Source organism: Streptomyces sp. NPDC001450 (genome assembly GCF_053597295.1).
This window is the reverse complement of sequence record NZ_JBSFHY010000018.1, coordinates 55,252-110,700: the sequence shown is the minus strand read 5'-3', so window position 1 is coordinate 110,700 and position 55,449 is coordinate 55,252. Positions and strand designations below refer to the sequence as shown.

The window sequence follows — 55,449 nt, the reverse complement described above, 5'->3', positions numbered from 1 at the left end:
ACTGCGCCGAGCCGCCATCAACGACGGCCTCCTCAAGCTCTCCCCCCACCTCAGCCCCTCCCGCCGCCACCGAGCCCACCAGGCGGCAACGGCGGCCGGCCACTCCGACTCCGCGGCCCGGGGCATCGCCGGGGCGGTGGACATCCTGATCGCCACGGACATCCTGCGCGCGCCGGGGACCGGGGACGAGCCGTCGGCGACCGGGCACGGGGAGCCGGTGCCCGCGGGCGGATCCGGGCTCGGGCCCGACCCCGGGTCCGGCGGCAGTCCGGAGCGCGACAGCGAGCTGGAGTGCATCGCCCATGCGCTGCGGTTTCACTCGTCGATTGTCGAAACGTTCCGCCGGGAGGCGGTCGCCACAGAAGGTCTCACTGCCCATGCCTGATCCATGCCTGACAGAGCCACGGTGACGAGGACGTTGGACATCAGGCGGCGCGAGAGCCGGTCGGCCGGGCGGGAGCCGAAGTACTCGCGCAGCGCCTCCCGGCCCTTGACCAGACGCTCGCCCTCCGGCCACTCCCAGGTGCCGTTCTCGGTGAACAGTTCGGCCACGGAAGACGGTTCACCGAGGTCGAGCCGGTGGACGAAGTCCAGGATCAGGTGCTCGCAGGCGCTGCGGCGAGGAGTTGTTCCAAAGGGTCCATGATCCTGTTTGGCAGTCCCGGTCTCCAGGCGACGATCCCTTCACACCGCCACGTACGCCACCGGCTCGCTACCCGCTACCGGCTCCACCCGCCCCAGCTTCACCAGGCGTCGCAGGTGCGCCTCGGCCTCCGAGACCGCGATGTTCCGCGACGCGTACGGGATGTCGGGCCAGGGGCGGTTCCACTCCATGCGCTCGGCCAGCTGCCAGGGGGTGAGCGGCCCGGAGAGGAGGGCCAGCAGGTCCGTGAGGCGGTCCTCGTGGTGGGTGAGCAGCTGCCGTACCCGGGCCGGTGCGTCGGTGAAGGCGTACTGGTGGGCGGGGAGCACCTCGGCGGGGGTGAGGCGGCCGACCCGCTCCAGGGAGTCCAGGTAGTCGCCGAGCGGGTCCGTCACCGTGGCGTCGTCGGGGTCCTCGTACAGGCCGATGTGCGGGGTGATCTCCGGGAGGACGTGGTCGCCCGAGAACAGGCGCCCAGTGCCGGGGAGTTGGGCGGGATGCTCCTCCTCCAGGTGCAGGCAGACGTGGCCGGGTGTGTGGCCCGGGGTCCAGATCGCGCGCAGCCGACGGCCCGGCAGGTCGAGTAGTTCGCCGGGGGCGATCTCGCGGTCGGGGAGGGCAGGGGAGAATCCGGGGAAGGTGCGGCGATGGGGGTCCCTCCCGCTCGAGCGAAGCCGAGAGTGGGGGAGGGCGGCGCGCAGGGGAGCGACGTGTTCCTCGGGCGCGCCCGCCGCCGTCAGCTTGGCGGCCATGTACGCGTACCAGCGCTCCGGACGCGTCTCGCGCGTCCTGCGCACGATCGCCGCGTCGGCCGCGTGCATCGCCACCCACGCCCCGGAGGCCTCGCGGACCTGCCCCGACAGCCCGTGGTGGTCCGGGTGGTGGTGGGTGACGACCACCCCGTGCACCTCCGCGACCGAGGTGCCGCAGGCCGCCAGCCCGGCGGCCAGGACCTCCCAGGACGCCGGGTCGTCCCAGCCCGAGTCCACCAGCACCGGACCCCGGTCGGTGTCCACGACGTACACCAGCGTGTACCCGAGCGGGTTGTCCGGAATGGGGACCTGGATGGAGTGCACGCCGCCGCCGTGATCGAACGTCTCCGTCATGTGTCCTCCACCCCGCCGCCCGCACCCCATGACCGTTGCCCACTATAACCGGATCTGACTGATCGTCAGATGCTCCAAGCGCCCCTGCTTTAACCCTTTGCCGCGCCCGAGCCGGAGCAACTACCTTCTCCGGGCTGCCGATCACCCAGGCCGATGGAGACACCTTGACCATACGCATCACCCCGCTGACCGACCCCGATGCGGGACTGTCCTCCCGCCGTCTGGCGTGGCTGGCCTCCGACGCCGACGGAGTCCCCGTCGGGTCGGCGTTCCTGCGCCTCTACACCAGGACCGGGCAGGAGCATCTCGCCGAACTGGAGCTGCGGGTCCACCCGGCCGAGCGGCGGAAGGGCACCGGTTCCCGGCTCCTGGAGGCGGCCGTAGCTGCCGCGCGCGAGGACGGCCGGCGCTGCGTCATCACCCAGGCCGAGGCTGGCTCTCCCGGTGCCGGGTTCCTGTCGGCCCGGGGCTTCCACAAGGTCCTGACCCTGGTCTTCGCCCGGCTCCCGTTGGCCGAGGCGGACGTCACGGCTCTCACCGGGATCGTCGAGGAGCCGCATCCCGGCTACCGGCTGACCTCCTGGGAGGGCACGGTTCCCGACGGCCTCGCCGAGACGTATGTCGAGTCGCGTCACGCCATGGACGACATGCCGATGGGCAGCACCGACTTCGGTACGGTGACCTGGGACCTGGAACGGGTCAGGGCCGCCGCCGCGGCCATCGGGAAGCGGGGCGACCTGCTGCACACCGTCGCCGCCGTCGACGAGTCGGACGGCTCGATCGCCGGGTTCACCGAACTGGTGGTCCCCGGCGACGGCAAGGGCGACGGCCAGCACTACGGGACCGGCGTCCTTCCCCGGCACCGCGGCCATGACCTCGGCCGCTGGATGAAGGCCGCCTCCATCCGGCACGCCCTCGAACGGCACCCGGATCTCGGCGGCCTGCTGACCGACACCGCCGACAACAACCCGCACATGATGCGCATCAACGACGCGCTCGGCTATGCGCCGACCCACACGAGGTTCGAGTACCAGCTGGACCTCTGACGTCTGGCCTACCGCGACCAGAACTGGTATCAGTTTCTGAAACAGCGTCAGAAACATGCGGTGCGGCGGGAGGCAGTCGGCCATGACCGAGCTCGTGGAACACGGACAGCTGTTCATCGGCGGGGAGTTGACCGACCCGCTGGGCGGGGACGTCATCGAGGTGATCTCCCCGCACACCGAGGAGGTCATCGGCCGGGTGCCGCACGCCTCTCGGGGGGACGTCGACCGGGCGGTGGCCGTCGCGCGCCGCGCCTTCGACGAAGGCCCCTGGCCGCGCGCCTCGTCGGCCGAGCGGATCGAGGTCGTCACCCGGATCAAGGACGGCATCCTCGCCCGGCACGAGGAGATCGCCCGCGTGATCTCCTCGGAGAACGGCTCCCCGTACTCCTGGAGCGTCCTCGCCCAGGCGCTCGGTGCGATGATGGTGTGGGACTCGGCGATCAAGGTCGCGCAGAGCTTCACGTACGAGGAGCGCCGCGACGGCGTCCTCGGTCCGATCCTCGTGACACGCGAACCGGTCGGCGTGGTCGCGGCCGTCGTCCCGTGGAACGTCCCGCAGTTCGTCGCGGCCGCCAAGCTCGCGCCCGCGCTGCTGACCGGCTGCACGGTCGTCCTCAAGCCGTCCCCGGAGTCGCCGCTGGACGCGTACCTGCTCGGCGAGATCGCGCGCGAGGCCGGGCTGCCCGAGGGTGTCCTGTCCATCCTTCCCGCCGACCGCGAGGTCAGCGAGTACCTGGTCGGGCACCCGGGCGTCGACAAGGTCTCCTTCACCGGCTCGGTCGCGGCCGGCAAGCGGGTGATGGAAGTGGCCGCCCGCAACCTCACCCGGGTCACGCTGGAGCTGGGCGGCAAGTCGGCGGCGGTCGTGCTCCCGGACGCGGACGTCCAGGCGACCGTGGCGGGTGTCGTCCCGGCGGCCTGGATGAACAACGGGCAGGCGTGTGTCGCCCAGACCCGCATCCTCGTCCCGCGCACCCGCTACGACGAGTTCGCCGACGCCTTCGCGCAGGCGGCGAACGCCCTGAAGGTCGGCGACCCGCTCGACCCGGCCACCCAGGTCGGCCCCCTGGTCGCCCGCCGCCAGCAGCAGCGCAACCTCGACTACATCCGCGTCGGCCAGGAGGAGGGCGCCAAGATCCTCACCGGCGGCGGCCGCCCGGCCGGCCTGGAGCGCGGCTGGTACGTCGAACCGACCCTCTTCGGCGGCGTGGACAACTCCATGCGCATCGCCCGCGAGGAGATCTTCGGCCCCGTGATCTGCCTGCTGCCGTACGGCGACGAGCAGGAGGCCGTGAAGATCGCCAACGACTCGGACTACGGCCTGTCCGGCAGCGTGTGGACGGCCGACGTCGAGCACGGCGTCGAGATCGCCCGGCAGGTCCGTACCGGCACCTACTCCGTCAACACCTTCAGCCTGGACATGCTCGGCCCGTTCGGCGGCTACAAGAACTCCGGGCTGGGGCGGGAGTTCGGCCCCGAGGGCTACGGCGAGTACCTCGAACACAAGATGATCCACCTGCCGGCGGGGGCCTAGGGATGGGCGACCGCTGGCACGTCGAGGTCGACCGGTCCGTGTGCATCGGCTCGGCCCAGTGCCTCCACCACGCCCCGGACGGCTTCCGCCTCGACTCCGCCCGCCAGTCCCACCCGGTCGAACCGGACACCGACGCGAGCGAACAGGTCCTGGAGGCGGCCGAGAGCTGCCCGGTGGAGGCCATCATGATCACGCTGGTGGGGAGTGCTGAGCCGGTGTTCCCACCCGAGGACTAGGGGGTGTCGGAGCCGCAGGGTACTCTCCTGCGGTTCCTGAGATCTTCGTACCGACCGGGGTGGGAAAGCGTGCGCAAGTCCGAGGCCAAGCGGCTGATCGACGAGGCCTACGAGGCGTGGGACGCCGAGGAGTGGCTCACCGCGGCCGGCCTGCTGGAGCGGGTCCTCGCGCACTACCCGGACGAGAAGCGCAGCGCGGTGTGGTGGTACGACGCCGCGCTCGCCCACAAGATGCTGCGCAACTGGGCGAAGGCGTACGAGCTGGGCCGCGAGGCCGCCGCCCGCGCCCCGCGCGGCGAGGGCGACCCGGCGTACTGGAACCTCGGCATCGCCGCCACCATCCAGCGCGACTGGGCCGCCGCCCGCGCGGCCTGGACCGGCTTCGGCATCGAACTCCCGGACGGCGAGGGCGAGATCGAGGGCCGCTTCGGCCCGGCCTGCGTACGCCTGGACACCGGCGGCGAACGGGAGGTCGTCTGGATCGACCGCCTCTGCCCGACCCGCGGCCGGGTGATGAACGTGCCCGTGACCGGCGGGCGCCGCTTCGGCGAGATCGTCGTCCACGACGGCGAACCCAAGGGCCACCGGGTGGTCGACGGCCACGAGTTCCCCGTCTTCGACGAACTCCTCCTCTTCGAGGCCTCCGACCTGCCGACCCTGACGGTGACGGTGAACGCGGGTGAGGTCGCCGACCTGGACGCCCTGATCGGCCTGTTCGTGGAGGAGGGTTACGGCGCCGAGCCGGCGAGCAGCTTCGAGGTCCTGTGCGCCTGCTGCAGCGAGGGCACCCGCGAACAGGAGCGCACGGTCCACGCGGGAGCACAGAGCGTGTCCCTGGCCGCCCCCGAGCCGGAAGCCCGCCGCCTGCTGGACCAGTGGGCCGGTGAGGTGCTGCTGGGGCGGAGCTGGAGCGGGCTGGAGCCGGTCGCCTAGACGTATCCGCACGTCAGCGCCATGGTGAAAAATAATCCCATTTGCCGGGTTCCATCCTGCGCTACCGGGACTATCCTTATAAGTGCCTACGAGGCGAGTGAGGGAGTCCGACCGGAGTAGCCGACTTGGGCGAGACGCGCAAGCATCCGCCGAGGCCGACAGCGACGGTAGGGCTGAGAGGCCGAAAAGCAGCGGTCAGGCTGGACGGCGACCCCCATCACCTGATCCGGACCATGCCGGCGAAGGGAACCCGTCTCGTAGGTTTCGTCTGTTCAGGGACGGTGTGTCACCGGTCCCGGCTTCCAAGGCTGACAGCAGGCAGGCGCCGTTCCCGTCCACGATCCACCTCGCCGACGGCGGCCGGCTCACGGGCGTCCGCATCGGCCGTCGCTACCGGCTCCGGTTCGGCTGCGGGCTCTTGCGCGACTGCCGATTCCGGCTCGGACATGCCGGCCGTCATCACAACCGCACCCGCCGGGGAACAGGCCGGCCCCGCCACACCCGTGTCACAGGTGGGTCAGTGCGACGACTCGGGCCCCGTCAGGTCGATCAGCCGGCACACCGTCTCGATGTCGATCTTCACCTGGGCGATGGAGGCGCGGCCCGAGAGCCAGGTGATCAGGGCCGAGTGCCAGGTGTGCTCGATGACGCGGACCGCGGAGAGCTGCTCGGGGGTGGGGTGTTCCAGGCCCACCGCGTCCAGGATGATCGCCGTGGTCTGCCGGGAGACCTGGTCGACCTCGGGGGAGACGCTGCGGTCGGCGAAGGTCAGGGCGCGGACCATCGCGTCGGCCAGGTGCGGCTCGCGCTGCAGCGCGCGGAAGGCCCGCATCAACGTCTCCGCCACCCGCTCGGCCGCTGTGTCGCCCGCCGGCGGCTTCTTGCGCAGCGTCCCGTGCATGTGCTCCAGCTGGTCCTGCATGGTGGCGACCAGCAGATGCACCTTGGACGGGAAGTAGCGGTACAGCGTGCCGAGGGCCACCTGTGAGGACTCGGCGACCTCGCGCATCTGTACGGCGTCGAAACCGCCCCGGCTGGCCAGCTGTGCGCTCGCGTGCAGGATCCGGCGGCGGCGGGCCTGCTGCCGCTCGGTGAGCGGCGCCGAAGGGGGCCGGACGCTACTGGCTTCCAGCTTGGATTCCGCAGGCATGGGTCCCGTTCCGTGACAGTCGGTGAGGGCGTCTGTTGGGGCTCGTGATCATCCTGCACGGAGGGGGTCCTCGTCGTGGCGTGAATCACCTGATCCACTGCTCACATGGCCCCTACCTGCCGGTAGATTCAGAGCCTCTTGAACGATCAAGTCTGAAACTTGTTCTAGATTAGCGTCCCGTCGTAGTCTCGCGGGACAGTGCAGGGAGAAGGGGGTCCAGAGTGACCGCTGAGGCCAGGGAGGCCGGGTCCCCGAAGGACCTTGCAGCCGACGGCGAGCGACCGCTCAACATCGCGCTTCTCACCTATAAAGGGAACCCGTTCTGCGGCGGCCAGGGCGTCTACGTACGGCACCTCTCCCGCGAGCTGGCCCGTCTCGGCCACCGGGTGGAGGTCATCGGCTCGCAGCCGTACCCCGTCCTGGACGAGGGGTACGAGAGCCTGACCCTGACCGAACTGCCCAGCCTCGACCTCTACCGCCAGCCCGACCCCTTCCGCACCCCCGGGCGGGACGAGTACCGGGACTGGGTCGACGCCCTCGAGGTCGCCACCATGTGGACCGGCGGCTTCCCCGAGCCGCTGACCTTCTCCCTGCGCGCCCGCCGCCATCTGCGCGCCCGCCGCGGCGAGTTCGACGTCGTCCACGACAACCAGACGCTCGGATACGGGCTGCTGGGGGACATCGGCGCGCCCCTGGTCACCACCATCCACCACCCCATCACCGTAGACCGGCAGCTGGAGCTGGACGCGGCCGAGGGCTGGCAGCGCCGCTACTCGGTGCGCCGCTGGTACGCCTTCACCCGCATGCAGAAGCGCGTCGCCCGCCGCCTGCCCGCCGTGCTCACCGTGTCCGGCACCTCCCGCCAGGAGATCGTCGACCACCTCGGCGTCCGGGGCGACCGCATCCACGTCGTCCACATCGGCGCCGACACCGACCTGTTCAGGCCGAATCCGGCCGTGGCCGAGGTGCCCGGCCGGATCGTCACCACCTCCAGCGCGGACGTGCCCCTCAAGGGCCTGGTCTTCCTCGTCGAGGCCCTCGCGAAGGTGCGCACCGAACACCCGGCCGCCCACCTGGTCGTCGTCGGCAAGCGCCCCACGGAGGGCCCGGTCGCCCAGGCCGTCGAGCGCTACGGCCTCGAAGGCGCCGTCGACTTCGTCAAGGGCATCTCCGACGCAGAACTCGTCGACCTGATCCGCTCGGCCGAGGTCGCCTGCGTGCCCTCGCTCTACGAGGGCTTCTCGCTGCCCGCCGCCGAGGCCATGGCCACCGGCACCCCGCTGGTCGCCACCACCGGCGGCGCGATCCCCGAGGTCGCCGGACGCGACGGCGAGACCTGCCTGGCCGTACCGCCCGGCGACGCGGGGGCGCTGGCCGCCGGGCTCGGCCGGCTGCTGGGAGACCCGGAGCTGCGTGCGCGGCTCGGTGCGGCGGGCCGGCAGCGAGTGCTGGAGAGGTTCACCTGGGCCCGCGCCGCCGAGGGAACGGTGTCCCGGTACCGCGAGGCCATCGCCCTCCCCCACGCTCGAAAGCGCTCGCGCGGGGGGACCCCCATCGCGAACGCGGCCCCCAGCCGCTCCGCGGCCGGCGTCCACCGTTCCGCGGCCGGAGAACGCGGCCGCCCCGCGACCGCAGCGAGCGCTGCCCCGGCAGCCTCCACCACCGACACCGGCATCTCTTCCGAAAGCAGGGCCACGTGCTGACCGTCGACTTCTCCCGGTTCCCGCTCGCCCCGGGCGACCGTGTCCTGGACCTCGGCTGCGGGGCCGGCCGGCACGCCTTCGAGTGCTACCGGCGCGGCGCGCACGTCGTGGCCCTCGACCAGAACGGCGAGGAGATCCGGGAGGTCGCCAAGTGGTTCGCGGCGATGAAGGAGGCCGGCGAGGCCCCCGCGAGCGCCACCGCCACGGCCATGGAGGGCGACGCCCTCGCCCTGCCCTTCCCGGACGAGTCCTTCGACGTCGTCATCATCTCCGAGGTGATGGAGCACATCCCCGACGACAAGGGCGTGCTCGCCGAGATGGTCCGCGTGCTCAAGCCCGGCGGCCGGATCGCCGTCACCGTGCCCCGCTACGGCCCCGAGAAGGTCTGCTGGGCGCTGTCCGACGCCTACCACGAGGTCGAGGGGGGCCACATCCGCATCTACAAGGCCGACGAGCTGCTCGCCAAGATCCGCGAGGCGGGCCTCAGGCCGTACGGCACCCACCACGCGCACGCCCTGCACTCGCCGTACTGGTGGCTTAAGTGCGCGTTCGGCGTGGACAACGACAAGGCGCTGCCGGTGCGGGCGTACCACAAGCTGCTGGTCTGGGACATCATGAAGAAGCCGCTCGCCACCCGGGTCGCCGAGCAGGCGCTGAACCCGCTGATCGGCAAGAGCTTCGTCGCCTACGCGACCAAGCCGCACCTGCCCCGGCTCGCCGAGACCGACGGGGCGGCCGCCAAGTGACCACGCCCCGGACAGAACACCTCGTCCTGCCCGGGGTCCTCACCGCCGAGCAGGCCGCCGCGACCGTGCGTGGCATCCTCGCCGTGCAGCGGGAGGACGGCGCGATCCCGTGGTTCCGCGGGCATCACCTCGACCCGTGGGACCACACCGAGGCCGCGATGGCCCTGGACGCGGCCGGTGAACACGAGGCCGCCGAGCGGGCGTACATCTGGCTCGCCACCCACCAGAACGAGGACGGCTCCTGGTACGCCGCCTACGCCGACGGCGCCCACGACGACGTCACCGACCGCGCCCGCGAGTCGAACTTCGTCGCCTACATAGCTGTCGGCGTCTGGCACCACTACCTGTCCACCGGCGACGACACCTTCCTGGACCGCATGTGGCCCACCGTCTACGCGGCCATGGAGTGGGTGCTGCGGCTGCAGCAGCCCGGCGGCCAGGTCGGCTGGCGCCGCGACGACGACGGCACGCCCACCGCGGACGCGCTGCTCACCGGCAGCTCCTCGATCCACCACGCCCTGCGGTGCGCGCTCGCCATCGCCGAGCAGCGTGAGGAGCCGCAGCCGGACTGGGAGTTGGCGGTGGGCGCGCTGCGCCACGCGATCCGCCTCCACCCCGAGCGCTTCCTCGACAAGGACCGCTACTCGATGGACTGGTACTACCCGGTCCTCGGCGGCGCCCTGACCGGGGCGGAGGCCAAGTCCCGCATCGAGGCGGACTGGGACCGCTTCGTCGTACCCGGCCTCGGCGTACGCTGTGTGGTCCCCAACCCCTGGGTGACCGGCGGCGAGTCCAGCGAGCTGGCCCTGGCCCTGTGGGCGATGGGCGAGTCCGACCGCTCCCTGGAGATCCTCCAGGCCATCCAGCATCTGCGCGACCCGGAGAGCGGCCTGTACTGGACGGGCTACGTCTTCGACGACGACGCGGTCTGGCCGCGCGAACTCACCACCTGGACGGCGGGCTCCCTCCTGCTGGCCGTCGCCGCCCTGGGCGGCCACGACGCCACCTGCGCGGTCTTCGGAGGGGAGCACCTGCCGACCGGCCTGGACCCCGACTGCTGCCGCTGACCCGCGGCCGGAACCCGGACGGAGTCCCCCAAGTGGCGGACACCGGCCGTCCGGGTGAGGCTTCCGGAGGAAACACCCGCTCGGGGAGACACGTCCGGAGGACCTCGTGCCCGTACCGATACGGCGTCTCTGTGTGGCGCTCACCCTGTGCTGCGCCCTGCTGGCCGGTTCCACCGCCTGCGGCAGCAGCGAGAAGACCAGTACGAAGGACACCTCGCAGGTGGCCGCCCGCGACGCGGCCACGCCCAGTCCGAGCACGTCGGCCGAGCGCCAGAAGTTCGCCAAGGCCCGCTTCGTGGCGAACGCGGGCCTCGCGGCCGGCGCGGTCTACCAGTGGATCGTCAAGCCCTGGAAGGCGGACAAGTTCAAGAAGGGCGCCAAGGGCCGCAAGCTGACCCTGGTGAAGGCCGGCCTGGCCGGCGCCTTCGCCTACAACCGGCTCAAGGCGGCCCAGAAGAACGCCCAGGGCGATCCGCTGCTCTCGAAGGCCCTGGCACCGCTCACCGCGGGCATCGAGGGGCTGAAGAGCCTGCCGTCCAAGCTGCGCAGCGGCGACGAGGGCGCGGCCGGTGCCTTCGACGACCTCATCAACAAGGTGAAGGACGCGGGCCAGGGTGCCGGCGCCCCGGTCAAGGAGCAGGTGCCGTCCGCCTCGCAGCTGAGCGGCGGCTAGGCGTTCAGCTCCGCGAGCACCCTGAGGGTGTGCGGGTCCGGTGAGAGGGCCAGCAGGTCCGTCACCGGACCCTTGCGCCACAACTCCAGGCGTTCCGCGACGCGTTCGCGCGGGCCGACCAGGGAGATCTCGTCGGCGAAGGCGTCCGGCACGGCCAGCACGGCCTCCTCGCGGCGCCCGGCCAGGAACAGCTTCTGGATCCGCCGGGCCTCCTCCTCGTAGCCCATGCGGGCCATGAGGTCGGCGTGGAAGTTGCGGGCCGCATGGCCCATCCCGCCGATGTAGAAGCCGAGCATGGCCTTCACCGGCAGCAGACCCTCGGCCACGTCGTCGCACACCTTCACCCGGGCCATCGGCGCCACCAGGAACCCCTCGGGCAACTCCCGCACCACATCCCCGTACACCTCGGGCCGGCTCGGCGCCCAGTACAACGGCAGCCAGCCGTCGGCGATCCGGGCCGTCTGCGCCACGTTCCTCGGGCCCTCCGCGCCCAGCAGAACGGGCAGGTCGTGCCGCAGGGGATGGGTGATCGACTTCAGCGGCCTGCCCATTCCCGTGCCGTCCGGCCCCCGGTACGGCAGCGGATGGAAACGGCCGTCCGACTCCACCGGCGCCGCCCGCCGCAGCACCTGCCGTACGACGTCCACGTACTCCCTGGTCGCGGTCAGCGGCGACTTCGGGAACGGGCGGCCGTACCAGCCCTCCACGACCTGTGGCCCCGACAGGCCCAGCCCCAGCATCATCCGCCCCCCGGAGAGATGGTCCAGGGTGAGCGCGTGCATCGCGGTCGCGGTCGGCGAGCGCGCCGCCATCTGGGCAACGGCCGTACCCAGCCTGATCGTTGAGGTCTGAGCGGCGATCCAGGTCAGCGGCGTGAAGGCGTCCGAGCCCCAGGACTCGGCCGTCCACACGGAGTGATAGCCGAGCCGCTCCGCTTCCTGCGCGAGGGGCACGTGGTCAGCGGAAGGGCCGCGACCCCAGTAGCCGAGCGCGAGACCGAGCCGCATGCCTGCCTCCTGACGATCCGTCAGCTACTGACGGGAGGCGACTGTACGGCAACGGCCCCCCGCCCGGAAGGGCGAGGGGCCGTCGGCGACGTACGGGTGGGGCTCAGCCGCGCTGGATCCCGGAGGTGTCCTGCAGCACACCACGGCGACCGTCCTGGGTCTGCGCGACCAGCGCGGCACCGCGCTGCTCGACGGCCAAGTACCAGGTGCCCGGCGCCAGTTCGGCGATCGGCGTCGGCGAACCGTCCTCGGCGAACAGCTGCCGGGCCACCGGCACGGCGAACCAGAACGGCGAGAAGTCCGCGCCGGGGGCCGGCTGCGGCGCCGGGGCGGCGGCGGCCTGCGGGGCCGGCTGCTGCCCGAACGGCTGGCCCGGCTGCGGCTGGGCACCGTACGGCTGCTGCGGCTGCTGCGGCTGGGCGCCCGGGTAGCCGTAACCACCGGGCGGCTGGGCGCCGTAGGGCTGCGGGGCGGCCGGCTTGGGAGCCGGGACCAGGCCCGCCTGCAGGGCGGGGACCAGGGGGGTGGCGACGGCCGCGGCAGCCATCACCAGGGTGGCGATGAGTGCGATGACCAGGCCCGTGCCGGCGCTCGGCCCCTTGTCGGAGGCGCTGCCGATGTTGTTCACGCCGCCGGACGGGTCGATGACATTACCGAGGGCGCTCCACGCGGCGAAGACGGTGAACGCCACGCCGAACTGGCCGAGGTCCAGGCCCGCCACCTTGAGCGGCTGCGGCTTGGCCCGGGCGAAGACGACGAGCCCCGCGCCGATCATCCCCGCCAGCACGACGCTGAGCAGAACCGGTCCGCTTTCCCACAGGTTCGGGATGTCGAAGCCGTCCGGTAGATCGTCGGGGGAGTAGTTGTCGAGGAACGACGCGATGAACAGCAACACCGCTGCTCCGATCACCACGCCGTCGCCTCTAGTGAGGGAGCGGATATTCACTTCACAGGGTCCTTCGTGAGTCGTCTCGTCGTCGGTAGACACTATCGTCCGCAAGATCCGGCTGTCCGGCCGGTTCCGCCCGCCGGTCACGACTCGCGCAGGAAACTCACCATTCCCTCAGAGATCCCTTGCGCCGCCTTCTGCCGCCAGGCGCCGCTGGTCAGCAGTGCCGCGTCCTTGCTATCGCGCATGTTGCCGCACTCGATGAAGACCTTGGGAACCGTTGACAGATTGAGACCGCCCAGGTCCTGACGTGTGACGAGACCGGTACCTTCGCCTACGTAGTTGGAGGGCGGTTCACCGGTGACACGAAGGAAGTTGCCCGCGACGCGCTCGCCGAGGTCGCGCGAGGAGGCGACGATCGGGCGGGTGTCGGCGGCGCCCGCGTGCACGGACGCCGGGAGGATGACGTGGAAGCCGCGGTCGCCCTCCGCGGAGCCGTCGGCGTGGATGGAGATGGCGGCGTCCGCGTGCGCCGTGTTGCCGATCCGGGCTCGCTCGTCGACGCACGGGCCCCAGGGCGGGGAGTCGCCGTCGTGCGTCAACTTCACCGTGGCGCCCTGCTGTTCCAGGAGCGTGCGCAGCCGGTGGGCCACGTCCAGTGAGAACCGGGCTTCTGTGTAACCCGAGTTGGTGGACGTGCCGGTGGTGTCGCACTCCTTCTTGTTCGTGCCGATGTCCACCTGGCGGTTGATCTCGGCCGCGTGAGAGAAGTTGCCGGGGTTGTGGCCCGGGTCGATGACGACGACCTTGCCCTTGAGGGGGCCGTCGGCGGTCGACGTGGGTGACGGCGAGGGACTCTTCCGCTTGCCGTCGTCGGTGGCCGGCGCCGACCAGGGCTCGGCGGTGCTCGGTGACGCCGCGGAGGTCTGCGGGCCCGCCGTGTCCGAGCCGCTGCCCGAACCCCCGGACCCGCCCACCGCCTCGTACACCAGCCAGCCCAGCAGCGCACCGGGCACGAGCGCGGCGAGCGCGACGGTCAGCGGCCCTCGCCGGGGCCGGCGGGGCTGCGGGGGATCGAAGTCCGGGCCTACGTACGACACGCCTGCCACCCTAGCGGCCACACAGGTTCTTCACCTGGCCGACAGGGCCGTGTGGGTGGCCGGGCCGAGAACGACGCGGGCCGGCCCGGGAACCGGACTGCTTGCGTCCGCTGCTGGGTCAGATGCCCGTCCCGGTCCGCCGCAGTACGCGCAACGATCCGGTCACGGAGACCTCCTCGAACGCGCCCGACTCCAGCGCGCGCAGATAGACGCGGTACGGCGCCTGGCCGGTGAACTCGTCCTCGGGGTGCGGGAAGACGTCGTGGATGAGGAGCAGGCCGCCCTCGGCGACGTGCGGTGCCCAGCCCTCGTAGTCGGCGGTGGCGTGCTCGTCGGTGTGGCCGCCGTCGACGAACACGAAACCGAGGGGAGAGTTCCAGATCGCCGCGATCTGCGGCGAGCGGCCGACGAGCGCCACCACGTGCTCCTCCAGGCCCGCCTTGTGCAGGGTCCGGCGGAACGTCGGCAGCGTGTCCATCAGACCGATCTCGGGGTCGACGGTCTCCGGGTCGTGGTAGTCCCAGCCCGGCTGCTGCTCCTCGCTGCCCCGGTGGTGGTCGACGGTGAGCGCGGTGACGCCGGCCTGCCGGGCCGCGTCCGCGAGCAGGACCGTCGAGCGGCCGCAGTACGTCCCGACCTCCAGCAGGGGCAGCCCCAGCCGGCCCGCCTCCACCGCGGCCGCGTACAGCGCCAGCCCCTCGTGCACGGGCATGAATCCCTTGGCCGCCTCGAACGCGGCCAGGATCTCGGGCTTGGGTGCGGCGGGCATGGGGGGCCTTTCGGTTGTGCGACGTGTCGAGGCTGTACGACGTGTCAGGGGTGTACGACGTGTTCGGCGCCCCATGCTGTCGTACCCCCTGTCACCGGAGCGACAGGGGGTACGGGTGGCATGTCTCTCAGGCGGTCACCGTCTCACCGGGCAGGGAGAGGTCCAGTTCCACCGCCCGCTCGTCCCCGGTGTGGGTGGCGGACGAGGCGTGCGGCCCGTGCCCGGTGGCCTTCGCGGCCAGGACGTAGGCGCCCTGGGCCGGGACGGCGAGGGTGTAGGAGCCGTCCTCCGCCGAGAGCGTGGCGCCGGCCTGCCGCCCCCGCCGGTCGATCAGCGTGACCTTGGCCCGGGCGACCGGGGTGCCCTCGGCGTCCAGAACCCGCCCGCGGAAGCCCCGCAGTACCTCCTGCGCGCGCTTCAGGTTCGCGTCCTCCTCGCTGCTCGCCCGCAGCTGCGGTGCGCGGTCCGGCTTCGGCAGGAAGAGGGCGAGCAGCAGGCCCACCGCCACCGCGGCCGTCGCGATCAGGAAGGAGACGCGGAAGCCGTGCATGGTCGGGATCTCGAGCCCGCCCACGTTGTTCGCCGTGTTGGCCAGCACCATGCCGATGACGGCGCTGGAGACGGATGTGCCGATGGACCGCATCAGGGTGTTCAGGCCGTTGGCCGCGCCGGTCTCGGAGGCCGGGACCGCGCCGACGATCAGCGCGGGGAGGGAGGAGTAGGCCAGGCCGATGCCCGCGCCCAGGACCACGGACGTGACGATGGTCTGCCAGGCCGCGTCCATCAGGCCGAGGCCGCCGCCGTAGCCGATGGCGATGATCAGCAGGCCGATGATCAGGGTGACCTTGGGGCCGAAGCGGGCGGACAGGCGGGCGTACACCGGCGCCGTGAACATCATCGTCAGGCCCAGCGGGGCCACGCACAGGCCCGCGACGACCATGGACTGGCCGAGGCCGTAGCCGGTCGCCTTCGGCAGCTGGAGCAGCTGGGGCAGGACGAGTGAGACGACGTAGAAGCTGACGCCGACCATGATCGAGGCGAGGTTGGTGAGCAGCACCTCGCGGCGGGCGGTGGTGCGCAGGTCGACCAGGGGTGCCTGGACACGCAGCTCGTACAGGCCCCACAGGACGAGCACGACGACGGACGCGGCGAACAGGCCGAGCGTCGTGCCGGAGGACCAGCCCCAGTCGCTGCCCTTGGTGATGGGCAGCAGGAGCAGCACCAGACCGGTCGACAGGCCGATCGCGCCCAGCAGGTCGAAGGAGCCCTCGGCGCGCATCGGGGACTCCGGTACGACGAGGAGGGTCAGGGCGATGGAGAGGGTGCCGAGGCCGGCGGCGCCGTAGAACAGGGCGTGCCAGTTCGTGTGCTGGGCGACCAGGGCCGCGGCGGGCAGCGCGAGGCCGCCGCCGACGCCTATCGAGGAGCTCATCAGGGCCATGGCCGAGCCGAGCTTCTCGCGCGGCAGCATGTCCCGCATCAGGCCGATGCCGAGCGGGATCGCGCCCATGGCGAAGCCCTGGAGGGTGCGGCCCACGATCATCGTGAGCAGCTGGCTGGTGAGCGCGCTGACCAGGGCGCCGACCACCATCACGGCGAGGCTGAGGATCAGCATGCGCCGCTTGCCGTAGAGGTCGCCGAGCCGGCCCATGATCGGGGTGGCGACGGCACCGGACAGCAGGGTCGAGGTGAGGACCCAGGTGGCATTGCTGGGGGCGGTGTCCAGGAGCTGCGGCAGGTCCTTGATGACCGGCACCAGCAGCGTCTGCATCACCGCGACCACGATGCCCGCGAAGGCGAGCACCGGGACCACGGCACCGCCGGCCCTCCGGTGGGGCTGGTCGGTCGTCGTGTGCGTCATTGAGTGAGGCCTCCCGCGTGACATAAGTGCCGGGTAAACCTCGTATGCACAGGCAACTATTCCGTTGCTTCGGGCCTCTAATGAATCCTTGACCGGCTCATGGGTTTCTGATCTGTCGTCAGGCTCTGGTGTATTGATGGAACGCGTTCTAGTCTGGCGCGCCATGAAGGCCTATGTCGCCGGGGTCGGGATGACCCGCTTCGAGAAGCCCGAGACCCGGGAATGGCAGTACTGGGACATGGTGCGGGAGGCGGGGGGTGCGGCGCTCGCCGACGCCGGGGTCGACTACACCGATGTGGAACAGGTTCCCGTCGGCTACTGCTTCCAGCCCTCGACCGCCGGCCAGCGCGCCGCCTACGAGCTCGGCCTGACCGGAGTCCCCGTCTACAACGTCAACAACAACTGCGCGACCGGCGCCACCGCGCTGATGCTGGCCCGGCAGCTGGTCGAGGGCGGCGCCTCGGACTGCGTGCTGGCGCTGGGCTTCGAGAAGATGAAGAAGGGCGCGCTCGGGGGAGGCGCCGACGGCGGTGCCCGCGGCGGAGCCGCTGATGATTGGAGCTCCACGTCACCCGTGGCCCGGCACTACGGGATCATGGCCGCCCGGCACGGCTTCGAGATGACCCCGCCGACCGCGCAGATCTTCGGTGCCGCAGCCCGCGAGCACATGGAGCGGTACGGCACCACCGAGGCCCAGTTCGCCGCGGTCGCCGCCAAGAACCACCGCCACTCGGCGCACAACCCCAACGCCCAGTTCCGGGACGTGTACGAGGTGGACGACATCCTGGCCGCGCGCATGGTGCACCGGCCGCTGACCAAGCTGCAGTGCTCGCCGACCTCGGACGGCGCGGCGGCGGCCGTGGTGGTGTCGGAGCGGTTCGCCGAGGAGCGCTCGCTGACCGGCCTGGCCGAGATCGCCGGGCAGGCCATGACCACGGACACCGAGGAGTCCTTCGCGTCCGGCTCGTGCATCGACGTCGTCGGACAGCCGATGTCCCGCGAGGCGGCACGGCAGGCGTACGAGCGGGCCGGGCTCGGCATCGAGGACGTGGACGTCGTGGAGTTGCACGACTGCTTCTCCGTCAACGAACTGCTGACGTACGAGGCGCTCGGCATGTGTCCGGTGGGCGAGTCCGGCAAACTCGTCGAGTCGGGGGCGACGACGTACGGCGGCCGCTGGGTGGTGAACCCCTCCGGCGGGCTGATCTCCAAGGGGCACCCGCTGGGCGCGACCGGCCTCGCCCAGGCCGCCGAGCTGGTCTGGCAGCTGCGCGGCGAGGCGGGGGAACGGCAGGTGCCCGGGGCCCGGGTGGGCCTCGCCCACAACATCGGGCTGGGCGGGGCGGCGGTGGTCACACTGCTGCGGGCGGCGTAGCCCGGGTGTAGGTCGTACGACCCAGGACCCGGTGGTCCGAAATGCCGATGCAAGGACCGTAACCGGGTTGAGAACATGACACCCATGCTGGAAGCCGCCGACACCTCGCCCCTCATATCCCGCCGCGTCACCCCGCCCACCTGGCTGGTGGTGGCGCTGGCCTGTGCCGGACAGTTCCTGGTCGTGCTCGATGTGTCCGTGGTGAACGTCGCCCTGCCGTCGATGCGCACCGACCTCGGGCTGAGCACGTCGGGCCTCCAGTGGGTGGTGAACGCGTACGCCATCGCCTTCGCCGGGTTCATGCTGCTCGGCGGGCGGGCCGGTGACCTCTACGGCCGCAAGCGGATGTTCCTCGTCGGGCTCGGCCTGTTCACGCTGGCCTCGCTGGGCGGCGGGCTGGCCCAGGACGGCTGGCAGCTGCTGCTGGCGCGGGCCGTGCAGGGGCTGGGCGCGGCGGTGCTGGCGCCCTCGACCCTGACGCTGCTGACGGCCGCGGTGGCCGAGGGGCCGGCCCGGGCCCGGGCGATCGCGACCTGGACCGCGGTCGGCGCCGGCGGCGGTGCCGCGGGCGGACTGGTCGGCGGGGCCCTCGTGGACGTGCTGGACTGGCGGTGGGTGCTGCTGATCAACGTGCCCGTCGGTGCGGTGGTGCTCGCCGGCTCGCTGCGGTGGCTGCTGGAGAGCCGGGCGGATGGGGGTCCCCCCTGCTCGAACGAAGTTGAGAAGCTTGGGGGAGGGCGGCGGCTCGACCTGCCGGGCGCTCTGCTGGTGACGGCGGGTCTGGCGACGCTGGCGTACGGCATCTCACGGACCGAGAGCGAGGGGTGGACGGCGGCGGCCACGCTGGTGCCACTGGCCGCCGGGCTCGCGCTGGTCGGACTGTTCCTCGCCGTCGAGGCCCGCACCCCGGCCCCGCTGATGCCGCTCGGACTGTTCCGGCTGCGCTCGGTGGCGTCGTCGAACACCGCGATGTTCCTGAGCGGTTCGGCGATGTTCTGCATGTGGTTCTTCATGACGCTGTACGCGCAGAACGTGCTGGGCTACTCGCCGCTGGTCGCCGGACTCGCACTGGTGCCCAGCTCCCTCGCCGTGGTGCTCGGCTCCAAGCTGGCGCCCCGCTTCCTGCCGGCGCTGGGTGCGCGCACCGTGGCCGTGGTGGGGGCGCTGATCGCGGCCGCCGGCTTCGCGTGGCAGTCGACGATGACCGCGCACGGTGCCTACCCGACCTCCGTCATGGGCCCGGGGATCCTCATGATGCTGGGCGCCGGGCTCTCGGCGACGCCGCTGGCCGCGCTTGCCACCTCGGGGGCGTCGGCCTCCGACGCCGGGCTGGTGTCCGGTCTGGTCAACACCTCCCGCACGATGGGCGGTTCGCTGGGGCTCGCGGTGATGTCCACGATCGCGGCAACGCGTACGGCGCACACCGGCAGCGGCGTCGGGGCCGAGGCCCTGACCGAGGGGTACGCGCTGGCGTTCCGGACCGGGACCGGGGTGCTGCTGGGCGGGGTGGTGCTCATGCTGCTCTGGCTGCCGAAGAAAATTTCGACGAGTTCCGTGAGGTGAGGCAACGGTCCGGGCGGCCCATGGACTCCTTTTGACATCTAGGAGGTGCCCATGGGGGACGGGAAGCAGGCTCGGAACGAGGAGTTCCAGAGCTTCATGATCGGCCGCTGGCCGCGGCTGATGCGTACGGCATTTCTCCTCACGGGGGAGCAGCACGCCGCGGAGGACCTGGTCCAGTCGACGCTCGAGCAGGTCTATGTGGCCTGGCGCAGGGTCGGCTCGGCCGACGACCCGGAGGCGTACGTACGGCGCGTGATGATCAACGCGCACGCGCGCAAGCACAGAAGAAGGCTGAAGGAGTTCCTCGCGCCGAGGGACGACTCGGGCCTGGTGCACGAGGTGCCCGACACGGGCGACCGCATCGCGCAGGCCGACGACCGCAGTGCCCTGCTCAAGGCGCTCGCCCAACTGCCCGCGCGGCAGCGGGAGGCGGTGGTCCTGCGCTACTGGGAGGACCTGACGGAGACCCAGGCGGCGGAGGCGATGGGCTGCTCGGTCGGCACGGTGAAGAGCAACGCGGCCAAGGGGATCGCGAAACTCCGCGCCATACCGGGACTGGCCGAGATGGTGACGCAGGGAGGGCGGAAGTGATGAGCGCGGACCGGAACAGGAACCACGACATGAGCCAGACGGACATCGCCCTCCTCCTCGCGGACGCCGCGGACGAGGTCGAGATCGGTATAGCCCCGGTGCAGGCGGTCATCCGCGGCGGCCGGCGGCGCAGAGCACGGCGCTGGGCGGTGGCGACGGCCACGGCGCTGGTGGTGGCCGGATCGACGGGGGCCCTGGCGGTGACGGGGCTGCCGGGCGGCGGCCCTGCGGACCGGCAGGCGCACGTGGCGAAGCCGCCGGCCTCGGCTGAGGCCCGGCATGTGTACGAGCCGCAGCGGACCGAGCTGGCCCGGGGGATGTATCGCGGCAAGCAGTGGCGTGCCGCCGTCGAGTTGTGGGGAGCGCCGCGCGACCAGGCGGAAGCGGCCCGGCAGTTCCAGGCCATGGACAGGCTGGGGCTCGAGCCGGCGGAGGTCCACAAGCCCGCCGACCTGATCGGCAAGGTCTCGTTCTTCGTGACCCGGGCCTACGGCGACCACCGCCCGCAGCAGGTGATGTTCAACACGGTGAAGAAGCTGGAGCGTTTCTCGGGCACGGACCTGGAGGCCGCCGCGACCCGTCTGGGGTACGAACCCGAGAGCTCCGGCCGTCTGGTGATCGGCATGGTCGCCAACACCGCCCAGCAGGTCAAGTGCACCTGGAAGGACGGCACGAGCACCGTGGATCTGCCTCAGCGGGCGGCCGGCTTTCCGATGAGCTGGTTCGGGTGCGTGGCACCGGAGGGGACGAGCTACCGGTCGGCGGAGGTGATCCAGTAAGGCGACCCAGGCCGGGCGGTGCTCACAGCCATCCCTGCTGCCGGGCCTCCCGCACCGCCTCCGCCCGGTTCCGTGTGCCCGTCTTGCCGATCGCGGACGACAGGTAGTTGCGGACCGTGGACTCGGACAGATGGAGCCGGCCGGCGATGTCGGCGACCGTCGCCCCGTCCGCCGAGGCCTTCAGCACCTCGCACTCCCGGGCGGTCAGCGGATTCGGCCCGGCGCTGAGCGCGGCCGCGGCCAGCGCCGGATCGACCACGGTCTCCCCGGTGAGCACGCGCCGGATCGCCTGGGCCAGTTCCTCCACCGGCCCGTCCTTGACCAGGAAGCCTGCCGCTCCGGCCTCCATGGCCCGGCGCAGATAGCCGGGCCGGCCGAAGGTGGTCAGGATCAACACCCGGCAGTCGGGGGCCTGCTCACGCAGCTCGGCCGCCGCGTCCAGGCCGCTGATGCCCGGGAGTTCGATGTCCAGCAGGGCCACGTCCGGCCGGTGCAACAGCGCGGCCGCCACGATCGCGTCACCGGTCGCGACCTGGGCGACCACCTCGATGTCGTCCTCCATGCCGAGCAACAGGGCGAGCGCGCCGCGCATCATGCCCTGGTCCTCGGCGAGGAGGACCCGGATGTTCTTCACGGTCCCAGCGTAGCCAAGGGCGGGAAACTAAAGACTCGTCATGGTTCGAGTCCGCAGGGGTTGACGGCCCGCGGGGACCCGCAAACAATCGCCTCTGCATTTCCGGCAATTGTTCGGCATTTCGACGTCGAATGGGTTCGGTATATCGATCGAACGACGTTCGGTATATCGAACCACTCGACCGCCCCCGCACCGCCCTACGAGGAACCGAAGAGGTGCACGTGCTCCCCACACTCCTGCGCTCATGTCCGCGGCGGCTCAGAAAAGCCGCCCTGTCCGTGCTCGCGGCCTTCGCGACCGTCGCCGCGCTCGTCGTCGGCGTCGGCACCCCGCAGGCCGCCGCCGCGAGTTCGCTGCCCTGTGACGTCTACGCGGCCGCAGGCACTCCCTGCGTCGCCGCGCACAGCCTGGTCCGGGCGCTGTACTCGTCGTACAGCGGCTCGCTGTACCAGGTGAAGCGGGCCTCCGACGGCGCCACCGCGAACATCGGCCTGCTGGCCACCGGCGGATACGCCAACGCGGCCGCCCAGGACTCCTTCTGCTCCGGCACGACCTGCATCATCACCGAGATCTACGACCAGTCCCCACGCCACAACCACCTCACCGTCGAGGGCGCGGGCGGCGCCGGCGCGGCCGATGTCGGGGCGCCCGCGGACGCCCTGCCGGTGACCGTCGGCGGACACCAGGTCTACGGCCTGGAGATCTCCGCCGGCATGGGCTACCGCGACAACTCCACCTCGGGCGTGGCCGTGAACGGGCAGGCCGAGGGGATGTACATGGTGACCTCCGGCACCCACGTCAACGGTCGCTGCTGCTTCGACTACGGCAACGCCGAGACGAACAACCTGGACACCGGCAACGGCCACATGGACGCCATCAACTTCGGCACCGAGTGCTGGTTCTCGCCCTGCTACGGACAGGGGCCGTGGGTGCAGGCCGACCTGGAGAACGGGCTGTTCCAGTCCGACGCCGGGTACAGCAAGAACACGTCCAACACCGGCACCGGACCGCTGCCGTTCGTGACCGCGCTGCTCAAGAACAACGGGCAGAACCATTTCGCGCTGAAATACGGAAATACGCAATCCGGCGGACTGACGACCACCTATTCCGGCGGAGAGCCGACCACCAGTGGCTACTCGCCGATGCACCAGGAGGGCGCGATCGTCCTCGGCACCGGCGGCGACAACAGCAACGGTTCCATCGGGTCCTTCTTCGAGGGCGTCATGACCTCCGGCATCCCGACCGACGCCGCCGACGACGCCGTCCAGTCCAACATCGTCTCCGTCGGCTACGGCGGCCCGACCGGCAGCACCGGCACGCTCAGCGCCGGCTCGGAGATCTCGCTGCGCGCGACGACTTCCTGCTGCACCACCGACTACGTCCGCCACCAGAACGACACGGCCGTCATCTCGTCGGTGACGTCGAGCAGTTCGTCCCTCGACAAGAACGACGCGACCTGGATCGTGCGCCGGGGGCTCGCCGACAGCTCCTGCGTCTCCTTCGAGTCGCGGAACTATCCCGGTGACTTCCTGCGCCACTACAACTACCTGCTCCACCGGCAGCCCATGGACGGCTCCAGCCAGTTCCGGGCCGACGCCACCTTCTGCCCGCAGACCGGCAAGAGCGGCACGGGCACCTCGTTCGCCTCGTACAACTACCCGACGAGGTACCTGCGCCACTACAACCTCAATGTCTACATAGCGAGCAACGGCGGCTCCAACGCGTGGGACAGCAGCTCCTCGTGGAGCGACGACGTCAGCTGGGCGGTCAGCTCGCCCTGGGCGCCGTAACCGCTCCCACCGCGGTCAGTTCCGTCGGCTCCACCGGGAGTTCGGCGGTGACCGTGAAGCCGCCTCGCGGCGACGGGCCGGCCCTGAGGGAGCCGCCCGCCGCCGCGAGGCGCTCGGTCAGGCCCGTCAGACCGGTGCCGCCGATGCCCTCCGCGGCGCGCGTGACGGCCTTGCCGGTGCCGTTGTCGGTGACGGTGAGCCGGGCCTGCTCGGCGGTGCTCTCGATGGTGATCTCGCAGCGGGAGGCGTCGCTGTGCCGGACGACGTTGGTGACCGCCTCGCGCACCACCCAGCCGAGCAGCGCCTCGGTCTGCGGGGCCAGCGGCGTCCCGGACTGGCGCACCGCCGGCTCCACGCTCGACGCGGACAGCGCCGAGCGGGCCCGGGTCAGCTCGGTGGCCAGGCTGCCCTCGCGGTAGCCGGTCACCGCCTCGCGGATCTCGGTGAGCGCCTGCCGGCCCACCGACTCGATGTCACCGATCTGCGTGAGCGCCGCGTCCATGTCGCGCGGGGCCAGCCGCCGGGCCGCCTCCGACTTCACCACGATCACCGACAGGGTGTGGCCGAGCAGGTCGTGCAGATCGCGGGAGAAGCGCAGCCGCTCCTTCTCCACCGCCCGCCGGGCCAGCTCCTCCCGGGCGGCGCGCAGTTCCCGCACGGCCTCGGACAGGCCGAGGATCGCGGCGGTCACCATGCTCGACAGGAAGGTCGCGTAGCCGATGTTCGTCGCGTCCCCCCAGCCGTCGCGCACGCCGGAGACGGCTCCCGCGTACACCGCGAGCAGCACGCCGGTGCGGCCCAGCCAGGGGCCGCGCAGTGTGGCGCCCGTCGCGAGGCCCAGCAGCGGGAAGAACATCAGCCAGTTGCCGCCGTATCCGACGGCCAGGCCCGTGGTCAGCAGGCCCATCAGTCCCAGCGCCACCCGGGTGGAGACCGCCTCGCGCTTCGCCCGGTCGAAGGAGCGGAAGGTGACGTAGACGTACAGCGAGTTGAAGGCGAGCAGCCCCAGGCCGCCGACCCACGGGTTCGGTGTCCTGCCCTGCAGCACGTTGGAGAAGGACCCCATCCCCATCAGCAGCCAGGGCAGCAGCGCGAAGCCGGTGGGCGGCGGGCCCGGGTGGTCGACGCCCGAGGCGTCCCCGTTCTTCCGGGCGGCCCGCTGCGCGGCCCGGAACCGCTCCATGTCCGCCCGCCACCGGGCCCGCGCCTCCTGTACGGCCCGGATGCGGCATCTCGCCTGCGTCCACCACGACATCTCTTCGTCCCCCGATCAAGTGGTCCCCGCCCTGCGGCGGTACGACAGCACGGCGTACGAACCGGGCGCCGGCTGCCAGATGGTCATCACGATGATCGCACCGGGTGTGGCGCGCCGCGTCTGTCCCATGCCTACGACGGTAGGAGTCCGGACCGTTCCCCGGCAGATGCGGATGTCCGCACTCGGGCAGTACAAATGTCACCGCCGAGTCACCTGACACGGCGTCAGGAGCCTTCACAAGTGCGGAGTGCTGGGCTATACAGGGGGCGCCGGACTGGAACGCGTTCTAGATCCGCCCGTGGACGACCTCGGTGCGGCCGACGGTGCGGACGTCCGCACCGAGGTCTTGAGACCCGTCAGGAGCCCCATGCCCATCGACGCAGCCAAGGCCCTCGCCGCCGAGCCCCGGACCGGTGAGATCACCTGGACCGCCAAGGACGTCCAGCTCTACCACCTCGGCATCGGCGCCGGCGCGAACCCGGACAAGGACAGCCCCGCCACCGACCCCGACGAGCTGCGCTACACCCTGGAGTCCCGGCTTCACGTCCTGCCGAGCTTCGCCGCAGTCGCGGGCTCCGGCGCCCCCGGTGTCATCAGCGGGCTGTCCCTGCCCGGGATCGAGGTCGAGCTCGCCAAGGTCCTGCACGGCGGCGAGACGCTGCAGATCCACCGTCCCATCCCGGTGACGGGCACCGCGACCGCCACCCGCCGCGTCGCCGCCGTGTACGACAAGGGAAAGGCGGCCGTGCTCGTGCTGCGCACCGAGGTCACTGACGCCGACGGGCCGCTGTGGACCGACGACGCGCAGATCTTCGTACGGGGAGAGGGCGGCTTCGGCGGCGACCGCGGCCCCTCCACCCGACTGGAGCCCCCCACCGGCGAGCCCGACCGGACCGTCGAGCGCCCGATCCGCGCCGACCAGGCCCTGCTCTACCGCCTCTCCGGCGACCGCAACCCCCTGCACGCCGACCCCGAGTTCGCCAAGCTCGCCGGGTTCGACCGGCCCATCCTGCACGGGCTGTGCACCTACGGCATCACCCTCAAGGCGGTCGTGGACACGCTGCTCGGCGGCGATGTGACCCGGGTGCGCGAGTACAGCACGCGGTTCGCCGGGGTCGTGTACCCGGGGGAGACCCTGCGGATCCGGATGTGGCGCGAGCAGGGCCAGGTGCGGGTCGCCGTGAGCGCCGTTGAGCGGGCAGACGCGCCCGTCCTGGCCGACACCGTCGTTCAGCACTCCTGAAGAGCCTCCGAGGGGAGCCGCACCATGCGCGCAGCCGTACTGCACGAGATCGGCCAGGAAAAGCTGGAGATCCTCGACGACATCGAGGCGGTGGGTTTTGGGCCCGGCAAGGTGAGGGTCCGGGTGCGGGCCACCGGGCTGTGCCACTCGGACCTGTCCGCGATGAACGGGGTACTGCCCCAGCCGGCCCCCTTCGTGCCCGGTCACGAGGGCGCGGGCGAGATCCTCGAAGTCGGAGAGAATGTCAGCCACTTGAAGCCCGGTGACCGGGTCGTCATCTGCTGGCTGCCCGCCTGCGGCGCCTGTCCCGCCTGCAGGCGGGGCCAGAGCGAGCTGTGCCTGGCCGGGTTCATGAACGCGGGCACCCCCAACTTCAAGCGCTCCGGCGCTGACGTCTTCGGCTTCGCGGGCACCGGCACCTTCGCCGAGGAGGTCGTCGTGGACGCGGGCTGCGCGGTGCCGATCCCGGACGACGTGCCCTTCGACATCGCCGCCCTCATCGGCTGCGGGGTGACGACCGGACTCGGCGCCGCCCTCAACACCGCCGACGTGGAGGCCGGTTCGTCGGTCGCCGTCATCGGCTGCGGCGGCGTCGGCATCTCCGCGGTGCAGGGGGCCCGGCTGAAGGGCGCCGCCGAGATAGTCGCCGTGGACCCGGTCGCCTCCCGGCGCGAGTCGGCGCTCAAGTTCGGTGCCACGAAGGCCGTTTCCCCGGAGGAGTTGGCCGACGCCAAGCAGCAGGTCACCGGCGGCGAGGGCTTCGACTACGTCTTCGAGGTCGTCGGCAGGTCCGCAACCGCCCGCACCGCGTACGAGAACACCCGGCGCGGCGGCACCCTCGTCGTGGTCGGCGCGGGCGCCATGGACGACTTCCTGCAGCTCAACATGTTCGAGCTGTTCTTCGACGAGAAGCGGATCCTGCCCTCCATGTACGGCGGCGGGGACGTCCTCAGCTCCTACGAGCGCACCATCGCCCTGTGGCGGGCGGGCCGCGTCGACCTGGCCGGCCTGATCACCCACCGGGTGCCGCTGGCGGAGATCAACGAGGCCCTGGACCAGATGCGTACCGGGACGGCCCTGCGTACGTGCATCGAGATCTGAGGACGGACCGGAATGTCACTGCCACTTGAGGGACTGTCCGCCGTCGTCACCGGCGCCGGGCGCGGGCTCGGCCGGGCCGAGGCACTCGAACTCGCCCGGCTCGGCGCGGCCGTCGTCGTCAACGACTACGGACAGCCGGGCCGCGACGGCTCCGGCACGGCCTCGGCCGGGCCCGCCGAGCAGGTCGCCGCCGAGATACGCGACAGCGGCGGCCGGGCGGTCGCGCACACCGGAGACGTGGCCGACTTCGCGCAGGCCCGGGAACTCGTCGGCCTGGCGATCGCCGAGTTCGGCAAGCTGGACATCCTCGTCAACAACGCGGGCATCCTTCGCGACCGCATGGTCTTCTCCATGACCGAGGACGAGTGGGACTCGGTCATCCGCGTCCACCTCAAGGGACACTTCAACACCACCCGCTTCGCCGCCGCACACTGGCGCGACCGGGCCAAGGCGGCCGGGGCACAGGTGTACGGGAGGATCGTGAACACCTCCTCTGAGGCGTTCCTGGCCGGCTCCGCCGGACAGCCCAACTACGCGGCGGCGAAGGGCGGGATCGTCGGCCTGACCACCTCCACCGCCCTCGCCCTCGCCAAGTACGGCGTCACGGCCAACGTGATCTGCCCGCGCGCCCGGACCCGGATGACCGCGGACGTCTTCGAGGGCTTCCAGGAACCGGACGCGGGCAGCCTCGACCCGCTCGCCCCCGAGCACGTCGCCCCGCTCGTCGGCTACCTGGCCTCACCCGCCGCCGCCCGGGTCAACGGGCAGCTGCTCGTCGTCCACGGCGGCATGGTCGCCGTGGTGGAACGGCCGCGGGTGCAGGCGAAGTTCGACAGCAAGCAGGAGACGTTCAGCTACGACGAGCTGGACGCGCTGCTCACCCCGCACTACGCGGAGCGGCCGCCGCGGGAGACGTTCGCCGCGGCCGAGGTGCTGGGCCTCAAGCGCGGCTGAACGCGACGGGAGAACGAGAGAGGGGGTGCCCGCCGGTCGACGGGCACCCCCTCTTTCTCACTACCGTCAGGCAGCCGCCTCGGCTGTCTCCTGGGCCGGCTTACGGTGACGCCCGTGCGGAGCCGTCTCACTGTCCTGGGCCGCGATCGGGCCCCGGTGCCGGCCGTGTCCGGCCGCGTTCTGAGAGTCGGCAGACAGCGGCTGAGTCGTGCTGGTGTCGCTCATCGGAAGAATTCACCCCGTCAACAAGATCTCTTACAGCGCGGCGAGTTTAACCGGCGCACCACGGGCCGAATCCAGGCGGGCACGCCGACCGGTGCTACTTCGTTACAAGTCGGCCGAGAGGCGCCTGTTGCAGCGGTACCGGACGGACCGTCACCGGTCCCGGAGGATCCGGTTCCGCCGTCTCCCAGGGCGCCTCGGGCACCCCGGCAGCCGTGCCGTTCCGGACCGGATCCCCCGGACCCGCCTCCCCCCTGGGCGCCGTCAGCTCCGCCACGCCGCACGGGACCTCCCCCGTGGCGTACGGCAGCCGCAGCACCCCGTCCTGCGTCCACAGCCCGGACCCGGTCAACCACCCCTCGGGCGCCGGGAGATGGCACACCTGCCGCTCGGCCGGCCGCCAGGTGCCGAGCCAGCTGCCGAACGGCCCGGCGATGCGCAGCGCCACCGCACAGGTCTCCGGCATCAGCATCTGCCCCGGCTGGATCGCGAACGGCGTCACCGCACAGTCCGGGACCCGCAGGCACTCCGGGAACCGCACCGGCAGCGTGCTTCCCATGACCCCCCAGCCCAATCGTTCCTGCCCCGGGGAGGGCGCGTCCGAGGAGATCAGCAGCAGCCCGCTGTCCGGGTCGGCGAGCAGCAACCGGTCGTCGCTGCCCTCCGCGATCTGCAGCAGGGGCGAGATCTCGCCGCCGCGCTCCAGGTCGACCACGACCGTCTTGGTGCGCCCGCCGAGTTCCCGGTCCAGCGCGAGCATCCGCCCGCCACGGTCCAGCCAGGCCCCGCCCGAGCAGCGCCCCGGCACCTCCGCCAGCTGCTCGGGCCCGAAGGCGCCGCCCGCCACCAGCCACACCGCGCTCGAGGTCGGACCGACCGCGAGGGCGTACGCGCGCACCCCGCCCGGCGCCGAGGGCAGCAGCGTGAGCCGGGTGCCCGGCTCCGGGCACTCCACCGCGCCCAGCGGCAGTTGGCCGGTGCCGGGGCCGGTCGGGTACAGCAGTGAGAAGGTGTGCCGGCGCTCCACCAGCCGCCGGATCAGCACCCGCCCGTCCGCCATCGGCTGCACCTGGGTGCCGGGCTCCTCCGGCTGGTTGCCGGGCAGCGGCACCGCGTACGGCTCCGGGCCGTCCAGGGTCCAGCGCTCCGGGAACCAGGAGTCGCCGTCCAGCGCCAGGCGGGCGGCGTACGCGCCGTCCGCCGTGATGGCGCACCGCGTCCCCGGCACACCGTCGTCCTCACCGGTGGAGGGGGGTTCGATCGCACAGGCAGTCATCGTTCGGTCACCTCCGGCGACGAAGCTAGTTTTCGCACGCGCGGGCGTGGGATCGCCCGACCCCGGCTTCACACATACGTGTGGCGCAGAAGCGATTCCTCTGAGGAGACCGGGGCGTTTGTGCTGAGCGGGACCAGGGGGAGCGGATGCGGTACAGCCCGGCAGAACAGCCAGGTAGCCTTTTCCCCGTGCCCCGTCTGTCTGAAGTCATCGCCGCGCTGGAGAACCTGTGGCCCGCCGAGCGGGCCGAGTCCTGGGACGCGGTCGGCACGGTCGTGGGCGACCCCGACCAGGGGGTCACCCGGGTCCTGTTCGCCGTCGACCCGGTGCCGGACATCGTCGACGAGGCGGTGAAGCTGGGCGCCGACCTGCTGGTCACCCACCACCCGCTCTACCTGCGCGGTACGACCACGGTCGCGGCCACGCACTTCAAGGGCCGGATCGTGCACACGCTGATCAAGAACGACATCGCGCTGCACGTCGCCCACACCAACGCCGACACCGCCGACCCGGGCGTCTCGGACGCCCTCGCGGGTGCGCTCGACCTCCGTGTCGTACGCCCCCTCGTGCCGGACCCGACCGACCCCGAGGGCCGCCGGGGCCTGGGCCGCGTCTGCGAACTCGACCACCCCCTGACCGTGCGCGAGCTGGCCGCCCGCGCCGCCGAACGGCTGCCCGCCACCGCGCAGGGCATCCGGGTGGCCGGCGACCCCGAGGCCGTCGTCCGCACGGTCGCTGTCAGCGGCGGCTCCGGCGACAGCCTCTTCGACCAGGTCCGCGCGGCCGGCGTCGACGCCTTCCTCACCGCCGACCTGCGCCACCACCCCGCCTCCGAGGCCGTGGCGCAGAGCCCCCTCGCGCTGCTCGACGCGGCGCACTGGGCCACCGAGTGGCCCTGGTGCGAGCTGGCCGCAGCCCAGCTCGACGAGATCTCCGACCGCCACGGCTGGGACCTGCGCGTCCACGTGTCCAAGACGGTCACCGACCCCTGGACCGCCCACGCGGCGTCCAACGTCACCACTAGTTAACCGGGAGCCCCCAACTGAACGCCGCGCCCGCCGACCAGATCCGACTCCTCGACGTCCAGGCCCTCGACGTCCGCCTGCAGCAGCTGGCACACAAGCGGAGGTCGCTGCCCGAGCACGCCGAGATCGAGTCGCTGAACAAGGACCTGACGCAGCTGCGCGACCTACTGGTGGCCGCGCAGACCGAGGAGAGCGACTGCGCCCGCGAGCAGACCAAGGCCGAGCAGGACGTGGACCAGGTGCGCCAGCGCGCCGCCCGCGACCAGCAGCGCCTGGACTCCGGCGCCGTGACCTCGCCCAAGGACCTGTCCAACCTCCAGCACGAGATCGCCTCCCTCGCCAAGCGCCAGGGCGACCTGGAGGACGTCGTCCTCGAGGTCATGGAGCGCCGCGAGGCCGCGCAGGAGCGGGTGACCGAGCTGACCGAGCGGGTCGGGTCCGTGCAGTCGAAGACCGACGACGCGAGCGCCCGCCGGGACTCGGCCTTCGAGCAGATCGACGGCGAGGTCGCCTCGGTGACCAAGGAGCGCGAGGTCATCGCCGCCTCCGTCCCCGCGGACCTGCTCAAGCTGTACGACAAGCTGCGCGAGCAGCAGGGCGGCATCGGCGCGGCCAAGCTGTACGCCCGCACCTGCCAGGGCTGCCGTCAGGAGCTGGCCATCACCGAGCTGAACGAGATCCGTTCGGCGGCGCCGGACACGGTGGTCCGCTGCGAGAACTGCCGCCGCATCCTGGTGCGTACGGCCGAGTCGGGCCTGTAAGGAGCCGGGGCGGTGCGGGAGTTCATCGTCGAGGCCGACGGCGGGTCACGGGGCAACCCGGGGCCCGCGGGCTACGGGTCCGTGGTGATCGACGCGGCGACGGGGGAGACCCTGGCGGAGGCCGCGGAGTACATCGGCATCGCCACGAACAACGTGGCCGAGTACCGGGGCCTGGTGGCCGGCCTGCGCGCCGCGCACGCCCTCGACCCCACCGCCCGGATCCACGTCCGCATGGACTCCAAGCTCGTCATCGAGCAGATGTCGGGCCGTTGGAAGATCAAGCACCCCGCCATGAAGCCCCTCGCGTTGGAGGCGGGCCAGGTCTTCCCCGCGGACCAGATCACCTACGAGTGGATCCCCCGCGAACAGAACAAACACGCCGACCGCCTGGCCAACGAGGCCATGGACGCGGGAGTCAAGGGCGGCCAGTGGTCCGCGTCCGAGTCCAGGGCTGCCCTGGACACCCCGCGCCCCGTCCCCGAGCCCTCGGGCCCACCGGGGGACGCGGCAGCGGGCGCGGCGAAGGCGCGGGCGGCAATGGCGCAAGGCCGTGCAGCCGATGCCGCAGCAGCCGACGCAGCTGCGGGCAGTCGTGCCGCTGGGGCGGCGCCCGTCCCAGAGAAAGGCGCGCCTCCCAGCGAGCAGCGCCCTGCCACCCCCGACGAGCAGCATCGCACCAGCACCCCCGGCTGGAGCGCCGCTCCCGACCTCGGCGCCCCCGCCACCTTCGTCCTCCTCCGCCACGGCGAAACCCCCCTCACCCCCCAGAAGCGCTTCTCCGGCAGCGGCGGCAGCAACCCCTCCCTCTCGGACGCGGGCCGCGAGCAGGCCCACCGAGCGGCAGAGGCACTCGCCAGGCGAGGCACGATCCAGGCGATCCTCGCCTCCCCCCTCGCCCGCACCCGCGAAACCGCCGGCATCGTCGCCGCCCGCCTCGGCCTGGGCGTCACGATCGAAGAGGGCCTGCGGGAGACGGACTTCGGCGCCTGGGAGGGCCTCACCTTCGGCGAGGTCCGCGAACGCCACCCGGACGACCTGAACGCCTGGCTCGCCGACCCCGAGGCCCACCCCACCGGCGGCGGCGAGAGCTTCGCGGAGACCGCCACCCGGATGGAGGCCACCAGGGAGAAGCTGGTCGCGGCCTACGCGGGCCGCACGGTCCTGCTGGTCACACACGTCACCCCGGTCAAGACCCTCGTCCGCCTCGCACTGGGCGCCCCGCCCGAGTCGCTGTTCCGCATGGAACTCTCCGCGGCCTCCCTGTCGGCGGTGGCGTACTACGCGGACGGCAACGCGAGCGTGCGGCTGTTCAACGACACGTCCCACCTGCGTCCCTGAGCCCCGCGGCGGCCCGCGCCAACTCCTCGATCCGGACCCAGTCCCCGGCGGCCACCGCGTCCGCCGGGACCATCCAGCTCCCGCCCACGCAGCCGACGTTGGGCAGGGACAGATACTCCGGCGCGGTCGCGGGCCCGATCCCGCCCGTCGGGCAGAAACGGGCCTGCGGCAGCGGACCGGCCAGGGACTTCAGATAGGCGGTCCCGCCCGCCGCCTGCGCGGGGAAGAACTTCATCTCCCGCACCCCGCGCTCCAGCAGTGCCACCACCTCCGAGGTGGTCGACACCCCCGGCAGGAACGGCACCCCGGACGCCCGCATCGCCGTCAGCAGCGCGTCCGTCCACCCGGGGCTGACCAGAAACCGCGCCCCGGCCGCCACGCACACGCCCACCTGCTCCGGCGCGATCACCGTCCCCGCCCCGACCACCGCGTCCGGCACCTCACCGGCGACCGCCCGGATCGCGTCCAGCGCGGCCGGCGTCCGCAGCGTCACCTCGATCGCGGGCAACCCGCCGGCCACCAGCGCACGGGCGAGCGGTACGGCGTCGGCGGCGTCCTCGACGACGACGACGGGCACGACGGGCGCGAGGTCCAGCACAGACGAGGGCATGCCGCTCATCCTGCCGACGCAATGCAGGATGCGCAAAGAGCATTGCGTATGTTGCAACGCCCGCCAGGTGCCCTCAGGAAAGGCTCAGTGGATCTCCTCCACCAGCACGTCCAGCGACCACGCCTGCCCCGCCTTCGCCGGTGCCGCGGCCTCCACGGCGTACCCGAGGTCCCGCAGCGCCTCCACCAGCTCGGCGGGCCCCTTCGGCGCGGCCCCGGCCGACAGCAGGCTCCGTACGATCCGCCCCTTCGTCGCCTTGTTGAAGTGGCTGACGACCTTCCGGGTCGGCGCGTGCAGCACCCGCACGGTCGCCGTACGCCCGGCCACCTCGCCCTTCGGCTTCCATGCGGCCGCGTACGCGGCGGACCGCAGGTCCAGGACCAGCCCGTCCGCGGCGGCCTCGGGCAGCACCGACGCCATCGGCGTCCGCCAGTGGGCGCCCAGCGCCCCGAGCCCCGGCAGCTTCACGCCCATCGAGCACCGGTAGGAGGGGATGCGGTCGTTGACGCGCACCGCGCCCCACAGCCCCGAGAACACCAGCAGCGACCGGGCGGCCCGCTTCTTCGCGGCCGCGTCGAGGGAGGCCAGGTCGAGGGCGTCGTACAGCACACCCGTGTAGATCTCCCCGGCGGGCCGCGCCCCGGCCGTGCGCAGTCCGGCGTTCTTCGCGACCTCGCCGCGCAGCCCCTCGCTCAGCCCGAGCACCTCGCGCGCCTTCTCGTTCTGCTCGGGGTCCCCGGCGCACAGCTCGACGAGCTCCCCGAGCACGGCCTCCCGCGCGTCGCTCAGCCCCGGCAGGGACAGCGACTCCAGCTTCAGCGGGGCGCCACGGCCCGAGGACGCCTTGCCTTCCGAGGGCGGCAGCAGGACAAGCACGGGTGGTACTCCTTCTCTCCGGTTCTGCGCCAGGGTACGGGGTGCTGCCCCAGCGCCTTCGACCTACGCTCGACACATGCCCCGCCGCAGGATCCGCGTGACCGGCGCCCCCGAGGCCCCCCTTCGGGCCGCCCTCGCCGTGCTCCGCGCCGAACTCGGCGTACCGGAGGCATTCCCGGCCGAGGTCCAGGCAGAGGCCGAGCGGTCGGCGCAGGCGCCCACCCTGCCGTCGTACGACGCCACGGACCTCCCCTTCTTCACCGTCGACCCGCCCGGCTCCACCGACCTCGACCAGGCGATCCACCTGTCCCGTCAGGGCACCGGGTACCGGGTCCGGTACGCCATCGCCGACGTCGCCGCCTTCGTCGTACCCGGCGGGCCGCTGGACACGGAGGCGCACAAGCGGGTGAACACCCTCTACTTCCCCGACCAGAAGGTCCCGCTCCACCCCACCGTGCTCAGCGAGGGCGCCGGGAGCCTGCTGCCCGACCGCACCCGGCCCGCCGTGCTGTGGACGCTCGACCTCGACGCGGAGGGCCGTACCGTCGCCGTCGACGTGCGCCGGGCCCTGGTGCGCAGCCGGGCGAAGCTCGACTACGCGGGTGTGCAGCGGCAGATCGACAGCGGCACGGCCGAGGAGCCGGTCGCGCTGCTCAGGGAGATCGGCCAGGCCCGGGAGCGCCTGGAGGTGGAGCGCGGCGGCATCTCGCTGGGCGTCCCCGAGCAGGAGATCACCGAGCGGGACCACACCTACGAGCTGGCCTTCCGCGCCCCGCTGCCCGCCGACGGCTGGAACGCCCAGCTCTCCCTGCTCACCGGCATGGCCGCGGCGGACCTGATGGTGGCCACCGGCGCCGGCATCCTGCGCACCCTCCCGGCCGCGCCCGACGGCGCCGTGGCCCGGCTGCGCCGTACCGCGGTCGCCCTGCACATCGACTGGCCGCACCACGTGTCGTACGCGGCGCTGATCCGCACCCTCGACCCGCACGACCCGCACCACGCGGCCTTCCTCCTGGAGTGCACGACCCTGCTGCGCGGCGCGGGCTACAGCGTCTTCTGGGACGGGAACCTGCCAGCGATCACCACCCACGCCGCCGTCGCCGCCCCCTACGCCCACTGCACCGCCCCGCTGCGCCGCCTCGTCGACCGCTACGCCACCGAACTCTGCCTCGCGGCCGCCGCCGGCCACACCCCGCCCGACTGGGTCCTCGCCGCACTCGAAGTGCTGCCCCAGCAGATGGCCGACGGCACCCGCCGCGCGGGCACGGTCGAGCGGGAGTGCGTCGACATCGTCGAGGCCGCCCTCCTCAAAGACCGGGTCGGAGACGTCTTCGACGGGTGCGTGGTGGACCTGTCGGACCACGAACCGACCGTCGGCACCGTGCAGTTGGAGTCCCCGGCCGTGATCGGCCGGATCGAGGGCGAGCACCTGCCGCTCGGCGAACGCCTGCGGGTCCGCCTCGTCCGAGCGGATCCGGGCACAGCGAAGATCCTGTTCACACCCGCGTGAGGGCCCGTACGAGGCCGTCGGGGTCCTCGGCGTGCAGGCGGATCACGCGCACCGTCCGGCGGCGACCCAGGAGGGTCGTCCGGGTGAGCGGGGCGGTGAGTTCGAGGGTGAGGGTCGTCCGGGACGCGACGGGGAGGGCGAGTTCACCCGCCGTCCGCTCGTGGGCGGTGCGCGTCTCCCGTCGTACGGCCCCGATCGCCGCGAGCGGTATGCGCAGGTCGACGTGGACGCCGTACCGCACCCGCAGGGCGTCCGGGGTGAGCACGTGCGGGCGGACCACGCAGGCCGCGTGCAGACCGACGACGAACAGCAGGGTGTAGAGGTCCAGCAGGAGCACGACCCGGTGCGCGGTGGGCCAGTTGCGCAGCAGCACGGACATCGTGAGCGACTCGACCACGCACACGAAGCCCAGCCCGAACAGCGTCGTGCCCTGCCCGCGCGCGTACCCGAACGCCCGCCCGCCGGCCGTGCCGTGGGTGCGCCGGGCCAGCCAGAGGACGAGGCTCGCGAACAGCCGCGCCTCGTGCCGGACCAGGCCGTGGACGACTCTCATGGCCGTTCCCCGGTGAGGATCCGCAGGAGGCGGCGGATCACCTCGGCCTGGGCGGGCGCGAAGTCGGCGTACAGAGCGCGCAGGAAGGCGTTGTCGCGGTCGAAGTCCGTCGCGGGCAGAAACTCCGTCGGGACCAGGCCGGCCAGAGTCCGCGCAGCCTGCTCCACGCGCGGGTCGTCCGGTGCGGCGTCCGCGAGCGCGTCGAGCAGCGCGTACGCCTCCTGTGCCCGCGCCAGGGCGTCCGGGCCGTCCAGGGTGCCGCGCAGTGCGGACAGCAGCCGCTCCCGGTCCGCGGGGGCCGCGCCGGTGTCGATCAGGGCGAGGATCTCGCGGTCCTTGGCGGCCATGGGGGAGTCGCTGCCGGGCAGACCGGCGAGCAGACCGGCCAGCTCGGGGGAGAACGGTCCGTCGGCGGGCAGCTCCTCGGCCTCCAACAGCGCCCGCAGTCGCTGCCGCCGCTCCCGGATCTCCGCCTCCTGCCGGGCCAGGTCCTCGTCCAGCTCGGTGAGCACCTCGACCAGGTCCTTGCCTGCGTCGTCGGCGAGCACGTCCCGTACCTCGGTCAGGCCCATCCCCAGCTCGGTCAGCCGCCGGATCCGGGCGAGGACGACGGCGTGCCGGAGGGCGTAGTGCCGGTATCCGTTGGACAGGCGCTCGGGTTCGGGCAGTACGCCCAGGTGGTGGTAGTGCCGCACCGCGCGCGTGGTGACGCCGACGACGGCGGCGAGTTCTCCGATCCGCATGGGTCCAGTACAGAGGTTGACGTCGCGGGAGGGTCAAGCGGTGCCGGCGGGGGTGCCGAGCCAGCGTTCCAGGACCTCGGGCAGGTCCTTGCCGTCAGCCCCGTCAGCCCCGTCAGCCCCGTCAGCCCCGTCAGACCGGCCGTCCGCCGCCCACGCCACGAACCCGTCCGGCCGGACGAACAGCGCGGCCAGGCCCGGTCGGGCGGGGCAGGCGAGGGTCAGGACGTCCAGCCGGTCGCCGAATCCCTCGGCGCGGGCGCGCAGCTCGGGGTCGTCCCTGAGGTCGAGCAGCAGGGCCCGGCCGGTGTGCAGACGGTCGCCGAGCCGGGTGCCATCGGCGAGCTCGAGGTCAGGGGCGCTGTGACCGGTCAGCGGATGGTCGCCGGGGAGGTCGTACCGCTGCCATACCCCGGAGATCTGCGTGACCAGGTAGGTGGTGCCGGTGGTGGTCAGGGCCATGTCCGTCACCACCTTGCGCAGGGCCCGGGCATGCCGGTCGGGGCGCATCAGCGCGATCTGGGCGCGGGTCCAGTCGAGCACCCAGGCGCCGAGCGGGTGCCGTTCGGCGGTGTAGGTGTCCAACAGGGCCTCGGGCGCCCGGCCGCGTACCACGGCGGCGAGCTTCCAGCCGAGGTTCATCGCGTCCCCGATACCGAGGTTGAGTCCCTGCCCGCCGAACGGCGAGTGCACATGGGCAGCGTCGCCCGCGAGCAGCACCCGGCCCTTGCGGTAGCCGGTGACCTGGCGGGCGTTGTCGGTGAACCGGGTCGCCGTGACCACCTTCGTGATGCTCACCTCCGGCACGCCCGACACCCGGCGCAGGCTGGCCTGCAGTTCCTCGGCGGTGACGGGCGCCGACCGGTCGGCCGGGGGCCCGTCGAACTCCACGCTGAGGATGCGACCCGGGAAGGGACCGTGGACGTACGTCCCCACGTCGGTCGTGTTCCAGCCCGCGCCCAGCCGCTCGGTGCCGGCCATCTCCACCACTGCCTGGTAGCCGGTGATCTCCGGGTCCGTACCCGGGAAGTCGAACCCGGCGAGCTTGCGGACGGTGCTACGACCGCCGTCGCACCCCACGAGCCAGCCGGCCCGGATCTCCTCGGGACCACTCTCGCGATCACGGATGTGCACGGTCACCCCGTCCCCGTCCCCGTTCCCGTCCGCGTCCGCCGCGAAGCCGGTCAGCTCCACGCCCCGGCGCACCTCGACGCCGAGCTGCGCGGCCCGCCGGGCCAGGATCCGCTCCAGCTCGGCCTGCGGCACACCCAGACCGGCCTCGGCGGCCGGGCCGACCTCGGCCCAGATGGGGTCGGACCCGTCGAACAACTCGGGATCCATCATGATCCCGGCGAAGTGCCCGGCGAACTTGGGAGGCATGCGGGGCCGGTCGCCTTCGCCGCCTTCCTTGCGGAAGGCACGCATCCGTTCCAGCGCCGCCTCCCACACCGCCGCCATCTCCGGCAGCAGGCCCCGCCGGTAGAACGCCACCGCGCTGGGAATGTTGACCGCGCCCGCCTTGATCGTCTCGTCGACCTCGGTCAGCCGCTCCACGACCAGCACCCGGGCCCCGCCGAGCCCCAGCTCACAGGCGAGGAAGAGTCCCACGGGCCCGGCGCCGGCCACCACCACGTCGTAATCCGCCGTCATGTTCTCGTTCGTCGTCATGGCTTTACTGTAGTCACTAAAAATTTCGAGCGGCTATAGTTTTCTCCATGAACAAGGGCCGGGGTCCAGAACCTTCTCTGAGGGAGCGCAAGAAGCGGGAGACGCGGCAGCGGATCTCGGACATCGCCACGCTGCTCTTCGCGCGGCGCGGCTTCGATGCGGTGACGGTCGCCGAGGTGGCTCGCGAGGCGGGCGTCTCCACCATGACCGTCTTCAACTACTTCCCGCGCAAGGAGGACCTGTTCCTCGACCGCATCCCCGAGGCCGCCGAACTGTTCGCCGCGGCCGTACGCGACCGCGCCCCCGGCGAGCCCCCGCTGGCCGCCCTGCACCGCCTCGCGCTCCAACTCCTCGACGAGCGACATCCGTTGAGCGGCATGGCGGAGAGGTTCGTGCACTTCTGGCGGATCGTCATCGACTCGTCGGCCTTGCGTGCCCGCGCCCGCGAAGGGGTCGAGGAGGTCGAGTCCGCGCTGGCCGCGGCCCTGGCCGAAGCGGAAGTGGCCGACCCGTACCTGCTGGCCGCCCTGACGGTCGCCGCGTACCGCACGGTGTACGTCACCTCGGCGCGCCGGCTGATGGCCGGGGATCCGGTGGAGGAGGTCGCGGAGGATCATCGCGCCCGACTGGAGGCCGCGTTCGCCGCGCTGGAGCGGACGACCTCATAGCCGCCTCCTCCGGCGGCCACTCTCTTGACGGCTAACACCGTTAGCCGTACCGTCGTGCGTACCGTCCTGGCTAACGGTGTTAGCCAGGACGGCCCCGACGCCGTACGACCCCGGAGGCAGCCATGTCCGCCACGACTACGAGCGCCACCTCGCCCCTCACCGTCCTGCGCCGCACGGCCTGGCTCGCGGGAGCCCTGTTCTGGTCCGCGTTCGCGGTGCTGGAAGCCGTGAACCACGGCTGGATCGCCGGCACCCTCGCGCTCGTCTTCCTCGTCCTGCCGGACCTCACCTTCCTGGTCGCCCTGGACGAGGCGCCACGCATGGCGAAGGGCCAACTGGCGCCGCGCGCGGTGCCGTACTACAACGCGATGCACCGAGCCCCGGTCCCGCTGGCGCTGATGGTGGCCTACGCCTTCGGCCCCTTCACCTGGGCCCCCGCCTTCGCGGCGCTGTGCGGCTGGCTGGCCCACGTCTCGTACGATCGCGCCTTCGGATACGGACTGCGGACGAAGGAGGGCTTCCAGCGTGGCTGAGCGTCTGACGCCGAGGGCACGAGAGATCGCGACGGCGGCGCGAGCCCTCCTGGAGGAGTCAGGGGCCGCCGCCCTCACCATGCGCAGCCTGGCCGACCGCCTCGGCATCAAGGCCCCGTCCCTCTACAAGCACTTCCCCGACAAGCACGCCGTGGAGGTCGAGCTGACGGCACAGCTGCTGACGGAATCGGCCGAGGCCCTGGAGGCCACGGAGGCTCAGGCTCCCGGCTCCCTGGAAGCGCTGGCCGAGGCCTACCGCGCCTACGCCCTCGCCCACCCGCACCTGTACTGCCTGGCCACGGAACAGCCCCTCCCGCGCACCGAACTCCCCGAAGGCCTCGAAGACCGGGCCGCCCTGCCGCTGCTGCGGGCCTGCGCCGGCGACCTGGACCTGGCCCGCGCCGTCTGGGCCTTCGCCCACGGCATGGTGATCCTGGAGATCCACGGCCGGTTTCCGGCCGACGCCGACCTGGACGCGGCATGGAAGCGGGGCCTGAAGGCGTTGCACCCTTAGCAGGGAGTACGGCAGGGGAGTGTGCGATGGCGGAACAGGCGCTGTGGACGAGAGCGCGACTGGGCCGTTGCGGCCCCCCGCTCGACCTCCTGACCGCAAACTTCCACCGGCACACCTACGCCCCACACGCCCACGACGAGTACACGATCGGCGTCTGCGTGGGCGGCTCCGAGGTGATCGACTACCGCGGCGGCCACATCCGCACCGGCCCCGGCACGATCGTCGTCCTCGAACCCGGCGAGATGCACACGGGCGGCCCCGGCACCCCTACCGACGGCTACGCCTACCGAGCCCTGTACGCAGAGCCGTCCCTACTGGCGGACGGCACACTGGGCACCCTCCCGCACTTCCGCGAACCACTCCTCGAGGACCCCGAACTGGCCACGGCCCTGCGCGTGACCCACACGGAACTCAGCACGTGCCCCGACCCCTTGGAAGTCGAATCGCGCCTCCCCTGGCTCCTGACTGCCCTGTCCCACCGCCACTCCACGGCAAGACCGGTCTCGCACCACATCCCAGGCGCGGCCACCCTGGCCCTGACGGTCCGCGACCGCCTGGCAGACGAACTGACGGCTCCACCGTCCCTGTCCCTCCTCGCGGCCGACCTCGGCCTCTCCCGCTATCAGCTCCTACGGGCCTTCCGTACGACGATGGGGGTGCCGCCGTACGCGTGGCTGGCCCAGTACCGGGTGACGCGGGCGCGCACCCTGCTGGAGGCCGGACTGCGCCCGGCCGAAGTGGCGGGCCTGGTGGGCTTCGCCGACCAGGCGCACCTGACCCGCTGGTTCCGCCGGGTGCTGGGGGTGACCCCGGCGGCGTACCGCAACAGCGTTCAAGACACCTGACGAGGGGGCGACCGAAACTCGACCCCATGACTGCACGCGGTTGGTTCCTGTTCTCCCTGATGGGAGTGGTCTGGGGCATCCCCTATCTGATGATCAAGGTGGCGGTGGACGACCTGTCCCCTGCCATGGTGGTGTTCACGCGCTGTGCCCTGGGGGCGGCCCTCCTGCTTCCCTTCGCGATCAGGGGCGGAGGCCTCACCCGGACCATCCGAACCCACTGGCGTCCCATGCTGGCCTTCGCGTGCATCGAGATCATCGGCCCGTGGTTCACCCTCACCGATGCCGAACGGCACCTGTCCAGCTCCACGGCGGGCCTGCTGATAGCGGGCGTACCGATAGTCGGAGTGTTGCTGGCCCGCTTCTTCGCCCTTGGTGACTCGGAGAGGCTGGGCACCAGGAGGGCGACCGGCCTGGCGCTGGGCCTTGCGGGGGTCGGCGTCCTGACCGTCCCACACCTCACCGGAGGCGACACCCGCTCCATGGCCGAGGTCTTCCTGACCGTCGTGGGCTATGCGACGGCCCCCTTGATCGCGGCACGCCACCTGAAGGACGTCCCGTCGCTCCACCTGACGGCCCCCTGCCTGGCACTGGCGGCGCTGGTCTATGCCCCCGCGGCGGCGGCGACCTGGCCGACCGAGATGCCGTCCTCCTCGGTGCTGGCGGCCCTCGCCGGCCTGGGCGTCATCTGCACGGCGCTGGCCTTCGTGGCGTTCCTGGAACTGATCAAGGAGGTCGGCCCGACGCGCTCGACGGTGATCACGTACGTCAACCCGGCGGTGGCGGTAGCGGCAGGCGCCCTCTTCCTGAACGAACCGCTGACGGCGGGCATCCTGGCCGCCTTCGCCCTGATCCTGGCGGGCTCGGTACTGGCCACTGCGACCGCCGGCCCCCGCCGCCCCACACGCCCGGTACCATGGTCGACACGGCAGACGAGCCGGGCGGACGGCCGCGTGGAGTCCCCCTAGGGGGCTTCCCGAGGAACGTCCGGGCTCCACAGGGCAGGGTGGTGGCTAACGGCCACCTGGGGTGACCCACGGGACAGTGCCACAGAAAGCAAACCGCCGTGAGCTCCGGCTCACGGTAAGGGTGAAACGGTGGTGTAAGAGACCACCAGTGCCCAGGGTGACCTGGGCAGCTAGGTAAACCCCACCCGGAGCAAGGTCAAAAGGAGCCGCTGTAAAAGGCGACTCTGCGCGGACGTTCGAGGGCTGCCCGCCCGAGCCCGCGGGTAGACCGCACGAGGCCGACGGCAACGTCGGTCCTAGATGGATGGCCGTCGCCGAGGGGCCCGCGAGGACCCTTCGGAACAGAACCCGGCGTACAGCCCGACTCGTCTGCCGCCACCTGCGGCTTTGCCTGGGAAAGGGCTTCTGACCTGCGTCGGAGGCCCTTTCCAGTCTTTCGGGGCTTGCCGCGTTAGGCGGCGGAAAGCCCCTCGGACAGCGCTGAAAGTCCCTGAAAAGTCCCTGGCGCGTAGGCGAGGTGGACGCCATGGCCATGGGCAGATCATAGTTCCGTCGGCCTCAGCAGGCGGCTCTGCGACCGTCCCGTGAGGTGGGGCCTGATGTCGTGGCAGCCGGCCACGAGAGCGCGATCGCGCGTTGATCCCCTCCGCCCCGGCCGTGGCGGCCGGGAATGTGGGCGGCAGAACGTGCGAAGCCGGGTCGGCACCCAAGGGCACGCCTTGGTTGGTGGCGATGGCCATCGCATCGCTCTGAAACGGTCTCCCTCCCTCAAGTGCCTCGAGCGCTCGCAATGCGGTCCTACAACGGCTGACACAATGAGCGAAGTTGCCGGTGGGTGATGAGGCAGCAGGCGAGTTTGAGGAACGCCTCGTGAATGTCGGGCCGCCGTTCCCAGCGGATCCGGAGGCGTCGGAAGCCGTGCAGCCAGGCAAAGGCCCGTTCGACCACCCACCGGTAAGTGCCCAGGCCAGTGCCGTGCCGGGTTCCGCGTCTGGCGATGGCCGGCACGATGCCGCGAGCGCGGACCTGGTCGCGGTGGATGTCGTGGTCGTAGCCCCGGTCGGCGAACAGCGAGTCGGGCTTACGGCGGGGACGGCCGATGCGGCCGCGGACCGGCGGGCCGGCCGACTCGTTGACGAGGAACGGCGCGACGCCCGGGTTCGGCAGATCCTTGCCGGGTGCGTGCGTCCAGCCACGGCCCGCGATCGCGCCTTGCTGGAGGCGTTCCGAGCCGCTCACCGTCGTCCGGCGCGACGGACGACCGGATCCGCGCCCTGCTCACCTCGCACGACCGGCGGGACCCTCGCGGTCGTCCGCGTCATGAGGCCCGTACCCCATTGCACGCCGGCGACCACCGCCCAGCCGCATCGACCAGCCCGAAGGTCCTTCGGGGCACGCGGGTTCAGAGCGCGGCCGGGCTTCCGAACACGACACCGGTGAGGGTCTGGTTGACGTGACCGAGCCAACTCTCGCCGTAGGTGTGGAACCCTGCCGATGGGACGCCGCCCAAGGCCGTGACGAAGGCCGCGGAGAGGTTCTTGGCGTCCATTTCCAGTCGGCGCAGGCAGCAGTTGAAGAGAACCGCGCCGCCGGACCGCCCTCCGAGTTCGGCACGGGCTCGGCGCAGGGCGGCGGCGGTCTCCGCGATGAGGTCACCGGCCCGCATGACCTCGACCTCCATCCCCGGCATGATCTCGGCGAAGAACCGGAGGCCACCGTCCGGCGTGACCGCCTGGGGGCTGCGGATCCACGGCTGGCTGTCGATCATCAGGCCGACCGGATACTCCGTCCAGGCGGCGTCGAGCGCGTCGACGCTCAGGCCCAGGGCATCCGCGTACGCCTCCGCGGCCGGCCGCCCGTCGATCTCGAGGACGGTCCGGGACTCGCTGTGCGCGCGTGTGATCCGCAGTAGCCTGCCGGTCGGGGCGAAGGAACATGACTTGACCACCCGGAACGGGACAGCGGTCCGGCACACCATGAGCGCCGCCCCGTGGTAGCTCACCTCGCGGCCCACGGCGGTCCAGGTGCCCTGGAAGGCGAAGTCGTCCCCGGCGGAACCGCCGACGAAGTCCAGCAGCGGTGCCGCGTTCCCCAGCATCTCGTTGACCTGCTCCTCGGATCCGTGCAGGCCGTCGATCAGCACGAAACCCAGGTGGTGGGCCGGGTCGAGGTGGCGGAGCTGAACCTGGAGGGCTTCCTCGAGCGACCGGACGGCGACCGCGGTGCCGTCGCCCGCGTCGCCGTCCAACTCGCCGAGCACCGCCACCGCTTGGGTGATCAGACCGTCCGGAAGCACCACGGCCGAGATGCCGCCGGTCCCGTTGTGCAGGTCGGTGAACTCCCCGGCGGTGGAACAGCCGATGACCACCGCCTCGGGAAAGTGCGAGCTGATGACGGGTGCGACATCGGCGGGGTCGTACACGCTGGAGGCGAAGTACATCACCGCGACCGCCCGGCGTCCCGACAGATCGCGGCCGAGCTGTGCCAGCAGCCGGTCGACCGCCTGCGGAGCCGGTCCGGTGACATGGGCGCGTACGACGCCGGCGCCGGGTACGGCGGGGGTGGAGAACGTCATCTGTCCGCCTTGTTCAGAAGTCGCCGAAAACGCTGCCGAAGGCCCGCCGTGGCGACGGGCTCGCCGCCGGCCTGCCGCGAGCCGCTGTCCTCCGGGTCCGGTGGGTGGATGAGCAGGTCGTGCGGCGAGGGCGACAACGAGAAGCCCAGCACCAGCAGGATGCTCAGGACTCTGGAGACCACCGCCGCGTCGGCCTGCTGGTCCGGGCGGGGGGAGCGCAGGTCGACGCCGGTGCGCAGGGCGACCCGGGTGCAGATCGCCGCGAGCCCACGGTCGTCGTAGGGGAAGTGTCGGGAGCGCAGTACGGCGAGGATCCCATTGAGTGTCTGCTCCCGCGGCCGGTCGCTCGCGGTGCCGACGTGGGCCGGAGCGGAGCCGTCGTCCCGCGGTGTACCGCGACGCGGCTGCCGCTGGCCGTGATCCGGCCGCGGCTGGGCGTGATCCGTTCCCAGCCGGACGGCATCCGCGCCCAGCCGGAGGTTCCCGCTGAGCCATGTGTAGAACGCTATCCAGTCGGAACTGAGCCGGGAGCCCCACTCGCTCCTGTGTATCTGGCGCACCGTGTCGAGGAGGGCCGCGCCGAACGACCAGTGCCAGCCGTCGAAGAATCCCTGCTGCTGGATCCCCCCGCCGACCTGGCGCAGGGTCGCCTCGACGGCCTCCGGTGCGTCCTGGGTCAGTGCGGCCCACAGCACCGACTGGGCCAGCCTGTTGCACAGCGGCCGTCCCGCCCGCGGCGGCAACTCCCGCACCTGGGGCACGAGAACGACCATGCTCTCGTAGAAGCTGTCCATGAACCGGCCCTGGTTGCGGGAGAGCAACTGACAGGAGAACTGGACGCTTCGGAGGCTCTCGGCCGGAGGTCTGGCGCCCGTGTACGCCAGACGCCCCGTGCCGGTACCCGCTTGACCGAACACCATGGCGACTCTCCTCGGAGCATGGTGAGCGCACGTCGTCCGGGTCGAGCGGACGCGGCGCGTGCACATCGATTGCCTGTCCGGTGTCCGGCCGGAGCGGAGACCGCCGGCCGGCATCCTCACGGATTACCTCGGCGGAGGCCTGGACCCCCTCGAACGGAGCATGTGACCGCGAGAAACCCGCCGGAGACGATGAGGACGGTGACCACGACCCGGCGGCGTGCCCTCCCGCGTCTCGTCGCGACACGATGGACGTCCGATGCTGGCGCGCCCGAGCGCCCGCACCGGGAACGTCCCCCACTGTCCGGCCCCGCGTCCCGCGAGGCCGGTTGCCTCCCGTGAAGGACGAGGTGATCACGGTGCGCGGCGAGGGTGCCGGGCCGGCTCTCCCGACAGTCCGCTGAGCGCCCGCCCGGCGATCTCGTCGATCGGTCCGACGGCCTGAACGGTCAGCAGGATGTCCGCGTAGTGGTCGAGCAGAGGGGCGGTCTGGCGTTCGTAGACCCGCTGCCGATGGCGGACGACATCCTCGGTGTCATCCGGCCGGCCGCGGTTCAGCAGCCGCTTCACCACGACGTCCTCGGGAGCGGTGAACTCCACCACGGCGTCCAGTCGGGCTCCGGTGGAATCCAGTGTCGCGGCGAGTTCCCGCGCCTGTGCCAGGGTGCGCGGGAAACCGTCGAGAAGGAAGCCGCGCCGGGTGTCGGACTGTTCCAGCCGCTGGCGGACCATGCCGCCGGTGACGTGATCGGGTACGAGTTCGCCGGTGTCGAGATACCGCTTGGCATCCTGCCCGAGTGGCGTCCGGCGGGTTACGTGCTCGCGGAACAGGTCCCCGGTGGAGATGTGCGGTATGCCGAGTCTCTCGCTGAGTATGGCTGCTTGGGTGCCCTTGCCCGCTCCGGGAGGGCCGATGAGGACGATTCGCATCAGCGCGTGCGTGCCTTCCAGTGGTCGTTCCTGGTCTTCGTTCCTGGTCTTCGCCGTTGTCGGCGTGCTCCGGACAGGCGGCCCGTGACGGGCGGAGAGGTCCCTCGGCCGGGACCGGTACCGGCCCGGGTGCCCGGTGCGCGCGGCGGGCCGGGGAGGCCGCACAGCGCCTCGGCGTTCGCCCTGCGGTACGCGTCCGCGCCGACCGACGGACCGGTGACGACGGTGTGGACGCCGGTGCGGGGCGTCGGTTCGGCCGCCGGCCACCCGGCGAGCCCGGGCAGTCCTGCCAGGGCGGTGTCCTGCGACCGCTCCCGGACCGCATCCGTGACCACGTCGACGACCGGTCCGCCGTGCGCGGCCATCCGGCGCCGGCCGGCTCGCCGCACGCAGGCCGGCGGCATCCCCGGGTCCCTGGGCCGAACCTCGCACAGGGCGAGGTGATCGAGGCGCCCGAAACGGTCGACGACCGTGTCGACGACCCGGTCGGGGTCGTCGGGGCCGCTCGCTCCGGCGAGGCGCACGACCCGGCCGGGCGACAGGCCGCCGCCGCTCATGCCGGGCCCGCCTTGTCCTGCTGCCCGCCGCTGAGACCGGCGTTGATCAGGTCCATCACGGAGGCGTCGGCGAGCGTCGTGACGTCTCCGACCTCCCGGTGCTCGGCGACGTCGCGCAGCAGCCTGCGCATGATCTTCCCGGACCGGGTCTTGGGCAGTTCGGGGACCACCGTGATCCGGCGGGGCTTGGCGATCGGGCCGATCTCCTGCGCGACATGCTCGCGCAGCGCCGCCGTGAGGTCCGGGTCGGCGCCCGCGCGCAGGATGACGAAGGCGACGATGGCCTGCCCGGTCGTCGCGTCCGACGCGCCCACCACCGCGGCCTCGGCCACCGCGGGGTGCGAGACGAGCGCCGACTCGACCTCCGCGGTGGAGATCCGGTGCCCGGAGACGTTCATGACGTCGTCCACGCGGCCCAGCAGCCAGATGTCGCCGTCCTCGTCGTAGCGCGCGCCGTCCCCGGCGAAGTAGTAGCCCTGGTCGGCGAAACGGGACCAGTACGTCGCCCGGTACCGCTCCTCGTCGCCCCAGATCCCGCGCAGCATGGACGGCCAGGGCTGGTCGAGGACCAGATAGCCGCTCTCGCCGTTGCCGACCTGACGGCCCTGGTCGTCGACCACCTTGGCGGACAGGCCCGGCAGCGGCGCCTGGGCCGAGCCGGGCTTCGCGCCGGTCCCGCCCCCAGCCCTGGAGGGCTGGGAGGTGCCCCCGGGCAGCGGTGAGATCATGACGGCGCCGGTCTCGGTCTGCCACCAGGTGTCCACGATCGGCGCCCTGCCGGCCCCGATGTGCGTGCGGTACCAGCGCCACGCCTCGGGGTTGATGGGTTCGCCGACGCTGCCGAGCACGCGGATCGAGGAGAGGTCGTAGCGGGCGGGGATCTGCTCGCCCCACTTCATGAAGGTGCGGATGAGGGTGGGGGCGGTGTAGTAGACCGTGACGCCGTACTTCTCGATGATCTCGAAGTGCCGCCCCTCGTGCGGGGTGTTGGGCGTGCCCTCGTACATGACCGAGGTCGCCCGGTTGGCGAGCGGCCCGTACACGATGTAGGAGTGCCCGGTGATCCAGCCGATGTCGGCGGTGCACCAGTAGACGTCGGTCTCGGGGTCGAGGTCGAAGACGGCGCGGTGGGTGTAGGCGGCCTGGGTCAGGTAGCCGCCGGAGGTGTGCAGGATGCCCTTCGGGCTGCCCGTCGTCCCGGAGGTGTAGAGGATGAACAGCGGGTGCTCGGCGTCGAAGGGTTCCGGGGTGTGCTCGTCGGACTGGGCGTCGACCAGGTCGTGCCACCACAGGTCGCGGCCCTCGGTCCACGGCACGCCGGTGCCGGTGCGCCGGACCACCAGGACGTGCTCGATGCTCCGGGTGTTCCTGGTCGCCTCGTCGGTGTTCGCCTTCATGGGCTCGGCGCTGCCCCGGCGGTACTGGCCGTCCGCGGTGATCAGCAGCTTGGCCCGGGCGTCGTCGATGCGCGACTGCAGGGCGGCCGGGGAGAACCCGCCGAACACGACGCTGTGCGGCAGGCCGAGACGGGCGCAGGCCAGCATGGCGAAGACCGCCTCGGGGATCATCGGCAGCTGGATGGCGACCCGGTCGCCCGGCGTCAGACCGAGGGAGAGCAGGGCGTTCGCCGTGCGGCAGACCTCGCGCCTCAGCTGCGCGTAGGTGATCGTGCGGGTGTCACCCGGCTCGCCCTCCCAGTGGAAGGCGACCTGGTCGCCGTGCCCTGCCTCGACGTGCCGGTCGACGCAGTTGTACGCCACGTTCAGCTTCCCGCCGGTGAACCAGCGGGCGAAGGGCGCGTCCGTCCAGTCCAGCACCTGCTCCCAGCCGGTGTCCCAGTGGAGCTGCCCGGCCTGCCGCGCCCAGAAGGCGAGGCGGTCGTCCGCGGCCCGCTCCGGCGGTCCGGACACGGCGGCGCCCCGGGGGGTGAGCGGGTTCTCTGGAAGGGCGGGGTGGGCAGAGCTCGGAGACATACCAGATCCTCCAGTGGGGTGCGGGTGCTGACGGCACGGGTGCCGGTCCGAGGGCGCGGTCGGCCGTCGCCAGGTGGACACGGTGGCCGGTGAGGGTTGGCGGGAGGTTGGCGGCGGGTCGGGGGCCGCGGCTACGGCCGCCCTCCGGCGGTCCAACGGCTCACCAGGCGCAGGGCGAGGCGCGGCCGCAGCGGTGCGGTGGTCCCGCGCCGTAGTGCGCCCTGCCAGACGCCCCAGCCGTAGGCGAGGTCGTCCAGGCGACGGATCGCCAAGTGCGGGAGGGGGCCGAGCGAGGTGCCGGAGCGGCGGTGGTCCACCAGCCCCTCGACGACGGCCGCGGCGATCAGCACGTACCGCGCGCGCCGGCTCGCCACGGCGGCGGCCGTCGCGAGGGGCCAGTGGTGCCGGGTGGCGCAGCGCAGCAGCTGCTCGGCGGTGCCGCGCAGCGCGGCGAGCGACAGCAGTGCCCCCGCGCGGGACGGGTGGTCGGCGTCGGGCATACGCCGTGCCACCCGGACGGCGGTCACCGCGGTCAGGGCCGCTGCCGCGGCCGCCGGCCCCGGCCTGCCGCGCAGCAGCAGGGCGCAGGCGGCCAGCGACCAGGGGGCGGCGTACAGCGGCGGCACCTGCCCGGGGTGGCGCAGCGCCAGGTCGGCGGCGCCGGTACCGTACGCGGCTCGCTGGGCGAGCCAGCCGCGCAGGTCGGTGCGGTGCCGGTGGCCCACGCGCGCGGTGGGCACGTACCGCAGCCGCCAGCCCGCCTCGTGCAGCCGCATGCACAGGTCGACGTCCTCCCCGACGCGCATGCTGTCGTCGAAGCCGGCGCCGACGGCGTCGCGGCGGACCACGATGGTCGCACTGGGGACGTAGGACAGCGCGGACACCGGCACGACCGGCCCTTCCCCGGCTCCCATGTCCAGCGGCGAGCGCTTCTCCTCGTACCGGTCCAGGAGCCCGGCTTCGGCGACGGGCAGCGCGACCACGCGGGGAGCGGCGAGCGCCACCGCGGGGTCGGCGAACTGCGCCAGCAGGGCGGCGAGCCACCCGGGTTCGGGCACCACGTCGGAGTCGCAGAACGCCACGTACGGGGTACCGACGTGCCGCAGGCCGGTGTTGCGGGCCGCCGCCGGGCCGAGGTTGCGTGGGTGGGTCAGCAGTTCGGCGCCGTGCGCGCTGGCCACCCGGGCCAGGGCCGCGGGGTCGGCGGAGCCGTCGTCCACGACCAGGACCGGCAGGTGGGAGGTCGGCGGGTCGGCGCGCAGGGCTGCGAGCAGCCGGTCCAGCTGGTCGGCGCGGTCCTTGACGGGGATGACCACGGTTGTGTCGCTCACCGGCACCGGTGCGGGGCGCGGATGGGCGATCCCGGCGTCGAGCAGCCGTCGTGCGAGCGCGCCGCTCGCCGGGCCCGTGACCGTGAGCCGGCCCCCGTCCAGGAGGCGCGCCGCAGGGGCGGTCAGCCGGAGCAGGCGAAGCGGCGATCCGCCGAGCAGCAGCCGCCCGTCCTCGGACCGGTGCGTGCCCGCGGCGAGTTCGACGGTGAGGCCGGCCGGCAGGGCGGTGTCCGCCGGAGAGGGCAGCGGCGTGCTCGTCGGGGGTGCCGGGGTGCGGTGTGCGAGTGCCGTCATGCCGTGAACCCTCCGTCCGCGTGCAGTACGGAGCCGGTGAGAGCGAAGGACTCGGAGGAGCAGGCCCAGGCCACCACCGCGGCCACCTCCTCGGGTTCCAGCGGGCGCCCGGTGAGCTGCTGTGCGGCGAGCTGGGCGGCGTCGGGCAGGTGGTACAGGTCCGCCGTGGCCCGCAGCATGTCCGTGCGGGTCGAGCCCGGCGAGACGGCGACGGCGTGCACGCCGGTGTCGCGCAGGTCGCAGGCGAGGCCGCGGACCAGGCCGACGACGGCGTGCTTGGCCGCGCAGTAGGCGCCCAGGCGCCACAGGCCGCGGTGCGCGGCGGCCGAGGCGAGGGCGACGAAGCGGCCGTGCCGCGGGTGCGGCCTGCGCAGCAGGGCGGGCACGGCGGCGCGCGCGAGGTTGGCCACGCCCATGACGTCCACGTCGAGCAGGGTCCGCCACTGGGCGTCGGTCTGTTCCCACACCGGGTCCCCGCCCAGCATCACCGCGGCGGCGGCCACGGCGGCGTCGAGGCCGCCGAACTCGGTCTCGGCCAGAACCACCGCGCGGTGCAGCGCGGCGGCGTCGCGTACGTCGGCGCGGACCGTACGGATCAGGGGGAATTCCTGTGCCAGGAGGTCCAGCAGGCCGGGCTCGGCCAGCGGATAGGGCACGTCGGGGTCGTCCGCGCAGCGGTCCACCGCCACCACGGCCCAGCCGTCCCGGGCCAGTCGCCGTACCGTGGCGGCCCCGATGCCCCGGGCGGCACCGGTGACGACGGCCACCCGCCGGCCGGTCATCGCCCGTCCCCGCCGGAGGTGGTGACCGGCTGCCTCTCGGGCCGGCCGAGGCGGGCCCGCGCGCCCACCCGCCATCCCCGGACGTCCTCGGCGAGGCGGTCCGCCATCCGCTCCAGGAGCCGCTCACCGTCGCCCGCGCAGGCCCCGGCGGGGTCACCGAGGACACCGGACGGGCTCACCCCGCGCACCGATTCGGCGACCAGCCGGTCCATCAGCACGTGAACGGGTTCGGTCGGTCCGGCGACGGCCCGCTCGGCGCGGACGGCCGCGTGCCGCAGCCGCAGCATCATCGAGGTCTCGGCGCGCCCGGCGTGGGCGTCGGAGCCCGGCGGCAGGCAGGGCCACCAGGCGACGTCGCGGCCCTCGCCGCGCAGACCGGTGACCGCCTCGGCCAGGCTGGCGAGGTTGCCGCCGTGCCCGTTGACCACCAGCAGGCGGGACGCCCAGCGCAGCATCGAACGGCCGGTCTCCGTGACCAGCAGGCGCAGCGCGTCGTGGCCGATGGACACGGTGCCGGGGAACCCCTCGTGCTCGCCGCTGGCCCCGTACGGCTGAGCGGGCGCGACCAGCACGTCCGCCTCGCCGCGCAGCCGGGCGGCGGCACGTTCGGCGACCGCGGAGGCCACCGCCGTGTCGGTGTCCAGTGGCAGGTGCGGGCCGTGCTGTTCGCAGGAGCCGAGCGGCAGCAGCACCAAGGGGCGGCGGTCCGCCACGTCGGGCCAGCTCAGGTCCGCGAGCGAACTCTGGGCGTCGGGCATGTCAGACCGCCCCCGGTGCCCGGGTGAAGCCCGGCGGGACCAGCACGTCGTCGGGCGTGAGCTCGTGGACCGACGAACGCCCGAGCCCCAGCAGGGCGGAGTCGATGCCGCGGCGCAGGATGTCGAGCACGTTCTCCACGCCGGTCTGACCGCCCGCCGCCAGGCCCCACAGGTAGGCGCGGCCGATCATCACGGCCCTGGCGCCGAGTGCGAGGGCCTTGACCACGTCGCTGCCGCGGCGGACTCCGCCGTCGAGGAGCACCTCGACCTGGTCACCCACCGCGTCCGCGATGACGGGCAGGACGCGGATCGGGGCGGGGGTCGCGTCGAGGTTGTTGCCGCCGTGGTTGGACACCGAGATCGCGGTGACGCCCGCGTCGACCGCGCGGAGCGCGTCGTCCACCCGGCAGATGCCCTTGAGCATGAACGGTCCGTCCCACTGCTCGCGCAGCCAGCGCACGTCGTCCCAGGAGGGCGGAGGAGTCGTCATCCACTCGCCGTAGGCGCCGAAGAACGTGGGCGCCTCCTGCCCCGGCTCGGCGATGTTGGGTGCCTTGAGGTCCGGAAGGCTGCGGGACTTCACGAAGTCCCAGAGCCAGCCGGGGCGGGCCAGCGCCTCGGGGGCGAACCGCGTCATGGCCCTGAGGTCCAGCCGCTCGGGAATCTCGGGGCTGCCCCAGTCCCGGCCGTACGAGAAGGACCAGTCGAGGGTGACGATGATGCCCTTGGCGCCCGCCTCACGGGCGTCCTGGAGGCGCCGGGCCATCGCGTCCCGGGAACCCATCCAGTACACCTGGAGGAACGTCTGCGGATTCGCCGCCAGGACGTCGCCGAGCGGCTTGCTGGCGAACGAGCTGAGCCCCATCGCGGTGCCCCGCGCGGCGGCGGCGCGGGCCACGGCCACCTCGCCGTCCGGGTGCACCGCCTGCACACCCGTCGGCGAGATGAGCACCGGCAGGGAGATGTCCTGTCCCATGACGGTGGTGGCCTGGTCGCGCTTGGCCGACAGCCCGGCCACGTGCGGCGCGAAGCCCAGCTCGGCGAAGGCGGCGGTGTTGTCGTCGTAGGAGACGCCCTTCTCGGAGCCCGCGAGCAGCGCGCTGTACACGGATCTCGGCAGCCGTTTCCTCGCTCGCCGCTGGGCCTCGGCGACCGTCTCGATCCACTTGCTCATGACGTTCCTCTCTCATCGGGTACGGTGCGCCCCAGGTCGGCACCGGCCAGCGGGCTCTCGTCGCAGAAGCGGTCGGAGCGGCGGGCGCGGACGGCGGGCATGCCCAGCGCCACCGTGCGGCGTGAGTGGTCCTTGCCCTGGCCCGGCAGCGCGGCCGGGTCGACGGCCGAGAGCGCGGTGGCCCCGTGGCCCTTGACGCACTCGGGGTCGGGGCCGTCCAGCGGCAGGCCCGTGAAGAACTTCGCGGCCATGCATCCGCCCTGGCAGGCGTCGAACGCGGAGCAGCCGGAGCAGGCCCCGCCGGAGGACGGCCGGCGCAGGTCGGCGAAGAGGTCCGACTCCCGCCACACCCGTTCGAAGCCGCCCGGTGAGCGGACGTTGCCCGCCTTGAACGCGTCGTGAATGGCGAACGGGCAGGCGTACACGTCCCCGACCGGGTCGATCAGGCAGACGACCCGGCCGGCGCCGCACAGGTTCAGCCCCGGGATCGGCTCGGAACCGAGGGCGTTGAGGTGGAAGAAGGAGTCCCCGGTGAGCACTTTCCCGCCGTGGCCGACGAGCCAGTCGTAGAGCCGGCGCTGCTGCTCGGCGGTGGGGTGAAGGTCGTCCCAGACGTCCGCGCCCCGGCCGGAGGGCCGCAGCCGGGTGATCCGCAGCTGGGCTCCGTACCGGTCGGCGAGCACGGCGAAGTCGTCGAGCTGCGCGACATTGTGACGGGTCATCACCACGGAGATCTTGAAGTCCCGGAAGCCCGCGTCCGCGAGGTTCTCCATGGCTCGCACGGCCATGTCGTACGAACCGGGGCCGCGGACGGCGTCGTTGACCGCGCGGGTGGCGCCGTCGAGGGAGATCTGTACGTCCACGTAGTCGGTGGCGGCCAGCCACCGGGCCCGCTCGGGACTCAGACGGACGCCGTTGGTGGAGAACTTCACACCCACCTGGTGGGCGATCGCGTAGTCGAGGAGCTCCCAGAAGTCGGGGCGGACCGTGGGCTCCCCGCCGCCGACGTTGACGTAGAACACCTGCATGCGCTGAAGCTCGTCGATCACGGACGTGATCTCGTCCGTGGACAGCTCCAGGGGATCGCGCCGCCCGGACGAGGACAGGCAGTGCGCACAGGACAGGTTGCAGGCGTAGGTCCACTCCCAGGTCAGGCAGATCGGGGCGGCGAGGCCTCCCTTGAACTGCTCGACGAGGGCGGGCACCTTCCCCCGTACCCCTTCGGACACGGGGGTGCCCTTGTTCGCTCCGGCCGCGCTCCGCTCGGCTGCGTGCGGGGGCTCGTGCAGGGTGGTCATCACTGCGCTCCGGTTCCACTGCGCTGGGGAACGATCATGTCGGCGACGGCCAGCGAGGCCAGCGCCCGTAGGAAGGCGTCCCGCCGGTCGTCGGAAACGCCGGCGAGGGCGTCCCCGGCGCTGGCGTGCCGGTCGAGCCCCCGGACCAGTTCGACGAGTTCCGGTGCCTTGAGGAACGACAGCCGGCGGTTGCCGAAGTGGTAGGCGAGCGCTCCGAACGGCTCGGGACGCAGCGCGACGCAGGGGTTCAGCCGGTAGGGGCGCGCCGCGTCGAACGCCGCGCCGGCCGGGGCCGCCGGGAGGGTGGTCATGGCGGCGGGCCTAGTAGACGCCGCACATGCCGTCGATCGACACCTCTTCGACGAGGACCTCCTCGATCACCTCGTCGACGGCGATGTCCGGCTCGGCGCTGATCTGGTTGTCGTTCATGGCCAACCTCCTGAATGGGTGGGGGAGTCGACGGAGATCCGGTACCGCCGTGCGGTGACCGGCCGGTATCCGACGCTACGGAGGCCGCCGCCCCGTCTCGCCCTGCTTCCGGCCGCCGTCACCCTGTCCGGTCGGGCAGGTGTGCGCCGCCGATGCCGGTGTCCGCCGCTCACCCCCTCCGACCGGGCAGGGTGCGTCCCGTCCGTTCGCGCCCCGCTGCCGTCCGGGCGGCCGGTATCGCCCCGCCACGCCTTCGTCGGAAGGTGAGTCACGCCACGCACAGGGCATGTCCGTGCTCCAACCGGACCATCCGTGCTCCACCACGGACCTCTGCGCCGCCGGCAACGGAGCAGTCGACGCAGTACGCGCGGCCCACCGCGCGGAGAGGACAGTCGCGATCATGCAGGTCGAAGAACTTCTCAAGCCGTTTCCGATCAAGGAGTTCCACCCCTTCCCCCGGGCGCTGATGGGCCCCGGCGCCCATGAGCTGATCGGCCCGGAGGCCAAGAAGCTGGGGTTCAGGCGGACACTCGTGATGACCACGGGGCTGCGCGGCAGCGACACCGTGCACAAGATCGT

General features: G+C 72.2%; 53 protein-coding genes, 1 other RNA gene and 3 pseudogenes (2 of these 57 cut by a window edge). 28 read left to right on the top strand and 29 right to left on the bottom strand.

Going from position 1 to position 55,449, the window contains the following annotated elements; translation table 11 throughout:
- Positions 1 to 385: the 3' end of an MAB_1171c family putative transporter gene (locus tag ACWC5O_RS21445; protein WP_450589126.1), read on the top strand. It extends 872 nt beyond the left edge of the window; the window shows 385 of its 1,257 coding nt (coding positions 873–1,257); its start codon lies off the left edge, out of view; it ends in the stop codon at positions 383 to 385.
- A gap of 17 nt (positions 386 to 402) precedes the next feature.
- Here ACWC5O_RS21445 and ACWC5O_RS21440 read toward each other — a convergent pair.
- Positions 403 to 644 (bottom strand): annotated as a pseudogene (locus ACWC5O_RS21440) (nuclear transport factor 2 family protein); the annotation flags it as partial.
- A gap of 40 nt (positions 645 to 684) precedes the next feature.
- A complete protein-coding gene (locus ACWC5O_RS21435; protein WP_450588947.1) occupies positions 685 to 1,749 on the bottom strand; it encodes an MBL fold metallo-hydrolase in 1,065 nt (354 codons plus the stop codon).
- 164 nt (positions 1,750 to 1,913) lie between these two features.
- Here ACWC5O_RS21435 and ACWC5O_RS21430 point away from each other — a divergent pair, with 164 nt between their 5' ends.
- The 4 genes from ACWC5O_RS21430 to ACWC5O_RS21415 all read left to right on the top strand — a co-directional run bounded on the left by ACWC5O_RS21430 (position 1,914) and on the right by ACWC5O_RS21415 (position 5,498).
- A complete protein-coding gene (locus ACWC5O_RS21430; RefSeq protein WP_450588948.1) occupies positions 1,914 to 2,795 on the top strand; it encodes a GNAT family N-acetyltransferase in 882 nt (293 codons plus the stop codon).
- An 82-nt stretch (positions 2,796 to 2,877) separates the two neighbouring features.
- Positions 2,878 to 4,329 carry an aldehyde dehydrogenase gene (locus ACWC5O_RS21425; protein WP_450588950.1) on the top strand — a complete coding sequence of 484 codons (1,452 nt, stop codon included), beginning with the start codon at positions 2,878 to 2,880 and terminating at the stop codon, positions 4,327 to 4,329.
- A gap of 2 nt (positions 4,330 to 4,331) precedes the next feature.
- Positions 4,332 to 4,565, top strand: a complete 234-nt coding sequence (locus tag ACWC5O_RS21420) for a ferredoxin (RefSeq protein WP_094218068.1) — start codon at positions 4,332 to 4,334, stop codon at positions 4,563 to 4,565.
- Between the two features lie 69 nt (positions 4,566 to 4,634).
- Entirely contained in the window at positions 4,635 to 5,498 is an 864-nt protein-coding gene (locus tag ACWC5O_RS21415; RefSeq protein WP_450588953.1) for a tetratricopeptide repeat protein, read from the top strand.
- 517 nt (positions 5,499 to 6,015) lie between these two features.
- Here the strand turns inward: ACWC5O_RS21415 and ACWC5O_RS21410 are convergent.
- A complete protein-coding gene (locus ACWC5O_RS21410) occupies positions 6,016 to 6,648 on the bottom strand; it encodes a TetR family transcriptional regulator (protein ID WP_450588955.1) in 633 nt (210 codons plus the stop codon).
- A 221-nt stretch (positions 6,649 to 6,869) separates the two neighbouring features.
- Between ACWC5O_RS21410 and ACWC5O_RS21405 the strand changes: the two genes are divergently transcribed.
- From ACWC5O_RS21405 to ACWC5O_RS21390, 4 genes are all read left to right on the top strand, one after another.
- Positions 6,870 to 8,351 (top strand): glycosyltransferase family 4 protein, encoded by a 1,482-nt coding sequence (locus ACWC5O_RS21405; protein ID WP_450588956.1) that lies wholly within the window; start codon positions 6,870 to 6,872, stop codon positions 8,349 to 8,351.
- On the top strand, positions 8,345 to 9,097 hold the full coding sequence (locus ACWC5O_RS21400) for a class I SAM-dependent methyltransferase (protein ID WP_450588958.1): 753 nt from the start codon (positions 8,345 to 8,347) through the stop codon (positions 9,095 to 9,097). Before ACWC5O_RS21405 ends, ACWC5O_RS21400 begins: the two co-directional genes overlap by 7 nt.
- Entirely contained in the window at positions 9,094 to 10,164 is a 1,071-nt protein-coding gene (locus tag ACWC5O_RS21395) for a prenyltransferase (protein WP_450588959.1), read from the top strand. Before ACWC5O_RS21400 ends, ACWC5O_RS21395 begins: the two co-directional genes overlap by 4 nt.
- A gap of 106 nt (positions 10,165 to 10,270) precedes the next feature.
- Positions 10,271 to 10,837, top strand: coding sequence for a hypothetical protein (locus tag ACWC5O_RS21390; RefSeq protein ID WP_450588961.1), 567 nt, complete (start codon positions 10,271 to 10,273; stop codon positions 10,835 to 10,837).
- On the opposite strand, the gene ACWC5O_RS21385 is transcribed toward ACWC5O_RS21390, so the two are convergent.
- The 5 genes from ACWC5O_RS21385 to ACWC5O_RS21365 form a co-directional block, all read right to left on the bottom strand.
- Positions 10,834 to 11,844, bottom strand: coding sequence for an LLM class F420-dependent oxidoreductase (locus tag ACWC5O_RS21385; RefSeq protein WP_450588963.1), 1,011 nt, complete (start codon positions 11,842 to 11,844; stop codon positions 10,834 to 10,836). The two genes, ACWC5O_RS21390 and ACWC5O_RS21385, sit on opposite strands and share 4 nt — an antisense overlap.
- Before the next feature lie 103 nt (positions 11,845 to 11,947).
- Positions 11,948 to 12,790, bottom strand: a complete 843-nt coding sequence (locus tag ACWC5O_RS21380) for a hypothetical protein (RefSeq protein WP_450588965.1) — start codon at positions 12,788 to 12,790, stop codon at positions 11,948 to 11,950.
- 86 nt (positions 12,791 to 12,876) lie between these two features.
- Positions 12,877 to 13,833, bottom strand: coding sequence for an N-acetylmuramoyl-L-alanine amidase (locus ACWC5O_RS21375; RefSeq protein WP_450588967.1), 957 nt, complete (start codon positions 13,831 to 13,833; stop codon positions 12,877 to 12,879).
- A gap of 118 nt (positions 13,834 to 13,951) precedes the next feature.
- The gene (locus tag ACWC5O_RS21370; protein WP_450588969.1) at positions 13,952 to 14,602 is read right to left on the bottom strand and encodes a class I SAM-dependent methyltransferase; all 651 of its coding nucleotides are present in this window, start codon (positions 14,600 to 14,602) and stop codon (positions 13,952 to 13,954) included.
- 127 nt (positions 14,603 to 14,729) lie between these two features.
- Positions 14,730 to 16,463: an MFS transporter gene (locus ACWC5O_RS21365; protein WP_450588971.1), complete on the bottom strand. Its 1,734-nt coding sequence runs from the start codon at positions 16,461 to 16,463 to the stop codon at positions 14,730 to 14,732.
- A 163-nt stretch (positions 16,464 to 16,626) separates the two neighbouring features.
- On the opposite strand from ACWC5O_RS21365, the gene ACWC5O_RS21360 reads away from it, so the two are divergent.
- The 4 genes from ACWC5O_RS21360 (at position 16,627) to ACWC5O_RS21345 (ending at position 20,771) form a co-directional block, all read left to right on the top strand.
- Entirely contained in the window at positions 16,627 to 17,838 is a 1,212-nt protein-coding gene (locus tag ACWC5O_RS21360) for a thiolase C-terminal domain-containing protein (protein ID WP_450589128.1), read from the top strand.
- Between the two features lie 75 nt (positions 17,839 to 17,913).
- Complete coding sequence (locus ACWC5O_RS21355) at positions 17,914 to 19,401, top strand: MFS transporter (RefSeq protein WP_450588973.1); 1,488 nt, start codon at positions 17,914 to 17,916, stop codon at positions 19,399 to 19,401.
- Positions 19,402 to 19,452: 51 nt separating this feature from the next.
- On the top strand, positions 19,453 to 19,992 hold the full coding sequence (locus ACWC5O_RS21350; RefSeq protein ID WP_386572303.1) for a SigE family RNA polymerase sigma factor: 540 nt from the start codon (positions 19,453 to 19,455) through the stop codon (positions 19,990 to 19,992).
- A 29-nt stretch (positions 19,993 to 20,021) separates the two neighbouring features.
- A complete protein-coding gene (locus ACWC5O_RS21345) occupies positions 20,022 to 20,771 on the top strand; it encodes a hypothetical protein (protein WP_450588975.1) in 750 nt (249 codons plus the stop codon).
- A 22-nt stretch (positions 20,772 to 20,793) separates the two neighbouring features.
- Here the strand turns inward: ACWC5O_RS21345 and ACWC5O_RS21340 are convergent, their stop codons facing one another.
- Positions 20,794 to 21,405 (bottom strand): response regulator, encoded by a 612-nt coding sequence (locus ACWC5O_RS21340; RefSeq protein ID WP_450588977.1) that lies wholly within the window; start codon positions 21,403 to 21,405, stop codon positions 20,794 to 20,796.
- Between the two features lie 221 nt (positions 21,406 to 21,626).
- Between ACWC5O_RS21340 and ACWC5O_RS21335 the strand changes: the two genes are divergently transcribed.
- On the top strand, positions 21,627 to 23,195 hold the full coding sequence (locus ACWC5O_RS21335) for an alpha-L-arabinofuranosidase B (RefSeq protein ID WP_450588979.1): 1,569 nt from the start codon (positions 21,627 to 21,629) through the stop codon (positions 23,193 to 23,195).
- Here the strand turns inward: ACWC5O_RS21335 and ACWC5O_RS21330 are convergent.
- A complete protein-coding gene (locus ACWC5O_RS21330) occupies positions 23,173 to 24,450 on the bottom strand; it encodes a sensor histidine kinase (RefSeq protein ID WP_450588981.1) in 1,278 nt (425 codons plus the stop codon). The genes ACWC5O_RS21335 and ACWC5O_RS21330 overlap by 23 nt on opposite strands.
- A gap of 367 nt (positions 24,451 to 24,817) precedes the next feature.
- On the opposite strand from ACWC5O_RS21330, the gene ACWC5O_RS21325 reads away from it, so the two are divergent.
- The 3 genes from ACWC5O_RS21325 to ACWC5O_RS21315 are packed head-to-tail and all read left to right on the top strand — an operon-like array spanning position 24,818 to position 27,748.
- Positions 24,818 to 25,693: a MaoC/PaaZ C-terminal domain-containing protein gene (locus ACWC5O_RS21325; protein WP_450588983.1), complete on the top strand. Its 876-nt coding sequence runs from the start codon at positions 24,818 to 24,820 to the stop codon at positions 25,691 to 25,693.
- 24 nt (positions 25,694 to 25,717) lie between these two features.
- Positions 25,718 to 26,794 carry a Zn-dependent alcohol dehydrogenase gene (locus tag ACWC5O_RS21320; protein ID WP_450588985.1) on the top strand — a complete coding sequence of 359 codons (1,077 nt, stop codon included), beginning with the start codon at positions 25,718 to 25,720 and terminating at the stop codon, positions 26,792 to 26,794.
- A 12-nt stretch (positions 26,795 to 26,806) separates the two neighbouring features.
- Positions 26,807 to 27,748 (top strand): 3-oxoacyl-ACP reductase, encoded by a 942-nt coding sequence (locus ACWC5O_RS21315; RefSeq protein ID WP_450588986.1) that lies wholly within the window; start codon positions 26,807 to 26,809, stop codon positions 27,746 to 27,748.
- A 319-nt stretch (positions 27,749 to 28,067) separates the two neighbouring features.
- Here ACWC5O_RS21315 and ACWC5O_RS21310 read toward each other — a convergent pair whose 3' ends face one another.
- Positions 28,068 to 29,246, bottom strand: coding sequence for a hypothetical protein (locus tag ACWC5O_RS21310; RefSeq protein ID WP_450588987.1), 1,179 nt, complete (start codon positions 29,244 to 29,246; stop codon positions 28,068 to 28,070).
- 188 nt (positions 29,247 to 29,434) lie between these two features.
- Here ACWC5O_RS21310 and ACWC5O_RS21305 point away from each other — a divergent pair, with 188 nt between their 5' ends.
- From ACWC5O_RS21305 to ACWC5O_RS21295, 3 genes are read left to right on the top strand one after another with little or no spacing between them, the layout of a single operon-like run.
- Positions 29,435 to 30,274, top strand: a complete 840-nt coding sequence (locus ACWC5O_RS21305) for a Nif3-like dinuclear metal center hexameric protein (protein WP_450588989.1) — start codon at positions 29,435 to 29,437, stop codon at positions 30,272 to 30,274.
- Between the two features lie 14 nt (positions 30,275 to 30,288).
- Complete coding sequence (locus ACWC5O_RS21300) at positions 30,289 to 31,032, top strand: zinc ribbon domain-containing protein (protein WP_450589130.1); 744 nt, start codon at positions 30,289 to 30,291, stop codon at positions 31,030 to 31,032.
- Positions 31,033 to 31,044: 12 nt separating this feature from the next.
- Positions 31,045 to 32,370 carry a bifunctional RNase H/acid phosphatase gene (locus tag ACWC5O_RS21295; protein ID WP_450588991.1) on the top strand — a complete coding sequence of 442 codons (1,326 nt, stop codon included), beginning with the start codon at positions 31,045 to 31,047 and terminating at the stop codon, positions 32,368 to 32,370.
- Here ACWC5O_RS21295 and eda read toward each other — a convergent pair.
- Entirely contained in the window at positions 32,342 to 32,989 is a 648-nt protein-coding gene (gene eda / locus ACWC5O_RS21290; RefSeq protein WP_450588993.1) for a bifunctional 4-hydroxy-2-oxoglutarate aldolase/2-dehydro-3-deoxy-phosphogluconate aldolase, read from the bottom strand. The two genes, ACWC5O_RS21295 and eda, sit on opposite strands and share 29 nt — an antisense overlap.
- A gap of 75 nt (positions 32,990 to 33,064) precedes the next feature.
- The gene (yaaA, locus tag ACWC5O_RS21285) at positions 33,065 to 33,856 is read right to left on the bottom strand and encodes a peroxide stress protein YaaA (RefSeq protein WP_450588995.1); all 792 of its coding nucleotides are present in this window, start codon (positions 33,854 to 33,856) and stop codon (positions 33,065 to 33,067) included.
- A gap of 76 nt (positions 33,857 to 33,932) precedes the next feature.
- Here yaaA and ACWC5O_RS21280 point away from each other — a divergent pair, with 76 nt between their 5' ends.
- Positions 33,933 to 35,366, top strand: coding sequence for an RNB domain-containing ribonuclease (locus tag ACWC5O_RS21280; RefSeq protein WP_450588997.1), 1,434 nt, complete (start codon positions 33,933 to 33,935; stop codon positions 35,364 to 35,366).
- Here ACWC5O_RS21280 and ACWC5O_RS21275 read toward each other — a convergent pair.
- The 3 genes from ACWC5O_RS21275 to ACWC5O_RS21265 are packed head-to-tail and all read right to left on the bottom strand — an operon-like array spanning position 35,353 to position 38,327.
- Positions 35,353 to 35,919 carry a hypothetical protein gene (locus tag ACWC5O_RS21275; protein ID WP_450588999.1) on the bottom strand — a complete coding sequence of 189 codons (567 nt, stop codon included), beginning with the start codon at positions 35,917 to 35,919 and terminating at the stop codon, positions 35,353 to 35,355. The genes ACWC5O_RS21280 and ACWC5O_RS21275 overlap by 14 nt on opposite strands.
- Entirely contained in the window at positions 35,916 to 36,662 is a 747-nt protein-coding gene (locus tag ACWC5O_RS21270) for a MerR family transcriptional regulator (RefSeq protein ID WP_450589001.1), read from the bottom strand. Before ACWC5O_RS21270 ends, ACWC5O_RS21275 begins: the two co-directional genes overlap by 4 nt.
- Positions 36,663 to 36,695: 33 nt before the next feature.
- Positions 36,696 to 38,327, bottom strand: coding sequence for an FAD-dependent monooxygenase (locus ACWC5O_RS21265; RefSeq protein WP_450589003.1), 1,632 nt, complete (start codon positions 38,325 to 38,327; stop codon positions 36,696 to 36,698).
- Between the two features lie 47 nt (positions 38,328 to 38,374).
- Between ACWC5O_RS21265 and ACWC5O_RS21260 the strand changes: the two genes are divergently transcribed.
- The 6 genes and pseudogenes from ACWC5O_RS21260 (at position 38,375) to rnpB (ending at position 42,224) form a co-directional block, all read left to right on the top strand.
- Positions 38,375 to 38,995 carry a TetR/AcrR family transcriptional regulator gene (locus ACWC5O_RS21260; protein ID WP_450589005.1) on the top strand — a complete coding sequence of 207 codons (621 nt, stop codon included), beginning with the start codon at positions 38,375 to 38,377 and terminating at the stop codon, positions 38,993 to 38,995.
- A 122-nt stretch (positions 38,996 to 39,117) separates the two neighbouring features.
- Positions 39,118 to 39,528: a DUF4260 family protein gene (locus tag ACWC5O_RS21255; protein ID WP_450589007.1), complete on the top strand. Its 411-nt coding sequence runs from the start codon at positions 39,118 to 39,120 to the stop codon at positions 39,526 to 39,528.
- 4 nt (positions 39,529 to 39,532) lie between these two features.
- A complete protein-coding gene (locus ACWC5O_RS21250; protein ID WP_450589132.1) occupies positions 39,533 to 40,042 on the top strand; it encodes a TetR/AcrR family transcriptional regulator in 510 nt (169 codons plus the stop codon).
- 26 nt (positions 40,043 to 40,068) lie between these two features.
- On the top strand, positions 40,069 to 40,887 hold the full coding sequence (locus ACWC5O_RS21245; RefSeq protein WP_450589009.1) for an AraC family transcriptional regulator: 819 nt from the start codon (positions 40,069 to 40,071) through the stop codon (positions 40,885 to 40,887).
- 26 nt (positions 40,888 to 40,913) lie between these two features.
- A pseudogene (locus ACWC5O_RS21240) lies at positions 40,914 to 41,699 on the top strand (DMT family transporter); the annotation flags it as partial.
- A 118-nt stretch (positions 41,700 to 41,817) separates the two neighbouring features.
- An RNA gene (gene rnpB, locus ACWC5O_RS21235) (RNase P RNA component class A) lies at positions 41,818 to 42,224 on the top strand.
- Between the two features lie 426 nt (positions 42,225 to 42,650).
- Here rnpB and ACWC5O_RS21230 read toward each other — a convergent pair.
- The 13 genes and pseudogenes from ACWC5O_RS21230 to mftA all read right to left on the bottom strand — a co-directional run.
- Positions 42,651 to 42,971 (bottom strand): annotated as a pseudogene (locus ACWC5O_RS21230) (transposase); the annotation flags it as partial.
- 283 nt (positions 42,972 to 43,254) lie between these two features.
- Positions 43,255 to 44,427, bottom strand: coding sequence for an FIST signal transduction protein (locus ACWC5O_RS21225; protein WP_450589011.1), 1,173 nt, complete (start codon positions 44,425 to 44,427; stop codon positions 43,255 to 43,257).
- On the bottom strand, positions 44,424 to 45,347 hold the full coding sequence (locus tag ACWC5O_RS21220) for a hypothetical protein (RefSeq protein WP_450589013.1): 924 nt from the start codon (positions 45,345 to 45,347) through the stop codon (positions 44,424 to 44,426). Before ACWC5O_RS21220 ends, ACWC5O_RS21225 begins: the two co-directional genes overlap by 4 nt.
- Positions 45,348 to 45,698: 351 nt before the next feature.
- Positions 45,699 to 46,274, bottom strand: a complete 576-nt coding sequence (locus ACWC5O_RS21215) for an adenylate kinase (RefSeq protein WP_450589015.1) — start codon at positions 46,272 to 46,274, stop codon at positions 45,699 to 45,701.
- Positions 46,274 to 46,831 (bottom strand): hypothetical protein, encoded by a 558-nt coding sequence (locus ACWC5O_RS21210; RefSeq protein ID WP_450589017.1) that lies wholly within the window; start codon positions 46,829 to 46,831, stop codon positions 46,274 to 46,276. Before ACWC5O_RS21210 ends, ACWC5O_RS21215 begins: the two co-directional genes overlap by 1 nt.
- Complete coding sequence (gene acs, locus ACWC5O_RS21205) at positions 46,828 to 48,804, bottom strand: acetate--CoA ligase (protein WP_450589018.1); 1,977 nt, start codon at positions 48,802 to 48,804, stop codon at positions 46,828 to 46,830. The genes ACWC5O_RS21210 and acs overlap by 4 nt, the downstream gene beginning before the upstream one ends.
- Before the next feature lie 131 nt (positions 48,805 to 48,935).
- The gene (gene mftF, locus ACWC5O_RS21200) at positions 48,936 to 50,429 is read right to left on the bottom strand and encodes a mycofactocin biosynthesis glycosyltransferase MftF (RefSeq protein WP_450589020.1); all 1,494 of its coding nucleotides are present in this window, start codon (positions 50,427 to 50,429) and stop codon (positions 48,936 to 48,938) included.
- Positions 50,426 to 51,211, bottom strand: coding sequence for a mycofactocin-coupled SDR family oxidoreductase (locus ACWC5O_RS21195; RefSeq protein ID WP_450589022.1), 786 nt, complete (start codon positions 51,209 to 51,211; stop codon positions 50,426 to 50,428). Before ACWC5O_RS21195 ends, mftF begins: the two co-directional genes overlap by 4 nt.
- Entirely contained in the window at positions 51,208 to 51,969 is a 762-nt protein-coding gene (mftE, locus tag ACWC5O_RS21190) for a mycofactocin biosynthesis peptidyl-dipeptidase MftE (protein ID WP_450589024.1), read from the bottom strand. Before mftE ends, ACWC5O_RS21195 begins: the two co-directional genes overlap by 4 nt.
- A gap of 1 nt (position 51,970) precedes the next feature.
- Complete coding sequence (mftD, locus tag ACWC5O_RS21185) at positions 51,971 to 53,143, bottom strand: pre-mycofactocin synthase MftD (protein ID WP_450589026.1); 1,173 nt, start codon at positions 53,141 to 53,143, stop codon at positions 51,971 to 51,973.
- On the bottom strand, positions 53,140 to 54,441 hold the full coding sequence (gene mftC, locus ACWC5O_RS21180; RefSeq protein WP_450589028.1) for a mycofactocin radical SAM maturase: 1,302 nt from the start codon (positions 54,439 to 54,441) through the stop codon (positions 53,140 to 53,142). The genes mftD and mftC overlap by 4 nt, the downstream gene beginning before the upstream one ends.
- Positions 54,441 to 54,752 (bottom strand): mycofactocin biosynthesis chaperone MftB, encoded by a 312-nt coding sequence (gene mftB / locus ACWC5O_RS21175; protein WP_450589029.1) that lies wholly within the window; start codon positions 54,750 to 54,752, stop codon positions 54,441 to 54,443. Before mftB ends, mftC begins: the two co-directional genes overlap by 1 nt.
- Positions 54,753 to 54,762: 10 nt before the next feature.
- The gene (mftA, locus tag ACWC5O_RS21170; protein ID WP_351579461.1) at positions 54,763 to 54,870 is read right to left on the bottom strand and encodes a mycofactocin precursor MftA; all 108 of its coding nucleotides are present in this window, start codon (positions 54,868 to 54,870) and stop codon (positions 54,763 to 54,765) included.
- Between the two features lie 400 nt (positions 54,871 to 55,270).
- On the opposite strand from mftA, the gene mdo reads away from it, so the two are divergent.
- Positions 55,271 to 55,449, top strand: the start of a protein-coding gene (gene mdo / locus ACWC5O_RS21165; RefSeq protein ID WP_450589031.1) for an NDMA-dependent methanol dehydrogenase. Its footprint extends 1,114 nt past the window's final position; only the first 179 of its 1,293 coding nucleotides appear in the window; the start codon lies at positions 55,271 to 55,273; its stop codon lies beyond the right edge, outside the window.

Excerpts from the sequence above, each read along its gene's own strand:
- ACWC5O_RS21420 (WP_094218068.1), top strand. The coding sequence starts at position 4,332 with ATGGGCGACCGCTGGCACGTCGAGGTCGACCGGTCCGTGTGCATCGGC.
- ACWC5O_RS21225 (WP_450589011.1), bottom strand. The coding sequence starts at position 44,427 with ATGACGTTCTCCACCCCCGCCGTACCCGGCGCCGGCGTCGTACGCGCC.
- ACWC5O_RS21270 (WP_450589001.1), bottom strand. The coding sequence starts at position 36,662 with ATGCGGATCGGAGAACTCGCCGCCGTCGTCGGCGTCACCACGCGCGCG.
- ACWC5O_RS21330 (WP_450588981.1), bottom strand. The coding sequence starts at position 24,450 with ATGTCGTGGTGGACGCAGGCGAGATGCCGCATCCGGGCCGTACAGGAG.
- ACWC5O_RS21260 (WP_450589005.1), top strand. The coding sequence starts at position 38,375 with ATGAACAAGGGCCGGGGTCCAGAACCTTCTCTGAGGGAGCGCAAGAAG.
- mftB (WP_450589029.1), bottom strand. The coding sequence starts at position 54,752 with ATGACCACCCTCCCGGCGGCCCCGGCCGGCGCGGCGTTCGACGCGGCG.
- acs (WP_450589018.1), bottom strand. The coding sequence starts at position 48,804 with ATGTCTCCGAGCTCTGCCCACCCCGCCCTTCCAGAGAACCCGCTCACC.
- ACWC5O_RS21220 (WP_450589013.1), bottom strand. The coding sequence starts at position 45,347 with ATGGTGTTCGGTCAAGCGGGTACCGGCACGGGGCGTCTGGCGTACACG.
- ACWC5O_RS21195 (WP_450589022.1), bottom strand. The coding sequence starts at position 51,211 with ATGACCGGCCGGCGGGTGGCCGTCGTCACCGGTGCCGCCCGGGGCATC.
- ACWC5O_RS21345 (WP_450588975.1), top strand. The coding sequence starts at position 20,022 with ATGAGCCAGACGGACATCGCCCTCCTCCTCGCGGACGCCGCGGACGAG.
- ACWC5O_RS21280 (WP_450588997.1), top strand. The coding sequence starts at position 33,933 with ATGCCCCGCCGCAGGATCCGCGTGACCGGCGCCCCCGAGGCCCCCCTT.
- eda (WP_450588993.1), bottom strand. The coding sequence starts at position 32,989 with ATGAGCGGCATGCCCTCGTCTGTGCTGGACCTCGCGCCCGTCGTGCCC.
- ACWC5O_RS21360 (WP_450589128.1), top strand. The coding sequence starts at position 16,627 with ATGAAGGCCTATGTCGCCGGGGTCGGGATGACCCGCTTCGAGAAGCCC.
- ACWC5O_RS21370 (WP_450588969.1), bottom strand. The coding sequence starts at position 14,602 with ATGCCCGCCGCACCCAAGCCCGAGATCCTGGCCGCGTTCGAGGCGGCC.
- ACWC5O_RS21310 (WP_450588987.1), bottom strand. The coding sequence starts at position 29,246 with ATGACTGCCTGTGCGATCGAACCCCCCTCCACCGGTGAGGACGACGGT.
- ACWC5O_RS21325 (WP_450588983.1), top strand. The coding sequence starts at position 24,818 with ATGCCCATCGACGCAGCCAAGGCCCTCGCCGCCGAGCCCCGGACCGGT.
- ACWC5O_RS21215 (WP_450589015.1), bottom strand. The coding sequence starts at position 46,274 with ATGCGAATCGTCCTCATCGGCCCTCCCGGAGCGGGCAAGGGCACCCAA.
- ACWC5O_RS21275 (WP_450588999.1), bottom strand. The coding sequence starts at position 35,919 with ATGAGAGTCGTCCACGGCCTGGTCCGGCACGAGGCGCGGCTGTTCGCG.
- ACWC5O_RS21385 (WP_450588963.1), bottom strand. The coding sequence starts at position 11,844 with ATGCGGCTCGGTCTCGCGCTCGGCTACTGGGGTCGCGGCCCTTCCGCT.
- mftA (WP_351579461.1), bottom strand. The coding sequence starts at position 54,870 with ATGAACGACAACCAGATCAGCGCCGAGCCGGACATCGCCGTCGACGAG.
- ACWC5O_RS21320 (WP_450588985.1), top strand. The coding sequence starts at position 25,718 with ATGCGCGCAGCCGTACTGCACGAGATCGGCCAGGAAAAGCTGGAGATC.
- ACWC5O_RS21255 (WP_450589007.1), top strand. The coding sequence starts at position 39,118 with ATGTCCGCCACGACTACGAGCGCCACCTCGCCCCTCACCGTCCTGCGC.
- mftD (WP_450589026.1), bottom strand. The coding sequence starts at position 53,143 with ATGAGCAAGTGGATCGAGACGGTCGCCGAGGCCCAGCGGCGAGCGAGG.
- ACWC5O_RS21315 (WP_450588986.1), top strand. The coding sequence starts at position 26,807 with ATGTCACTGCCACTTGAGGGACTGTCCGCCGTCGTCACCGGCGCCGGG.
- ACWC5O_RS21265 (WP_450589003.1), bottom strand. The coding sequence starts at position 38,327 with ATGACGACGAACGAGAACATGACGGCGGATTACGACGTGGTGGTGGCC.
- ACWC5O_RS21355 (WP_450588973.1), top strand. The coding sequence starts at position 17,914 with ATGACACCCATGCTGGAAGCCGCCGACACCTCGCCCCTCATATCCCGC.
- ACWC5O_RS21410 (WP_450588955.1), bottom strand. The coding sequence starts at position 6,648 with ATGCCTGCGGAATCCAAGCTGGAAGCCAGTAGCGTCCGGCCCCCTTCG.
- mftE (WP_450589024.1), bottom strand. The coding sequence starts at position 51,969 with ATGCCCGACGCCCAGAGTTCGCTCGCGGACCTGAGCTGGCCCGACGTG.
- ACWC5O_RS21245 (WP_450589009.1), top strand. The coding sequence starts at position 40,069 with ATGGCGGAACAGGCGCTGTGGACGAGAGCGCGACTGGGCCGTTGCGGC.
- ACWC5O_RS21350 (WP_386572303.1), top strand. The coding sequence starts at position 19,453 with ATGGGGGACGGGAAGCAGGCTCGGAACGAGGAGTTCCAGAGCTTCATG.
- ACWC5O_RS21425 (WP_450588950.1), top strand. The coding sequence starts at position 2,878 with ATGACCGAGCTCGTGGAACACGGACAGCTGTTCATCGGCGGGGAGTTG.
- ACWC5O_RS21435 (WP_450588947.1), bottom strand. The coding sequence starts at position 1,749 with ATGACGGAGACGTTCGATCACGGCGGCGGCGTGCACTCCATCCAGGTC.
- ACWC5O_RS21210 (WP_450589017.1), bottom strand. The coding sequence starts at position 46,831 with ATGAGCGGCGGCGGCCTGTCGCCCGGCCGGGTCGTGCGCCTCGCCGGA.
- ACWC5O_RS21365 (WP_450588971.1), bottom strand. The coding sequence starts at position 16,463 with ATGACGCACACGACGACCGACCAGCCCCACCGGAGGGCCGGCGGTGCC.
- mftC (WP_450589028.1), bottom strand. The coding sequence starts at position 54,441 with ATGACCACCCTGCACGAGCCCCCGCACGCAGCCGAGCGGAGCGCGGCC.
- mftF (WP_450589020.1), bottom strand. The coding sequence starts at position 50,429 with ATGACGGCACTCGCACACCGCACCCCGGCACCCCCGACGAGCACGCCG.